The sequence below is a fragment of the Hymenobacter sp. genome (assembly GCF_035709525.1).
Taxonomy (GTDB): domain Bacteria; phylum Bacteroidota; class Bacteroidia; order Cytophagales; family Hymenobacteraceae; genus Hymenobacter.
In genome coordinates this window covers 1-45,398 of the sequence record NZ_DASTEP010000219.1, presented here as the reverse complement: position 1 = coordinate 45,398, position 45,398 = coordinate 1, and the positions used below count along the sequence as shown (strand labels likewise).

General features: G+C 61.7%; 42 protein-coding genes. 18 read left to right on the top strand and 24 right to left on the bottom strand.

What is annotated here, in order from left to right:
* Positions 1-83: 83 nt before the first annotated feature.
* Positions 84-980: a GTPase Era gene (era, locus tag VFO93_RS19410; RefSeq protein WP_325136045.1), complete on the bottom strand. Its 897-nt coding sequence runs from the start codon at positions 978-980 to the stop codon at positions 84-86.
* A gap of 218 nt (positions 981-1,198) precedes the next feature.
* On the opposite strand from era, the gene hemH reads away from it, so the two are divergent.
* On the top strand, positions 1,199-2,236 hold the full coding sequence (gene hemH / locus VFO93_RS19405; protein ID WP_325136044.1) for a ferrochelatase: 1,038 nt from the start codon (positions 1,199-1,201) through the stop codon (positions 2,234-2,236).
* A gap of 89 nt (positions 2,237-2,325) precedes the next feature.
* Here hemH and VFO93_RS19400 read toward each other — a convergent pair whose 3' ends face one another.
* Positions 2,326-2,709, bottom strand: a complete 384-nt coding sequence (locus VFO93_RS19400) for a PRC-barrel domain-containing protein (RefSeq protein WP_325136042.1) — start codon at positions 2,707-2,709, stop codon at positions 2,326-2,328.
* Between the two features lie 11 nt (positions 2,710-2,720).
* The gene (locus VFO93_RS19395; RefSeq protein ID WP_325136041.1) at positions 2,721-3,347 is read right to left on the bottom strand and encodes a hypothetical protein; all 627 of its coding nucleotides are present in this window, start codon (positions 3,345-3,347) and stop codon (positions 2,721-2,723) included.
* Positions 3,348-3,471: 124 nt separating this feature from the next.
* On the opposite strand from VFO93_RS19395, the gene VFO93_RS19390 reads away from it, so the two are divergent.
* Positions 3,472-4,461: a DUF2157 domain-containing protein gene (locus VFO93_RS19390; protein WP_325136040.1), complete on the top strand. Its 990-nt coding sequence runs from the start codon at positions 3,472-3,474 to the stop codon at positions 4,459-4,461.
* Complete coding sequence (locus tag VFO93_RS19385) at positions 4,458-5,663, top strand: hypothetical protein (protein ID WP_325136039.1); 1,206 nt, start codon at positions 4,458-4,460, stop codon at positions 5,661-5,663. The genes VFO93_RS19390 and VFO93_RS19385 overlap by 4 nt, the downstream gene beginning before the upstream one ends.
* Positions 5,664-5,758: 95 nt before the next feature.
* On the opposite strand, the gene VFO93_RS19380 is transcribed toward VFO93_RS19385, so the two are convergent.
* Positions 5,759-6,748, bottom strand: a complete 990-nt coding sequence (locus tag VFO93_RS19380; RefSeq protein ID WP_325136038.1) for a hypothetical protein — start codon at positions 6,746-6,748, stop codon at positions 5,759-5,761.
* Between the two features lie 119 nt (positions 6,749-6,867).
* Here VFO93_RS19380 and uvrA point away from each other — a divergent pair, with 119 nt between their 5' ends.
* From uvrA to VFO93_RS19365, 3 genes are read left to right on the top strand one after another with little or no spacing between them, the layout of a single operon-like run.
* The gene (gene uvrA / locus VFO93_RS19375; RefSeq protein WP_325136037.1) at positions 6,868-9,714 is read left to right on the top strand and encodes an excinuclease ABC subunit UvrA; all 2,847 of its coding nucleotides are present in this window, start codon (positions 6,868-6,870) and stop codon (positions 9,712-9,714) included.
* Positions 9,715-9,758: 44 nt separating this feature from the next.
* Positions 9,759-9,977 (top strand): hypothetical protein, encoded by a 219-nt coding sequence (locus VFO93_RS19370; RefSeq protein ID WP_325136036.1) that lies wholly within the window; start codon positions 9,759-9,761, stop codon positions 9,975-9,977.
* On the top strand, positions 9,977-10,381 hold the full coding sequence (locus tag VFO93_RS19365) for a type II toxin-antitoxin system VapC family toxin (protein ID WP_325136035.1): 405 nt from the start codon (positions 9,977-9,979) through the stop codon (positions 10,379-10,381). Before VFO93_RS19370 ends, VFO93_RS19365 begins: the two co-directional genes overlap by 1 nt.
* 1 nt (position 10,382) lies before the next feature.
* On the opposite strand, the gene VFO93_RS19360 is transcribed toward VFO93_RS19365, so the two are convergent.
* Both VFO93_RS19360 and VFO93_RS19355 read right to left on the bottom strand, forming a co-directional pair.
* Positions 10,383-11,072, bottom strand: coding sequence for a response regulator transcription factor (locus VFO93_RS19360; RefSeq protein WP_325136034.1), 690 nt, complete (start codon positions 11,070-11,072; stop codon positions 10,383-10,385).
* Positions 11,035-12,552 (bottom strand): HAMP domain-containing sensor histidine kinase, encoded by a 1,518-nt coding sequence (locus VFO93_RS19355; RefSeq protein ID WP_325136033.1) that lies wholly within the window; start codon positions 12,550-12,552, stop codon positions 11,035-11,037. Before VFO93_RS19355 ends, VFO93_RS19360 begins: the two co-directional genes overlap by 38 nt.
* A gap of 123 nt (positions 12,553-12,675) precedes the next feature.
* Here VFO93_RS19355 and VFO93_RS19350 point away from each other — a divergent pair, with 123 nt between their 5' ends.
* Positions 12,676-13,356, top strand: coding sequence for a hypothetical protein (locus VFO93_RS19350; protein WP_325136032.1), 681 nt, complete (start codon positions 12,676-12,678; stop codon positions 13,354-13,356).
* Positions 13,357-13,407: 51 nt separating this feature from the next.
* The gene (locus VFO93_RS19345) at positions 13,408-13,803 is read left to right on the top strand and encodes a hypothetical protein (protein ID WP_325136031.1); all 396 of its coding nucleotides are present in this window, start codon (positions 13,408-13,410) and stop codon (positions 13,801-13,803) included.
* Between the two features lie 88 nt (positions 13,804-13,891).
* Here VFO93_RS19345 and VFO93_RS19340 read toward each other — a convergent pair whose 3' ends face one another.
* The 11 genes from VFO93_RS19340 to VFO93_RS19290 all read right to left on the bottom strand — a co-directional run bounded on the left by VFO93_RS19340 (position 13,892) and on the right by VFO93_RS19290 (position 26,571).
* Positions 13,892-15,019 carry a PepSY-associated TM helix domain-containing protein gene (locus tag VFO93_RS19340; protein WP_325136030.1) on the bottom strand — a complete coding sequence of 376 codons (1,128 nt, stop codon included), beginning with the start codon at positions 15,017-15,019 and terminating at the stop codon, positions 13,892-13,894.
* 145 nt (positions 15,020-15,164) lie between these two features.
* The gene (locus VFO93_RS19335) at positions 15,165-17,648 is read right to left on the bottom strand and encodes a TonB-dependent receptor (RefSeq protein WP_325136029.1); all 2,484 of its coding nucleotides are present in this window, start codon (positions 17,646-17,648) and stop codon (positions 15,165-15,167) included.
* Between the two features lie 189 nt (positions 17,649-17,837).
* Positions 17,838-18,620 carry a tryptophan synthase subunit alpha gene (trpA, locus tag VFO93_RS19330; protein ID WP_325136028.1) on the bottom strand — a complete coding sequence of 261 codons (783 nt, stop codon included), beginning with the start codon at positions 18,618-18,620 and terminating at the stop codon, positions 17,838-17,840.
* A 96-nt stretch (positions 18,621-18,716) separates the two neighbouring features.
* Complete coding sequence (gene trpB / locus VFO93_RS19325) at positions 18,717-19,910, bottom strand: tryptophan synthase subunit beta (protein WP_325136027.1); 1,194 nt, start codon at positions 19,908-19,910, stop codon at positions 18,717-18,719.
* A 26-nt stretch (positions 19,911-19,936) separates the two neighbouring features.
* On the bottom strand, positions 19,937-20,569 hold the full coding sequence (locus tag VFO93_RS19320) for a phosphoribosylanthranilate isomerase (RefSeq protein ID WP_325136026.1): 633 nt from the start codon (positions 20,567-20,569) through the stop codon (positions 19,937-19,939).
* Positions 20,570-20,575: 6 nt separating this feature from the next.
* Positions 20,576-21,382 carry an indole-3-glycerol phosphate synthase TrpC gene (gene trpC / locus VFO93_RS19315; protein WP_325136025.1) on the bottom strand — a complete coding sequence of 269 codons (807 nt, stop codon included), beginning with the start codon at positions 21,380-21,382 and terminating at the stop codon, positions 20,576-20,578.
* A 154-nt stretch (positions 21,383-21,536) separates the two neighbouring features.
* On the bottom strand, positions 21,537-22,532 hold the full coding sequence (trpD, locus tag VFO93_RS19310) for an anthranilate phosphoribosyltransferase (protein WP_325136024.1): 996 nt from the start codon (positions 22,530-22,532) through the stop codon (positions 21,537-21,539).
* Positions 22,533-22,614: 82 nt separating this feature from the next.
* Entirely contained in the window at positions 22,615-23,184 is a 570-nt protein-coding gene (locus VFO93_RS19305; RefSeq protein WP_325136023.1) for an aminodeoxychorismate/anthranilate synthase component II, read from the bottom strand.
* Between the two features lie 96 nt (positions 23,185-23,280).
* Positions 23,281-24,723, bottom strand: coding sequence for an anthranilate synthase component I family protein (locus VFO93_RS19300; RefSeq protein ID WP_325136022.1), 1,443 nt, complete (start codon positions 24,721-24,723; stop codon positions 23,281-23,283).
* A 359-nt stretch (positions 24,724-25,082) separates the two neighbouring features.
* Positions 25,083-25,466: a BlaI/MecI/CopY family transcriptional regulator gene (locus tag VFO93_RS19295; protein ID WP_325136021.1), complete on the bottom strand. Its 384-nt coding sequence runs from the start codon at positions 25,464-25,466 to the stop codon at positions 25,083-25,085.
* Between the two features lie 265 nt (positions 25,467-25,731).
* Entirely contained in the window at positions 25,732-26,571 is an 840-nt protein-coding gene (locus VFO93_RS19290) for a CvfB family protein (protein ID WP_325136020.1), read from the bottom strand.
* 219 nt (positions 26,572-26,790) lie between these two features.
* On the opposite strand from VFO93_RS19290, the gene VFO93_RS19285 reads away from it, so the two are divergent.
* Positions 26,791-27,315: an energy transducer TonB gene (locus tag VFO93_RS19285; RefSeq protein ID WP_325136019.1), complete on the top strand. Its 525-nt coding sequence runs from the start codon at positions 26,791-26,793 to the stop codon at positions 27,313-27,315.
* 92 nt (positions 27,316-27,407) lie between these two features.
* Here VFO93_RS19285 and VFO93_RS19280 read toward each other — a convergent pair whose 3' ends face one another.
* From VFO93_RS19280 to VFO93_RS19265, 4 genes are all read right to left on the bottom strand, one after another.
* On the bottom strand, positions 27,408-27,839 hold the full coding sequence (locus tag VFO93_RS19280) for an organic hydroperoxide resistance protein (RefSeq protein WP_325136018.1): 432 nt from the start codon (positions 27,837-27,839) through the stop codon (positions 27,408-27,410).
* A 25-nt stretch (positions 27,840-27,864) separates the two neighbouring features.
* Positions 27,865-28,320, bottom strand: coding sequence for a MarR family transcriptional regulator (locus VFO93_RS19275; protein ID WP_325136017.1), 456 nt, complete (start codon positions 28,318-28,320; stop codon positions 27,865-27,867).
* Positions 28,321-28,542: 222 nt separating this feature from the next.
* Positions 28,543-29,679, bottom strand: a complete 1,137-nt coding sequence (locus tag VFO93_RS19270) for an alkene reductase (protein ID WP_325136016.1) — start codon at positions 29,677-29,679, stop codon at positions 28,543-28,545.
* Between the two features lie 317 nt (positions 29,680-29,996).
* Positions 29,997-31,949: a hypothetical protein gene (locus VFO93_RS19265; protein WP_325136015.1), complete on the bottom strand. Its 1,953-nt coding sequence runs from the start codon at positions 31,947-31,949 to the stop codon at positions 29,997-29,999.
* A gap of 232 nt (positions 31,950-32,181) precedes the next feature.
* On the opposite strand from VFO93_RS19265, the gene VFO93_RS19260 reads away from it, so the two are divergent.
* The 7 genes from VFO93_RS19260 (at position 32,182) to VFO93_RS19230 (ending at position 37,328) form a co-directional block, all read left to right on the top strand.
* A complete protein-coding gene (locus VFO93_RS19260) occupies positions 32,182-33,450 on the top strand; it encodes a putative DNA modification/repair radical SAM protein (protein WP_325136046.1) in 1,269 nt (422 codons plus the stop codon).
* 67 nt (positions 33,451-33,517) lie between these two features.
* Positions 33,518-33,913 carry a hypothetical protein gene (locus tag VFO93_RS19255; protein WP_325136014.1) on the top strand — a complete coding sequence of 132 codons (396 nt, stop codon included), beginning with the start codon at positions 33,518-33,520 and terminating at the stop codon, positions 33,911-33,913.
* Between the two features lie 62 nt (positions 33,914-33,975).
* Positions 33,976-34,194, top strand: coding sequence for a hypothetical protein (locus tag VFO93_RS19250; protein WP_325136013.1), 219 nt, complete (start codon positions 33,976-33,978; stop codon positions 34,192-34,194).
* A 51-nt stretch (positions 34,195-34,245) separates the two neighbouring features.
* A complete protein-coding gene (locus VFO93_RS19245) occupies positions 34,246-35,121 on the top strand; it encodes an alpha/beta hydrolase (protein ID WP_325136012.1) in 876 nt (291 codons plus the stop codon).
* Between the two features lie 20 nt (positions 35,122-35,141).
* On the top strand, positions 35,142-36,050 hold the full coding sequence (locus VFO93_RS19240) for a TIGR03915 family putative DNA repair protein (protein WP_325136011.1): 909 nt from the start codon (positions 35,142-35,144) through the stop codon (positions 36,048-36,050).
* Between the two features lie 48 nt (positions 36,051-36,098).
* The gene (rfbD, locus tag VFO93_RS19235; RefSeq protein ID WP_325136010.1) at positions 36,099-36,953 is read left to right on the top strand and encodes a dTDP-4-dehydrorhamnose reductase; all 855 of its coding nucleotides are present in this window, start codon (positions 36,099-36,101) and stop codon (positions 36,951-36,953) included.
* A 96-nt stretch (positions 36,954-37,049) separates the two neighbouring features.
* Positions 37,050-37,328 (top strand): hypothetical protein, encoded by a 279-nt coding sequence (locus VFO93_RS19230; protein WP_325136009.1) that lies wholly within the window; start codon positions 37,050-37,052, stop codon positions 37,326-37,328.
* 16 nt (positions 37,329-37,344) lie between these two features.
* Here the strand turns inward: VFO93_RS19230 and VFO93_RS19225 are convergent, their stop codons facing one another.
* Positions 37,345-38,547 carry an MFS transporter gene (locus VFO93_RS19225; RefSeq protein ID WP_325136008.1) on the bottom strand — a complete coding sequence of 401 codons (1,203 nt, stop codon included), beginning with the start codon at positions 38,545-38,547 and terminating at the stop codon, positions 37,345-37,347.
* Positions 38,548-38,615: 68 nt separating this feature from the next.
* Positions 38,616-39,545, bottom strand: a complete 930-nt coding sequence (locus tag VFO93_RS19220; protein WP_325136007.1) for an AraC family transcriptional regulator — start codon at positions 39,543-39,545, stop codon at positions 38,616-38,618.
* A 231-nt stretch (positions 39,546-39,776) separates the two neighbouring features.
* On the opposite strand from VFO93_RS19220, the gene VFO93_RS19215 reads away from it, so the two are divergent.
* Both VFO93_RS19215 and VFO93_RS19210 read left to right on the top strand, forming a co-directional pair.
* Positions 39,777-41,306: an aldehyde dehydrogenase family protein gene (locus VFO93_RS19215; protein ID WP_325136006.1), complete on the top strand. Its 1,530-nt coding sequence runs from the start codon at positions 39,777-39,779 to the stop codon at positions 41,304-41,306.
* 111 nt (positions 41,307-41,417) lie between these two features.
* Entirely contained in the window at positions 41,418-41,810 is a 393-nt protein-coding gene (locus tag VFO93_RS19210; RefSeq protein WP_325136005.1) for a DUF779 domain-containing protein, read from the top strand.
* A 166-nt stretch (positions 41,811-41,976) separates the two neighbouring features.
* Here VFO93_RS19210 and VFO93_RS19205 read toward each other — a convergent pair whose 3' ends face one another.
* Positions 41,977-45,270, bottom strand: coding sequence for a multidrug efflux RND transporter permease subunit (locus tag VFO93_RS19205; RefSeq protein WP_325136004.1), 3,294 nt, complete (start codon positions 45,268-45,270; stop codon positions 41,977-41,979).
* Positions 45,271-45,398 lie beyond the last annotated feature (128 nt).

The following is a 45,398-nucleotide window of genomic DNA, read 5'->3' as shown; positions in this document are numbered from 1 at the left end:
AGCTCCCAGGCCGCGAGTCTGGAGACTCGCCCCACTGGTCGGCCTGCCGTTACGCGCTGCGCGCTAAACGGCGGCCAGCGCTACTACTGATACCCAAAGCGGGTAAGCGCCTTGGCATCGGTGCGCCAGTTCTCGTTCACTTTCACGAACAATTCGAGGAACACTTTTTTCTGGAAAAACTTCTCCATTTCCTCCCTCGCCCAGGTGCCGACTTTTTTAAGTGCCTCACCCTTAGCACCGATAATGATGCCTTTCTGGCTGTTGCGCTCCACGTAAATCACGCCGCGAATGCGGATAATTTCATCGTCTTCCTTGAACTCCTCAATGGCTACTTCACAGCTGTAGGGGACTTCTTTTTTATAGAGCTTGAAGATTTTTTCGCGCACCATTTCGGCGGCAAAAAAGCGCTCGGGCTTGTCGGTGAGCTCGTCTTTGGGGTAGTAGGGCGGGTGGATGGGCAGGCTGTCGAGGGCCAGCTGCAACACCTTTTCGGTGCCAAAGGCGTTGAGCGCCGAGATGGGCAGCACGTCGGTGGCGTTGGGTAGCTGCTCTTTCCAGTAGGCCAGCTTGGCCTCCACGTCTTCCTGGCTGGCCTGGTCTATTTTATTGACCAGCACGTAGATGGGCGTGTCCTCGGTTTTGCGCAGGCGCTCAACCACGGGCTCTTCGTCGTGCTTTTCGTAGATGTCGGTGACGAATAATATCACATCGGCATCTTCTAAGGACGAGTACACGAAGGCCATCATGGCATTGTGCAGCTCGTATTTGGGCTGGATGATGCCGGGCGTATCGGAGTAAACCAGCTGAAAATCATCGCCGTTGAGAATGCCCAGGATGCGGTGGCGCGTGGTCTGGGCTTTGCTCGTGACGATGCTCAGGCGCTCGCCCACGAGCGCGTTCATCAGCGTCGATTTGCCCACGTTAGGCTTGCCGATGATGCTGACGAAGCCGGCACGGTGAGGCTTGGGTTCGGGGTTCACGCGAGGTAGGGTTTTGAAAATGAGCCCGCAAAGGTACGGCTTTTTGGAGCTGTTAGCTGCTGGCCGTTAGCTATTAGCTTTTTTTGCAGTTGAATTGAAGCTGAAAACCCGGCTTTTTGGTTAAACGTGCAATTACCATAAAATAGGCCCCAGACTGCTGGTTGCTGGCTTCCCGAAGAGCTAACAGCTAGCAGCCAAAGGCTAATAGCTAAAATATAATGCCTACCCCCGCCCGCCGCATTGGCGTCTTGCTAGTAAACCTGGGCACGCCCGACTCGCCCCAGACCGGCGACGTGCGCCGCTACCTCAATGAGTTCTTGACCGATGGCCGCGTGATTGACATGCCGGCCGCCGTGCGCTACCCGCTTTTCCAAGGCTTAGTAGTGCCGCTGCGGGCGCCCAAATCGGCTAAAATCTACCAGCAGCTTTGGGATGCCGAGCGCGGCTCGCCGCTGCTCTACCACGGCCTCGACTTGCAAGCCCGGCTGAAGGAAGTGCTCGGCGACGAGTACGTGGTGGCCTTCGGAATGCGCTACCAGAAGCCGAGCATTGAGAGCGCACTGGAGGAGCTGCGCGACGCGGCCGTGGACCGCATTATCGTGCTGCCGCTGTTTCCGCAGTACGCGGCGGCTAGCACGGGCTCGGTGCAGGAGAAGGTGATGGATATTGTAAAAGACTGGTGGATAGTACCGAGTGTCAACTTCATCAGCACTTTCGCCGACGACCCCGGCTTCATCGCCAGCTTCGTGGCGCGGGGCAAGGCCGAGATGGCCCGGCACGACTACGACCACGTGGTATTCAGCTACCACGGCATCCCGGAGCGGCATGTGCTCAAGGGCAGCTTCAAGGGCTACTGCCAGCTGGGCAAGTGCTGCAATACCTACAACAAAAACAACCGCTACTGCTACCGGGCGCAGTGCTTTGCCACCTCGCGCCTGCTGGCGGCGGGCCTCGGCCTAAGCGAAAGCCAGTACACCGTGACCTTCCAGAGCCGCCTGCAAAGCCGCCTGCGCGACCCCTGGCTGCAACCCTACACCGACGAGGTTATTAAGGAATTTCCGGCCAAAGGCATCCACAACGTGCTAGCTTTCTCGCCCGCCTTTGTAGCCGATTGTCTCGAAACCACCATCGAAGTAGGGCTAGAGTTCAAGGAAATGTTTGAGGAAGCCGGCGGCAAGCACTGGCAGTTGGTGCCCTCGCTCAACTCGGAGCCTTACTGGGTGTCGGCCGTGGCCGACATGGTGCGGGCCAATTGAGTGTAACACCAAGCTCCAGCTTGGTGAACCGTCGTTAAGCCCCGCTTGGTTGGCTCAACAACGGTTCACCAAGCTGGAGCTTGGTGTTACTAACCCAGTGCCCGCTGCATTGCCTCTTCAAACTCAGTAGGCAAAATAAAATCAACGAACGGCGGGTAGCTGCTGATGGTGTCGCGGCGCAACGCGGTTACGAATACGCTGCCGCCCTCGGTGTCGAGGTTCACGGCGGCCAGCGGCAGCAAAATCTGGGTTTCGGCGTGTGGCGGGGGCGGGGGCACGCCGGGCAGGCCGCGGTCGAGCTGCACGGTGAGGTAAAGCACGCGGCGGGTTTCCAGATTGACCAGCAGCTCGGCGACGGTGCCGAAAGCCTGGCCGTCGCCGCCGCGCACGGGCCAGCCGCGGGGGTCGGGGTCGCCGGTGGCCATTTCAAAATCGGGCAGGTCGCGCAGGCGGCGCAGGATGGGAGAGCTCATAAGGGGCTAGGTTAGAGAACGTCGCGGGCGGGGTAGCTCAGGGTATTGAGCAAGCTGGCCACCTGCGCCAGGTAGGCGCGGTTGCGGGTTTGCTCGGCGGGCGTGGCATCGCGGCCCGATAGCTCGCTGGCTTGCAGCGTGAGGGCGTTGGCTTCGGTTTCGAGGTTGGGGTAGCCTTTTTGCTGCACGGCCAGCAGCAGGCTGGCGGCGGCCACGAGGCCGGGGCGCAGGCTGGCGGCGGGGTCGTTGTCTTCGAGCCGCGAGGTGGCGCTGGTGAAGTTGTCGCGCTGCTCCCGGATGGCGGCATCGTCGCGCAGGTCGGCGCGGTCGACGAGCTGCGTGAGCTGCGGGGCCAGCTCCAGCAGCCGGATGCGGGCGGGCGAGGCATTGCCCAGCGGCGGGCTGGTTTCGATGGAGTCGCCGGGCGGGGGCGTGGCGCGGGCCGCAGCGGCGAGCGAGTCGGGGGCCAGGGTATCGGCGGGCGCGGGGGCCGCCGTGGTCGCGGCGGGGGCGGGCTCGTCGGCCGGGTCGGGGCGCAGGTAGAAGTAGGCGGCGGCCGCGAGCAGCAGCGCGGCCAGCGCCACGAGCAGCCACGGGCTGGGGGCTTTTTTCTTGGGTTGAATATGCAGTTCGGCCATATACTAAGCTGGGTAATCGGGTAGCAGTACGCAAGCGCTGGCAGGCGGTTAGGGCTGGGGCGGCCTGGCAGCAACTAGCAGCGCGTAAGTTTAAGCCGCCTTTCTGTTTCTACCTATTCCTTTAATGCCTACCCCCACCACCCGCCTGCTGGCCGAGCTGGAAGCTGCTGGCTATCTGCCGCCCGCCCAGGCTGCGGCCATTGCCGAGGACGAGCGCGCCCGGCCGTTTTCGCTGCACTACGAGCTGCGGGCGCTGCTCTACCTGGGCATTACGCTGCTGGCCGGGGGCGTGGGAGTGCTCATTTACCAGCACATCGATAGCCTGGGGCACGGGGTGATAATTGGAGCTATCGCGCTGGCCATGAGCGCGTCGTTTGCCTACGGCGTGCGGCGCCGGTTGGCTTTCACCTGGGGCGAAGCCCCACGCACCAGCATTGCGGCCGACTACCTGCTGGTGCTGGGCTGCCTGCTGTTTCTAGTGCTCGAAGGCTATTTGCAGGCTCAATACGAGCTGTTTGGCACGCGCTACGGGCTGGCCACGGTGCTGCCCGCCGGGCTGTTCTTTTACCTGGCCTACCGCTTCGACCACCGCGGGGTGCTTTCGCTGGCCATTACGGCGCTGGCCGCCTGGGTGGGCGTAAGCGTGGCTCCGCTGGCAGTGTTTCAGCAGGCGCTGCTTTGGCACAGTGCCCTTAGCTTCCCGGGGATGTTGCTTGGCCTGGTGCTGGTGGCGGCCGGGCTAGGGTCAGAATTTCTCGACCGCAAGCGGCACTTTGCCTTTACCTACCTTTCGCTGGGGAGTAATGTGACGCTGCTGGCGGCCCTGTCTTTGCTGTTCGCTACCGAAGGCCGGTACTCCCTGCCCTGGCTGCTGCTGGTGCTGGTGCTCAGCGCGGGGCTGGTGTGGTATGCCCGGCGCGCGCAGTCCTACCTGTTTTTGCTGATGAGCGTGGCGTACAGCTACGTAGCCATTACCTACAGCATCGTAAGGCTGCTGGCCAGCGGCCATTCCAGCGATTGGGTAACGCCCATGCTCGTGTTTTACCTGCCCCTGACGCTGGTAGGCATCGTGCTGCTATTTCTCAACAGCAAAAAAATCCTGCGCCTCGCATGAGCTTCCGCGCCTACCCAGCCGCCTGGCCCCACCATACCGCGCTGCGGGCCGCCGCGGCCCGCTGGCAGCGCCGCGGCCTGCTGCTACCCGCCCAACGGGCGGCCATCGAGGCGGCTTACCCAATTGATTACTACCAGCCGGCCCTGCTGTTGCGGGTGGGGCTGTTTGTGGCCACCCTGCTGAGCGTGGGCAGCGCGCTGCTGGCGCTCGGCGTCCTGGGCGTGCACAGCGGGCTGGTGCTGGGAGTGCTGGCCCTGGCAGGTAGCGTGGCGGGGGTAGAGGCGGTGATTAAAAACGCGCGCCACTACCACTCCGGTGTCGATATGGCCTTGCTCTACAGTGCGTTGCTGGCGTGGAATTTCCTGATTCTGTACTCTTTCAATAAGTGGCTGCCCTATGGCTACAGCCACCGCGACTACGGCCCGCATTTCTGGCTGACTGCGCCGGGCACGTGGCTGCACCTGCTGTTGCTGCTGGGGCCGCTGCTGCTGGCCCTGCGCCGCTACGCCGACCCCGTGGTGGCGGTGGCTACGTTTGGCACGGCGCTGGCCTTACTGGCGAATATGCTGCTGCACGGCGCTTGGGGGCGGCTGTTGCTGCCGTTTGAGACAATGGCGGCTTCGGCCGCTCTGCTCTATTGGCTGGAGCAGCAGCCCGCCCGCCTGTCTTACCTGTATTACCGCCCCTGCCTGTTGGTGTTGCGGACGCTGGCGCTGGCCGCGTTTTACCTGGCGGGCAATTATTTGATTGTGCGCGAAGGCAATGCGCTACTAGTTGGGGGCTACGGGCCGTCGCCGCAGGTGCCGCTGGTCCCGGTTTTCTACGTATTCACGGCGGTGGTGCCGCTGCTGTACCTCTACCTGGGTTTGCGCCGCCACGACCGTCTAATGCTGCTGGTGGGCGTGCTGGCAGTGGCGTTTTCCATCTTCACGGTGCGCTACTACCGCGCCCTCATGCCGCCCGAAGTAGCGGCCTCCCTCGCCGGCCTGGTGCTCATTGGCCTGGCGCTGGCCGCTTTGCGCTACCTGCGCACCCCGCGCCACGGCCTCACCGCCGCCCCCGACGACGAGGCCGCGCCCCACTTCAACCTCGAAGCGCTGGTAGTAGCCCAAACGGCCTCTGTACCCACCGCGCCCGCTACTACTGGGTTTCAGTTCGGCGGCGGGCAGTCGGGTGGGGGCGGGTCGGAGAGTAGTTTTTAGGTTATACCTTTATATCGGTCTGAACCCGGAACTTGCCGGATGTAGGACTCCCTGGGGCTGCCGCAAGGTGGCCCCCTTTTTTGTGCTAGCTTGGCTCAAAAGGCAACAGCTACTTTTGTTTTGCGAGCTTCTGGAGGTAACTGAGCTTCTGCGTATAAAGCATTTGCAATGCAGTCCGTTGCGCTATAGTGTGTGTAGATGAAAATCGGTTTGCCCTGGTAAGAAGCTAGTGTGCTAGAACCAATTGCGGGCTTTTCGAATGTGAATAGAAAACGCTTTTTACCTGCTTTGTCGGGTAGTGGCAGTTGTAAGTTCTTCTTGTTCAACAATAGAAATCGACCAACTTCAAGCAGGATGTCCTTCCAAGTTTGGATTGCCTTAATGGTGCCATCAGGTAAGAGCAAGCTGGCAGGCTTTTGACCAGGTAATAATGCCAGCGTGTTCAGCGCAGATAACTCTGTGAAAGACTGTTTACTTGCCTGTGAAGGCGGTTGAGAAACCGATTTAGAAGACTTTGATTTACTTTCTTTTGCAGAAGGCACCGAAGCGTTGAAAGGTAGTGCGTTGGGCTGGGTTACCAGGCTTTTCGGCAAGCCATAACCACCATGAGCTGCATCTAGCAGCTGCAACAACTGTAGCGCCGTTGGCAGCAGCGTTTCTTCGGCGAGATGCAGAGCAGTAGTGGGCTCGTAATGCGAATATTCAGGTGAGTAACAATGCCAGTGTATGCCATCCGTAATGATAAAAACCTTCGGCTTAAGTGAAAAAGCATAGCCAATGAGAGCCCATACATGCCCTAGTTTGTCAAGGGGCTCGCCTAGCTTTTTGGCCTCCACTACAGCTAGGATAGTGCCATCCTGGCTTTTCAATACATAGTCCAGCGACTGCTTGTTCTGAACCGTATGCTCAGGCTCTACCATATACAAGTCAGCTGTATCCCAGCCTAAAGCGCGCAGGATAGGGTCGACGAGTGCGGTGCGAGTGGCGGCTTCGTTTTTTCTAATTAGCACCTGATGCTGTTGGGCCTGTTGATATACATCGGCCAGCGCGGCTACTAACAAGGCAAGAGGGCTAAGGGTGGGCATTCAAAAAGAGGTAGGATGCGTAAAGGTGCAATGTTAAAACGGACTAAGCTCAAATCATAACCCCGACCTTTGCGCCGCCCGCCGAAACCTTCCGCCCCCCGGCCGGCGTTACCGCATTCATGTCCGACAATTCCGCTCTGCAAGTGGCCGCCCCGGCCCACGACGAAATCGACCACCTCGACCCGCGCCAGTTTATCGTTATCAAAAACGCGCGCGTTCACAACCTTAAAAACCTGAGCGTGGCGTTGCCGCGTAATAAGTTTATCGTGGTCACAGGCCTCTCGGGCTCAGGCAAGTCGAGCCTGGCCTTCGATACCTTATACGCTGAGGGCCAGCGCATGTACGTGGAAAGCCTAAGCAGCTACGCCCGGCAGTTTCTGGGCCGCATGGACAAGCCCGATGTGGACTACATCCGGGGCATTTCGCCGGCCATTGCCATCGAGCAGAAGGTCAGCATCAAGAACAACCGCTCGACGGTGGGCACGAGCACCGAGATTTACGACTACCTCAAGCTGCTGTTTGCGCGGGTGGGCCGCACGTACTCGCCCGTGAGCGGCGAGCAGGTGCGCAAGGATACGGTGGCCGACGTGGTCGATTATCTGTTTACGCTGCCGGGTGGCACGCGCGTCACCATCCTGGCCCCACTGCTGCGCACCGAGCCCGACCGGCCCATGAGCAAGGAGCTGGATTTGCTTTTGCAGAAAGGCTACAGCCGCATCGTGCTGGAAGACGGGCAAAACGCTTTCATCGAAGACCTTATCGGCGAGGGCAAGCCCGAGGTAGAAGGGGAGGTGTTTATTCTCATCGACCGCGCCGTGGTGCAGCCCGACGACGACGACTTGCAGTTCCGGCTGTCCGACTCGGTGCAAACGGCTTTCTTCGAGGGCCACGGTACCTGCATCGTGAAGCTGGACGACGAGACGCGCACCTTCTCCGATAAGTTTGAGCTGGACGGAATGGTGTTTGAGGAGCCGAACGTTAACTTCTTCTCCTTCAACAACTCCTACGGGGCCTGCCACACCTGCGAAGGCTTCGGCTCGGTGCTGGGCATCGATGAAGACCTGGTAATACCGGACAAAAGCATGACCGTGTATGAAGGCGCCATCGCGCCCTGGCGCACCGAAAAGCAGGGCGAATGGCTCAAGCCGCTGCTCAAGAATGGCATTCGGTTCGACTTCCCCATTCACCGCCCTTACAATGACCTGAGCGCCGCCGAGCAGCGCTTGCTCTGGACGGGTAACAAGTACTTTGAAGGGCTGGATGCGTACTTCAAGTGGGTGAGCGAGCAGACCCACAAAATCCAGTACCGCGTGCTGCAAAGCCGCTACCGGGGCCGCACTACCTGCCCCGACTGCCGGGGTACCCGCCTGCGCAAAGACGCGCAGTACGTGAAAATCGATGGTAAGAGTATCACCGACCTTGTATTGCTGCCCATCGCCGACGCGCTTACATTCTTTGAAAACCTGACGCTGACCGAGCACGAAGCCAAAGTGGCCGACCGCCTGCTGGCCGAAATCACGAACCGCCTGGGCTACCTCAACCGCGTGGGTCTGGGCTACCTCACCCTCAACCGCTTGAGCAATACGCTGAGCGGCGGCGAAAGCCAACGCATCTCGCTGGCTACGTCGCTGGGCTCGGCCCTGGTGGGCTCGATGTACGTGCTCGACGAGCCCAGCATTGGCCTGCACCCCAAGGATGCCGAGCAGCTCATCGGTGTGCTGCGCTCGCTGCAAGCGCTGGGCAACACCGTAGTGGTAGTGGAGCACGAAGAGAAAATGATGGAGGCCGCCGACCAGATTATCGACATCGGCCCCGAGGCCGGCAGCGGCGGCGGCAACCTCATGTTTCAGGGCACCTTCCCGGAGCTGATGCAGGATACGGCCACTTACACCGGCCAGTATCTGAGCGGCAAGCTCGACGTGCCGGTGCCCACCGTGCGCCGCCCCTGGCGCAACGCGCTGGAGCTGACCGGCGCCCGCGAAAATAACCTCAAGAACGTGAGCGTCAAGATTCCGCTGGGCGTGATGACGGTGGTAACGGGCGTGTCTGGCTCGGGCAAATCGACGCTCATCCGGCGCATCCTGGCCCCGGCGCTCATGAAGCAGCTCGGCGGCGGCGCGGGCGAAACCACCGGCAAATTTGACCGCCTGCTGGGCGTGAACGGACAGGTAACGCACGTGGAGTTCGTAGACCAGAACCCCATCGGCAAGTCGTCGCGCTCCAACCCCGTGACCTACGTGAAGGCATATGACACCATCCGCACGCTGTTTTCGGAGCAGCCGCTGGCCAAGGCGCGCGGTCTCAAGCCCTCACACTTCTCGTTCAACGTGGAGGGCGGGCGCTGCGAGGTGTGCCAGGGCGAAGGCCAGGTGAAAATCGAGATGCAGTTCATGGCCGACATCTACCTGACCTGCGAAAGCTGCGGCGGCCACAAGTTCAAGCAGGATATCCTGGAAATCAAATTCCAGGATAAGAACATCTACGAGGTGCTGGAACTGACGGTGGAAGACGCCGTAGAGTTCTTCGCTGGCCAGCCCAAGGTGGCTGAGCGCCTGCGCCCGTTACTCGATGTAGGTTTGGGCTACATCCGCCTGGGGCAGTCGGCCAATACGCTCAGCGGCGGCGAGGCCCAGCGCGTGAAGCTGGCGAGCTTCCTCACCAAAGGCGCTACGCTGCAACAGGATAAAATCTTGTTTATCTTCGACGAGCCCAGCACCGGCCTGCACTTTCACGACATCGCCAAGCTGCTGGGCGCGCTCAACGCGCTGGTGGAACAAGGCAATTCGGTGCTTATCATCGAGCACAACATGGACATCATCAAGTGCGCCGACTGGCTTATCGACATGGGCCCCGAGGGCGGCATCAACGGCGGGCACCTGCTCTTCGAGGGCACGCCCGAGCAACTGGTGAAACTCAAGGATACCAACTACACGGCCCGGTTTCTGGCGGAGAAAGTGGCGGGGTAGCTATGAGAAAAAGCTGTAAATTGATGTTAAAAAATCAACTAGCCATGATAGCCGAAAAGGAACGCGATGAAGTGTTGGCCACGCTGGCACGTACAAAAAACGAGGAGTTGTTTCAGCAGGTATTAGCGCTGGTGCGAAGCACGGAGGAGCCAACTGAACCGCCGCGCCGGCAGATTGCACCGCCTGGCTTTGCCTACGATGAGGGGTTCTGGATGGCAGATGATTTTGATGAGCCGCTGGACGACATGAAGGAGTACATGTAATGGCGGAGCCTGCTTACTTGCTTGATACGCATGCGCTGCTTTGGTATGCGCAAGCGCCTCAATTGCTACCCGAAGAGGTAATTAAACTTATTCGGCAGCCGGATGCCGCCATTCATCTCAGCCGCGTTTCGCTACTAGAAATAGCCATCAAGTATAGTATAGGTAAGCTCGAGTTAAAGGGTACTTTTCAGAGGTGGTTACAGCGTGTAGCGCTAATGGGTTTTGACAACTTGGAAATTAGCAACCAGCATTTGAATACCCTGGCAAGGTTGCCCATGCAGCCCAATCACCGCGACCCCTTCGACCGCCTGCTCATCGCGCAGGCGCTCAGCGAAGACCTCACGCTCATCAGCCGCGACGGTAAGTTTAGGGCCTACGCGAGTTTAAAGCTTCGCTGGGCGTAGGCTACGATACTAATCGATAGCCTACACCCCTGATATTGAGGATGGTTAGCGTGGGGTCGTGGCGGAGGTGCTTGCGCAGGCGCGAGATGAAGACGTCCATCGAGCGGGCGTGGAAAAACGAGTCGTCGCCCCAGAGTTGGAGTAGGGTGGCCTGGCGGGCCAGGGGGTACGGGCGGTGGCTGGCCAGCAGGCGTAGTAGCTCGTTCTCGCGGTGCGAAAGCTTGGTTGTTAATTCATTATCCAGCCATAGCTCTTGCTTGTGCGGGATGAACTGGTAGCGACCTAGGGCGATAATAGCGGCTGGCTCGGGCCCGGCAGTGGGGGCGCGGCGCAGCAGCTCGCGCAAGCGCACGGCTAGCTCGTCGAGGCTGAAGGGCTTGCGGAGGTAGTCGTTGCCACCCACGCCGAAACCCTGCACCACGTCGGCGGGCTGCGACTTGGCAGTGAGAAACAGGATGGGTACTTGCTGATTGGTGCGCCGCACCTCGGCCACGAAGGCAAAGCCGTCGAGCTGCGGTAGCATGACATCCACGATGCACAGGTCGAAGGCGTCGCGCTGGAAGGCGGCCAGTCCTAGCACACCGTTGGCCGCGTGGTGCACGTGGTAGCCCTGGCGCTCCAAGCTTTCGCGCACAATGCGGGCGAGCGGTAGTTCATCTTCCAAGAGTAGCAGCCGGGGCGAGGGCGACATGGGGCGCGAGCGGAATGGTAATAGTAAAAGTGGTGTGCTGGCCCTGGCTGCGCACCGCAATGGTGCCGCCGTGGTGCCGCACCACGGCCTGGGCGTAGTGCAAGCCCAGGCCGTAGCCGGGTACGTCGTGGCGATTGCCGGTGGGTACCCGAAAAAACTTCTCAAACACCCGCCCCAGGTGCTGCGGCGGAATAGCCGGGCCTTCGTTGGTGAGCTGCACCACGGCCGCGCCATCGCGCTCGCCGCCCGACAGTTGAATTTTGCCGCCGGGGTAGCCGTGCTTCAAGGCATTGTCAACTAGCGTCAGCAGCACATTGGTGAGATGCATGGCATCGCCAACTACGGGCAGGGGCCCGGGCGGCGTATCGTACACGAGCGGGCTGCCGGCCTGCACCAGGCGCGGCTGCGCTTGGGCCAATGCCTGGGTTAGCAGCGGCCCCAGGTCGAGGGGGCGACGCACGAGCGGCGGGCCGCCCTGCCCAGCCACGGCACGCTGCAAAATCTGGTCGATGAGGGTGCCTAAACGGTTGGCTTGCTGCTGAATGATGCCCAGGTAGTCGGCGCGGTCCTCGGGGCTGAGGGCAAACCGCCCCAGCGCCTCGGCCGCCACGCCGATGGTAGCCACCGGCGTTTTGAGCTCGTGGGTCATGTTGCTCACGAAGTCGTCTTTGAGCGCCGCCAGCCGCTCCTGGCTTAGCAGCGACTGCACGGTGTAGGCAAAGCAAAACACCACGATGCCAATCAGCCCCACCGAGCCCAGCAGCACGCCCTGCATGCGCTGCAAGTACACGCGCTGTGGGTTCGGAAACCAGGCCCGTACCACCATGCCCTTGCGACCAAAAGCACTGGCATTAGCCAAGCGCGTGGCAAAAACCAACTCCTGGCTACCGGCCGATTGTTGCGCCGGCACCAGTCGAAACGCTGTTGAAATGCTGCGCTGCCGCAGCGCACGGGCATACAGCCGGCCCAGGCGGCGGGTATGCACCGTATCGGCCTGAAAGGCGGCGTACAGGCGCTCGCCGAGGTGCCGGGTGTAATAATAAGCTACGCCTTCGCGCACGTTGTCGGCCAAAGTGCCGGCAGTGAAGCGCCGGATGAAAAAGGCGCGGCCGGCCGCATCGAGGTGCTTGGTTGTCAGGTGAAAATCCTGGAAGCCGATGTCAAATGGGGCTCGTTTTTCGGTGGGTGCGGGGTGCTTGTCGGCGAGCGAAAAGATAGTGTAGCCCTCCGTTTTGTCGATGCGCGCCCGGATGACAAATTGGTTGGTGTCGGCCAGCCACGTGCGGCAGCGGTGCAACAAAGCTTCTTGGCGCAATTGAATTTCCCGCCGCGTGGCATCGGCCAGGGCCTCATTGGCATCGCGCCGAAAGCTGCGGAGCGCCTGCTGGTAAGCCTGGTAGTTCCAGTAGCCTTGCAGGCCTGCCAGCGCCAGCGTGCAGCCGGCCATAAGGGCTACCAAAAGCTTGATTCGTCGCGTCATCTAACCCGAAAGTAGCTGGCGAACGGCCGAAATAGCGGAGATTTAACACACCTTAACACTTCTTAACGGGCATTAACCAAGGCGGGGAAAAAAGGCGGCAAGGTTTGTCAAAAAACAACCGCCATGAAATCTCTCCTCCTGTACGCCCTCATTAGCTGCGCCACGGTGGCCCACGCTCAGCGCCCCCAGGCCGCGCCCCGCCCCGATAGCGTGCGCGTCGCCCTACATTTTGGCTCCGACAACGCGGAGCTGCACCAACTGATGGCGCGAGCGCTGCACGTCGAAAAGTGGCACATCGAAGCCATCAACCCGCAGCTGGCCGGCCGGCGCTTTCACCTCACGTACCAGGAGTATCGCCACGGCGTGGCCGCGCCCGAACAGAAGCTGGCCGGCGATGCGCAGCGGCTGCTGACGTTCGACCCGCAAGGGCGTTTCAGCTTTGATGTTTTTGCCCGCCAAGCCACGGAAAATCGTCTGGAAAACCAGTTTCTGTTTACCGGCGGTAGTACCCTCAAAACGTTTGAGGCGCAGCCCGGCAAAGGCAACTTATATAGCCTGCGGCCCGATATCTGGCCCTACCGGCCGCGCCAGTCGGCGGTGGCACTGGGCCCGGCTCAGCAGCCCACTACGGAAAGAAGCTTTGCAGTAGGCCAGAAAGTGCCCTTTTTGGTGTACACGCTGCCCTACGAGGAAGACGGCTGGCTGCTGTATTGCAAGCTGGCGCAAAGCAAAACGCCCGTGCAAGACTGGTACAAGACGTTTAAAATACCGCACTTCGTGGTTTATAACTTAGTGGTGGAGTAGCCGCTTATACAAGCGGGCGTGCGGCTGTGGGCCCGCTATGTGCCAGGTACTATGAAGCTAAAATATCTCGCCCTTGGTGCCGTGCTGGCGCTGCTCGGCTGGTTTGTGTACGACTCGTTGAGCCAGCCCACCGGGCAGGACTTGCCGGGCAATTTTCAGGAAGTGGCCAGCTACCGCAACGAAAACAACACCGGCCCCATCACCCGCGTGCTGGCCGTGACGGTGGCCGATACGCTGTGGCATGAAATGCAGCAGTACGGCGACCTGACGCCCTACACCAAGTACGGTACCACTACCGTCTATTTCTTCCGGCAGGGCCAGCCCGCGCCCAAAACCGTGCAGCCCGGCGAGGTGAATTTTAGCCCCGAATTCAACAAAAACTGCTTGGCTAAATACGAGAAAGGCGTGATGAGCAACGTCTCCTTTCAAAAGTTTCCGTGGCGGTAGGCGGGTAGTAGCGCGAACTTTGTAGTTCGCGTTTTTGTGTCGTTCGCCTGCGGAAAACGCGAATTATAGGGCTCGCGCTACTACCTGCTTAGGCGGAGGCCAGCGCCGGACGCTGGTGCGGCTTGCGGTGCTTGTGCCGCCCGCGCCACACCAGAAAGCCCGTAACCGGCAGGCTGGCCGCCGTGAGGCTGACCACGAAGGCGATAACCTTGCCGCCCAACCCCAGAATGAGCCCCGTGTGCAGGTCGTAGTTCATATCGCTGAGCTTCTTGCCGTTGCTTTTGCTATCGTGCAGCTGGGCCATCAGTAGCTGGCCGGTGAGGGGGTGAAAGCGGTATTCGTCGCGGTGGTAGTAGTGCAAGGACTTGGCGTAGGCGGTGCACCACACGGGCGCGGCAGCGTCGGCCGTAGGGCCGATGAGCAGCATCTCGGCCCGCGGCGACTGCTGCCGCAGGTGGGCGTAGGCAATATCCACGACCGGGCGGCCGGGGCGAGCCGTGAGTAGGGTATCGACCTTGGGCTCGGCGTTTTCGGCGGCGATGGAGCGGCCGCCGTTGGCCAGGGTACCCATGCCCTCCATAAGCCACTCGTAGCTGATGCACAGGCCGGTGAGAGCCAGCACCAGGGCCAGCGTGCTGGCGTAGAAGCCCAGCACGTTGTGCAGGTCGTAGGTGCGGCGCTTGGGCGAGGCGTCCCACTTCACCGAAAAGCGCTGCTTGCGGGCGGCCTTGTTGCGCGGCCACCACAGCACGATGCCCGAAATCAGCATCACCACAAACGTGATAACGGCAATATCTACTACCCATTTGCCGATGGCGGGCGGCAGCAGCAAATACATGTGCAGATACTGCACGATGGTGAAAAAGTCGCTCCGCAGGTTCTGCACCTTCAGCAGCTGGCCGGAGTAGGGGTTCAGGAAGGCATAGTACACTTCTTCGCCCTTGCTCAAATACACAGCTGTCGAGCGGTCGGGGCCGTTGTAGGTGGTCCAGGAGGCGGTGAAGCCGGGCTTGGCCTGCGCGGCGGTGGCTTGGAGCACCGAGGGCGGCAGCATGGGCCGGGCCTCCACCGCCACCTTGCGCCAGGGCTGGGTCAGGTCGCGGATTTCATCCTGAAACACGAACACGGCCCCCGACAGGCTCACGATGAGCACGATGAGCCCCGAGGCCAGCCCCAGCCACAGGTGCAGCTTACCAATTGCTTTGCGGAAGGTCATGGGAGGAGAAATAGGAAAAGACCACTAACACGAACCGTCATGCTGAGCTTGCCGAAGCATCTCTGCCGCTTCCTCCAACGGGGCGGTAGAGGTGCTTCGGCAAGCTCAGCATGACGGCCTTACTACTATCAACAATTACTTAAACTTAAAACTTATACGCCACCGCGCCCACGATGCTGCGCAGCTTCTGCGGGTTCATGGTGGTGTAGCCTATCCAGTAGCGCTGGTCGGTGAGGTTGTCGACTTTCACCGATAGGCGGTACTTGGGCTGGTCGTAGAACGCGCTGGCGTTGAGCACGGTATAGCTGGGCAGAGTGAAAACGCCCATCGACACGCTGTTCACAATCTTGTTGTCGCTGGCGTAGTTGCCGCCCACCCCCAGGCCCAGGCCGCGCAGCGGGCCGTCGGGCTGGCGGTAGCTAACCCAGGCATTGGCCAGGTAGGGCGACGAGGCGGTGGTGGGGCGGCGACCGTTCACGTCGTCGCTGGAGTTCAGCAGCTCGGAGTAGTTGTAGGCAAAGCCGCCCACGATGTTGAGGCCGCGCACGGGGTTGGCGGTCAAATTCAGCTCTACGCCCCGGCTCAGCTGGGTGCCGTTCTGGGTTTGGGCGTTCGGGATGGCGTCGTTAGCGCCGGGGGCGCTTTCACCCACCGGCGTGGCGCGCAACAGGTTTTTCACCTGAATGTCGTAGTAGCTTACCGTGGCGCTCACGCGGCCGCCGGCGGCGTCGAGCTTCACGCCGGCCTCCCACTGGTTGGCGCGCTCGGGGCGGGCCGTGCGGGGCGCGCCGTTGGTGTCGATGTAAGGGCTGAGGTTGTTGAAGCTGTTCTGGTAGTTGGCAAACAGCGCCACCCGGTCTTTCACGGGCTGGTACACGAGGCCGAATTTGGGCGAAAACGCCGTTTGGGTGTACGCCTCCACGGGCGTGTACAGAATGCCGCCCTTGTTGTCGAAGTGGTCGACGCGCAGCGCGGCCAGCACGCTCAGCTGCTCGGTCAGATTCAGCACGTCCGAAGCAAACGCGCTGTAGGTGTTCGACTTAGTGGTGACCAGGTAGTGCGCCGGGGGCGAGGCCGCGTAGCGCGCCGCCACCGCCTCGCCGCTAAAGCCCCGGTAGTTGTAGCCCGGAATGGCGTTGGCCAGCGGCACCACGTCGATGTTGCCGCCCAGGAAATTCACATCCGAGTCGAGGCGCAGAAAATCGAGGCCCAACACCACGCGGTTGCGCAGCTTACCGATTTGAAAATCACCATTGAACAGCTGCTGCACCTCAAAAATCTGGCGGCGGCTGTTTTGCGTCGATTGGTCGGCCCGTGCCAGGTAGTTGGCCCCGGCCGGCAGGCTGCTAAAGCGCGTGGCCGCCGCATCGGGGATGAGGTAGAAGTATGGCCCGAAGCCGTTGGAAAAGCTGTGGCTGCTCGTGAGGTAAGTAGTCGAGGTGAAGCTGGGCGAAATTTGGTAGCGCACCTGCCCGAAGAGGTTGGTGCTGCGCGAATCCTGCACCAGGCCTGGCCCCTGGTACGACTCCCGGTAGTTGAGCTTCAACTGGTCGGCGCGGTCAGCGCCCAGCTGGGCCGTGGGGTAGTAGAAGAAAATAATCTGCCGGCCGGTGCTCGTGCCCTTGTAGATTTCGGCGTCGAGGTTGATGGTTAGCCGGTCGGTGGGGCGGTATTGCAGGCTGGGGGCCACGGCCAGGTTTTTGCCAAAGCCCGTGTAGCCCGCGTTCTGAAAATTATCCTCGTAGGTGTAGGCCGTGTTCAGGCGCAGGGCCAGCTGCTTGGGCTGGTCGGCGGGCGCATTGGTGTCCACCAGGTTCACGTCGGCGCTCACGCGGTGGAAGCCGTAGCTGCCGGCCGCCACGTTGAGCTCGCCGCCGAAGGCATCCAAAGGTTTCTTGGTCACGCGGTTGAGCAGGCCGCCGTAGGAGGTGAGGGCGCTGCCGTAGAGCGTGCCCGACGGCCCTTTTATCACCTCCAGCTTTTCGAGGTTGATGGCGTCGATGTCGCCCGTCACGTTGCCAGCCACGCCGTTGCGCAGCTGGCTCGACACCACGAAGCCCCGCGAGGCATAGAACGCGCCGCCGTCGCCGCCGCGGCCGGTGGCTTCCCACATTTTTTGTAGGCCCGGCACGTTGCGCGTGGCATCGTCGGCCGTGAATACCAATTGCTCGGTCAGCAGCTCCTTGCCCACGGTGGCGTACACCTGCGGGTTTTCGAGGTTTTTGAGCGGCATCTTGGCCACGTCCACGCTGCTCGGGCGGTTGAATTTGTTGGCGCGGTTGCCGTTCACCACCACTTCTTTCAGCTCGGCGGCGCTCTCGGTCAGCATAAAGTTGACGGTAGCCGCCTGGCCGGCTACTACCGTAACAGTCTGTTGTTCAGTTTTGAGGCCTACGGCCGAAACCATCAGCGTGTATTGCCCCGGCGCTACCTGCCGGATGCGAAAGCGGCCCTGCTCGTCAGTAATGTCGCCCTTGGGCTGCCCTTCCAGGCCCACGCTCACGGCCTCCACGGCCCCGCCGTTGCGGTTGGTTACGCGGCCCGTAATGGTGCCGGTGGTTTGGGCCTGCGCGGTAGTCGAAATAGCGTAGGTAAGTAGCGGAAAGAGTAAAGAACGAGAGCTCAGCATTACAACTTTTAATTAGACTAAATCTAAAAACACCACAAAGAAACGACCGCCAACGGCCGGGCTCAAAATTTATTTAGAAAAAGTCTAAGCAAAGCGGGGCATTTCTAGCTATGGAAAAAATATCCTGATGCAAAAAAGCCCCAGCGTAGCGGCTGCTACACTGGGGCTTGTCAAGAAAGCTGGCTCGAACTACGGCCGCACGCCGCGCACAAACTTCCGGATAGCCGCCTCGCGCTCCCCGGCCGGCGTGCTTTGCAACAACCGGATGAATGCGCTGCCAATGATAGCCCCCGTCGTGTGCCGGCTCGCCGCCCGGAAGCTCGCCGCATCGCTGATGCCGAAGCCCACAAGCGTGGGGTTGCGCAGCCCCAGCGCCTTGGTGCGGCTGAGGTAGGCGTCCACATCGGCGTTCATGTCGGTCTGGGCGCCGGTGGTGCCGGCGGCGGCCACCAGGTAAATGAAGCCATCGGCCAGGGCATCGAGCTGGCGCACGCGGGCAGCGCTGGTCTGCGGCGTTACCAGGAACACCACTTTCAGGCCATACTGCGCAAAAAGCGGGCGGTATTGGCGCTCGTACACATCGAGCGGCAGGTCGGGCAAAATCACGCCATCGACGCCCACGGCCTGGCACTGCTGGCAGAATTTCTCGACGCCAAACTGCACTACTGGATTAAGGTAGCCCATAAGCAGAATCGGCACGGTAATGCCCTGCTGGCGAATATCTTGTAATTGCTCGAAGAGCGTAGCCACGGTCATGCCATTTTCCAGCGCCTGCTGGTTGCTGCGCTGAATAGTTTCGCCGTCGGCCACCGGGTCGGAGTAGGGCATCCCGATTTCGACCAGGTCAGCGCCCGCGTCTTGCAGCGCTTTCAGGATGGAAACGGTATCATTGAGCTGCGGAAAGCCGGCCGTGAAGTATACGTTGAGCACGTCGGCCGTTTTGCGTTGGAAGAGTTCGGTGAGGCGGTTCATAGTAGGATGGGTTAGTAAGACACGAGACGTTAGACATGAGACATTAGAACCACTCCAGCGGGCTTTCTCATGTCTAACGTCTCGTGTCTTAGTTACTTAAGCGTATTCTTCGAGGTGCTTGGTGTAGGTTGCCAAATCCTTATCCCCACGGCCCGACAAGCAGACCACTACCACGTCATCCGGCTTGGCCCCAATCAACGGGAGGCAAGCCAGCGCGTGGCCCGTTTCCAGCGCCGGAATGATGCCCTCCAGCCGCGAAAGCTGGAAGCTGGCATCAAGCGCCTGCTTGTCGGTAATCGACAGAAACTCGGCCCGCCCGGTGGCAAACAGCTGCGCGTGCTGCGGCCCGATGCCGGGGTAGTCGAGCCCCGCCGAAATCGAGTAGGGCTCGGTTACCTGCCCGTCTTCCGTCTGCATCAGAATAGTGCTGGCCCCGTGCAGAATGCCGGGCTTGCCCAGCGCCGTGGTAGCGGCCGAATGGCCGGTGTCAATGCCCTGCCCGGCCGCTTCGGCGGCAATCAGGCGCACGCTGGGCTCATCTAAATAATGGTAAAACGCGCCCGCCGCGTTGGAGCCGCCGCCCACGCAGGCCAGCATAAAATCGGGCGTGGCGCGGCCGGTCTGGTGCAGCAGCTGGCTGATAGTTTCGGCCGAAATAACCGACTGGAACCGCGCCACCATGTCGGGGTAGGGGTGCGGCCCGACTACCGAGCCGATAATGTAGTGCGTGTCGGTGGGGTTCGAAATCCAGTGGCGCATGGCCTCGTTGGTGGCGTCCTTCAGGGTCTTGCTGCCGCTGGTGGCGGGCACTACTTTGGCCCCGAGCATCCGCATGCGGTCCACGTTGGGCTTCTGGCGCTCGATGTCGATTTCGCCCATGTACACGATGCACTCCAGGCCCATGAGGGCGCACACGGTAGCCGTGGCCACGCCGTGCTGGCCCGCGCCGGTTTCGGCTACGATGCGCTTTTTGCCCAGGCGCTGGGCCACCAGTATCTGGCCGATGGTGTTGTTAATCTTGTGCGCGCCGGTGTGGCACAAATCCTCGCGCTTGAGGTAGATGGTCGTGTTGTAGTGGGCCGACAGCCGCCGGGCCAGAAACAGCGGCGTGGGCCGCCCCACGTAGTCGGTGAGCAGTTGCTGAAACTCGCGCTGAAAATCCGGCTCCTGGGTGATGCGCAGGTAGTTATCGCGCAGCTCCTCCACGTTGGGATACAGCATTTCGGGCACGTAGGCGCCGCCGAAGGGGCCGTAGTAGCCGTGGGCGTCAACCTGATAAGGCGAAGTCATATGAGTTAAGAGTCTTGAGTTCTGAGTTAGGAGTTGGCGCTGTGCAACTGCTGCAACAGCGCGCGGGTGGCGGCTACGTCCTTCAGGCCGGGCGCGGTTTCGAGGTGGCTGTTGAAGTCGAAGCCGGCAAGCTGCGGGTGGTGAAAGTCGAGCAGCGCGGCCAGGTTGGCCGGCCCCAGGCCGCCACTCAGCAGAAAGGGCGTGCGGCCAGTGTAGCCCGCCAAAAGTTGCCAGTCGAAGGCCGTGCCGTTGCCGCCCGGCAGCGCGCCTTTGGTGTCGAATAAGAAGTAGTCGCAGTTGGGCTCGTAGGCCGCCAGGCTCGCAAAATCAAAGCTTTCGCCCACCGCAAACGCCTTGATGACGTGCAGGCCCGCCGCCCGCGCCTGCCGGCAGTACTCGGGCGTTTCGTGGCCGTGCAGTTGCACGTAGTCGAGGGTGTAGGCGCAGTTGGTCGCCTTTACTTCCGACAGGTCGGCATCGACAAATACGCCCACTTTGGCAATGGCGGCGGGCAGGCTGCGGACCTGTATCGGGTCGAGGATGTCGCCCACGTAGCGCGCCGACTTGCGGTAGAAGATGAAACCCAGAAAATCGGGGTCGAAATCGGCCACCGCCAGCAGGTTGGCCGCCTCGCGCATGCCGCAGATTTTGATTTTCATAGTCGCCTAAGAAGCCGAAACCGGCCCGGATAGTTCGGCCACCAGCCCGGCCAGCGCCGCTGCCGGGTCGGCGGTTTTCATAAACGTCTCCCCAATCAGAAAGCCCTGGTAGCCCGCCGCCCGCAGGGCCCGGATGGTGCTGGCGTGCTGCAAGCCGCTCTCCGCCACCTTCACAAAGTGGTTGGGAATGAGCGCCGCCAGCCGCGCCGACGTGTCCACGTCGGTCGCAAACGTGGCCAGGTTGCGGTTGTTCACGCCCACTAGGTCCACGCTGTCGCAGAGGTGACTGCGCAACTCGGCTTCGTCGTGCACCTCCAGCAGCACTTCCAGCCCCAGGCCGTGGGCAAACGCGCTGAACTGCCGCACCTCGGCCGGCGTGAGGCAGCTGGCAATGAGCAGAATAAGGTCGGCCCCCATCGCCCGCGCCTCCGTAATCTGGTATTCGCTGACGATAAAATCCTTGCGCAAAATCGGCGTAGTCGGGCAGGCTGCCCGCGCCGCCCGCAAGTCGGCCGGCGTGCCGCCAAAAAATGGCTCATCGGTAAGTACCGACAGCACGGCCGCGCCCGCCGCCGCGTAGCCCGCCGTGGTAGCGCCAGCTTCGGCCGTGCCGTTAATCAGGCCCTTCGAGGGCGAGCGCCGCTTGAACTCGGCAATGATGCCCGACGAGCCGGCCGCCGTGAGCGCCTCCCGCGCCGACAGCACGGGGCGCGTGAAACCGGGCTGCTTTTCAAGGTCGGCGGCGGAGGTTTCGGCTTCGCGGCGGGCTACTTCCTGGCGCTTTTCGGCAATGATTTTATCGAGGATGGTCATGCTATCGAGGGAACCTCACCCCCGGCCCCCTCTCCAAAAAAGAGGGGGAGCCACGGCGGGGTAGATAATACTGGTTTTAAAATCAGCTAGTCAATAAAAAGGCGTCCGGCTCCCCCTCTTTTTTGGAGAGGGGGCCGGGGGTGAGGTTCCCCCGTTAATTCAGTGCCAGCAGCTTCTCAAACGCTGCCAGCGCCCGGCCGCTGTCCAGGCTTTCGGCCGCGAGCGCCAGCCCTTCGGCCGCGTTGGCCGCCCGGCCGGTGGTGCGCAACGCTAGTGCGGCGTTGGCGAGCACGGCATTGCGGTGGGCCAAAGGAGCTTCGTTGCGCAGCACTTTCATAAAAATGTGCGCCGCCTCGGCCACCGTGTCGCCGCCGAAAAGCGCCTCGGGCGTGGTTTGCGGCAGGCCCAGGTCGGCGGGCGTCAGCAGCTCTTCGCCGTGGCGGCTGATGAGCTTCACCGGCCCCGTCAGCGACACTTCGTCGTAGCCGTCGAGGCTGTGTACGATGAGAAACTCGCGGTTCGTCTCCTGCTGGTGCAGGTAAGCGTAGAGGCGGGCCAGCTCTAGGCTGAACACGCCCACCAGCTGCAAGCGCGGCCGGGCCGGGTTCACGAGCGGCCCGAGCATGTTAAAGAAGGTCTTCACGCCGAGTTCTTTGCGCAGCGGAGCTACGTTTTTCAGCGCCGGGTGAAACAGCGGGGCGTGCAAAAAGCAGATGTTGGCTTCCTCAAGCTGGCGCTTCAGCTGGTCGTTATCGGCCGTGAAGCGCACGCCCAGGTGCTCCAAAACGGTGCTGCTGCCACTGATGCTCGACACGCCGTGGTTGCCGTGCTTGGCGATGGGCTGGCCCGCGCCGGCCAGCACGAAGGCCGATAAGGTGGAGATATTAAACGTGTTGCGCCCGTCGCCGCCGGTGCCGCACACGTCCATGGCGTCCACGCCGCCCAGGTCTACGGGGCGGCACAGCTCCAGCAGGGCATTGCGGAAGCCGGCTAGCTCCTCCACCGTCACGCTGCGCATGAGGTATACGGTGAGGAAGGCCGCAATCTGGGCCGGGTTGTACTGGCCCTGGGCGATGCCGAGCACCACGCGGTGAGCCTCTTCCTGGGGCAGCGTGCGGTAGGCAAAGAGGTGGTTGAGGGTGTCTTTCATGCGTAGCGCGAAGCTCTGCTTCGCGTATCGTTAGGGCGGGAGAAATGAGCAGTGCGAGCACAACGCGAAGTAGAGCTTCGCGCTACTTCACCCAATTGGCCAGCATGGTTTTGCCGTGCTCCGTCAGCACCGATTCGGGGTGGAATTGCACGCCCAGCACGTCGTAGTCGCGGTGGGCGAGGGCCAGCACCTGGCCATTCTCATCCACGGCCGTCACGTGCAGCTCGGCCGGTATCGCCTCGGGCGCGATGGTCCAGGAGTGGTAGCGGCCCACGGGCACCGCGTCGGGCACGTCGTTGAAAAGGCGGTTGCCAGCTGCTTCGGGCGTCTGGTGTAGCGTGTGCGCTACGCCGTGGTGCACCTCGCCAAGGTTAGCGAGCTGGCCGCCGAAGGCTTCGCCGATGGCCTGGTGGCCCAGGCACACGCCCAGGATGTGCTTGGTCGGCGCGTAGCGCTTAATAAGCTCGGGCATGATGCCGGCCTCGCTCGGGATGCCGGGGCCGGGCGATAGTAGGATATGCGAGTATTTATCGACCTCGTCGAGGCTGATTTTATCGTTGCGAAACACGTCGACTTCCTGCCCTAGCTCGCGCAGCATGTACACGAGGTTGTAGGTGAAGGAGTCGTAGTTGTCGAGAACCAGGATAGCCATTTTGGTAAGTTTGAAAGTAACACCAAGCTCCAGCTTGGTGATTCGTTGAACAGAGACCCCAACGGTGCGACCGTACTGTCAAGCAAGAGCTTGGCGTTACACCCGCTCGGCCTGCTGCAAGGCCGCGCGCAGCGCACCCAGCTTATTATGTACTTCCTGCAATTCGCTGGCCGGCACCGACTTGGCAACCACGCCCGCGCCGGCCTGGTAGTACAGCGTGTTGTCTTTGCTGAGGAAGGTGCGAATCATGATGGCGTGGTTGAAGTCGCCGCCGAAGTCGAGCGCCCCAATGCAGCCGCCGTAGAAGCCGCGCTGCGTGCGCTCGTACTGGTCGATGAGCTGCACGGCCCGGTACTTGGGCGCGCCCGACAGGGTGCCAGCGGGGAAGGTTTCGCCCACCACGTCGAGCGGCTCGGTGGCAGCGCCCAGCTGGCCCACTACCTTAGACACCAGGTGAATAACGTGCGAGTAGTACTGGATTTCCTTGAAGCGCTCTACGGCCACCACGTCGCAGCGGCGGCTGAGGTCGTTGCGGGCCAGGTCTACGAGCATTACGTGCTCGGCGGTTTCCTTAGGGTCGTCGAGCAGCTGCTGGGCCAGGCGGGCATCGGCCGCGTCGTCGCCGGTGCGGCGGAAGGTGCCCGCGATGGGGTAGAGCACGGCCTGGCCCTTATTTATCACAATCTGCGACTCGGGCGAGGAGCCGAAAATCTTGTAGCTGCCGTAGTCGAAGAAGAACAGGTAGGGCGACGGATTGAGCGAGCGCAAGGCCCGGTACACGTTAAACTCATCGCCCTGAAACCCTTGCTGAAAGCGCCGCGACAACACAATCTGAAACACGTCGCCGCGCTGGCAGTGCTGCTGCCCCAGGCGGATGAGTTCCAGGTATTCGTCGTCGGTAGCGTTGGAGGTTTCCTCGCCGCTGAGCCGGAACGGATGCGTCGCAAAATTGCGGCTCTGAATAAGTGTTTCGATGCTGTCAAGCGTATCGGGCGCGGGCTCTTCGCTCTCAGCTAAGTACTGATGCTCAAATAGATATAGCTCATCTTTGAAGTGGTTGATGGCGATGACGTAGCGAAACGCCTGGTACACGATGGCCGGCACCGTGCTCGCGCCGGGCTTGTCGCGCAAGGTCACGTCCTCAAAGTTTTGCACTGCCTCGTAGGCCATGTGCCCAAACAGCCCATTCGTGATGAACGGCAGCCCCGAGGGCGCGGCCGGCCGGAAGCTCTCCCGAAACTCGCGCAGCAGCCCCAGGGCCTGGCGCGGGTCGGGTAGCGGGGTGGTGTGGGCCGCCTGGCCGGGGCGCTGGGTAGTGAGCTGGTTTTTATCGAGCTCGAAGCGCGCTACCGGGCTGAAGCAGAGGTAGGAAAAGCTGTTGTTGTTGCCATGGTAGTCGGAGCTTTCGAGCAGCAGCGTGCCCACAAACTGGTCGCGCAGACGCAGGTAGAGGCTCACCGGCGTGAGGGTATCGGCCAGCAGCCGGCGGTGGCGGCTATGCACAAGGGTAGCGGAGGAAACTTCGGTGGCGGCCGACATGGCAGAGAGAAAACGTAAAACCTGGACAACAAAAAAGCCCGCTGCGGTGAGCAGCGGGCTTCGTAAAAATCGAGTAGGAATCAACCAACCGGATACGCCAGAGTGCTCAGCCTTGGGAAAAGGGAGAGTGCCACCACCAGAGCATAACGGAAGCGCAGCGCGACATAGGTTGATTGGGTTTGGGCCGCAAAGGAACGACGAATTTTGAAATCGGCAAGTCTCCAGCCACGAGGTGCTTGCCCGAAAGGTTCAGCTTATTGCTGATTTTCTGGCCTTTGGGCTGTTATAGCAAGTCGTAAAAAAGTAAGCTAGCCGCCAGGCTGAGCAGCTTCTTCTGAAAGCCTGCTAACCACCAGCCGCTACCCACGGCCGGCCGGGTTTTCGGCCTCGTCGTCATCCAGCAGCTTGCGCAGCTGCTGAATTTCCTTTGGGTTCAGGCTTTCCTCGACCAGATAAGACACCAGCGCGGCGGGCGAGTTGTCGAAGTAGCGGGCCAGCATGCGCTTTAGGCTTTGCGCCCGATATTGCGCCTTGCTGACGAGCGGAAAGTACTCGTAGGTCTTGCCGTAGGCCGTGAAGCCCACGTAGCCCTTGCGCTCTAGTATCCGCACCACCGACGACACGGTGTTGTAGGGCGGCTTGGGGTCGCCGGGCAGGTGCGCGATGATGTCCTTCACAAACGCCCGCTTCAACTTCCAGAGCGCCTGCATAATGGGCTCCTCGGTTTTGGTTAGCTCTTCCATAAGGCAAATGCATAACTGGTATTTCAGTTTAAAAACTGTTTAGTACGTTTTATAACGTATTTATCAGTTGTAAGTTGAAAACAGCGTTTTACCCTTGGTTGTCCTGCTGGCGAAGGAGGCATTTTGTCAGGTTGGCCTAGTTCTGACGTGATAGGATGCTTCCTTCATCAGTAGGACAGTTGGAGTCGAACTGCTGGTACGCAGGCACAAAAAAGCCCGCCGAGCAGCAGCTCAGCGGGCCAGCAAGCGATGTAGCCGTACTTGTTTAGTCGCCCTGCACCAGGCGCGTTTGCTCTGGTTCCAATTCCACCAACCCTTGCTTGTAGAGCGAGCCCAGGGCCTTTTTAAACGTCTTTTTGCTCATGCCCAGGCGGCGGTACACGTCGTCGGCCAGGCTTTTATCGCCGAGGGGCAGCGTTTTGTTGGGGCGCTCGCGCAGGGCGGCGAGCACGAGGTTGGCGGCGGTTTCTACTTCGTCGTAGCCGGCCTGGCCGAGGCGCACGTCGAGCTTGCCATCGGGCCGAATCTGGCGCAGGTGGCCGGGCAGCATTTCGCCCACGCGCAAGGGCCGGAATACTTCATTGGCGTACAGCAGGCCCGCGTGCGTGCCGTTCACGATGACGTTATAGCCTAGTGGCGTTTCCTCCGCTACCATTAGCTGCACGCCCGCGCCTTCGGCCCCCGCGAAGGGCTCGGGGCTGAGAAATTGCTGCCACTTGGCCGAAGCCACGAGGCGGTCGGTGGCATTGTCGAGGTACACGTACACCAGCACGCGGTCGCCGCGGCGCACGGCCTGGCGCTGGTTGGCGTGGGGCAGCAGCAAATCTTTTTCGAGGCCCCAGTCGAGGAACGCGCCCGGCCCGCCCACGTCGCGCACGGTGAGGGCGGCGAAGCTATCGACCACCGCCAGCGGCTCGAGCGTGGTAGCAATGAGGCGGTCTTCGGAGTCGCGATACACAAACACGCGAATGACGTCGCCCACGTGCGCGCCCACCGGGCGGTACTTTTCGGGCAGCAGCAGGTCGCCGTCGTCGCTGGTAAGGTAGAAGCCGATGCTGACTTCGCGGGCTATTTCGAGGTCGTTAAAATCGCCGAGGTGAAGCATAAAAGGAAGCGCGGCACGCGCGGTAAAAGAACAAGACGAAGGTAGGGCCTTCTGCCGCAGCCGGGCACCGGCTGTCCTAAACCAAGAACTTTTAGCCTAATAGCAAGAATCGCTGTAAAAGCTGCGAACACGCTAGTGGAGTGCGGGTTAGGGCTAGTATATTTGGCCTGATTCCGCTGCAATACTGCTATCTATAGTCGCACTTTTACGCTAACGTTTATGGCATCTTATCTCTTTGGCTGCGCCGCGCTACTCGGGCTGAGCGCCCTGCGCCCGGTGGCCGCCCAGCAGGGGCCGGGCCCCAACCTGGCCGCCGTGGTGCACCCCACCCAAACGAGCGGCCCCCCCCTGGCGCGGGCCACGTCCGCTGCGCCCAAGGCCGCTGCGGCCCCAGCCGCGCCGGCCGCCCCAGCCCCGCTGTTCCGGCCCGATTCCATTTTCGTTAACCCCCAGGTGCTGCCTCAGTTCACGGGCGGCGAGCCCGCCTTCGCCGCTTACCTCAAGAAAAACCTGCATTACCCCGCCGAGGCCCTGCGCCAGCACGCCTCCGGCAAAGTCATGGTCAGCTTTGTGCTCGGGGCCAACGGCCTCGTGACCTACGCCACCGTGCTGCGCGGCCCCCACAAGCTGCTCAACGAGGAGGCCCTGCGCCTGATATGGCACATGCCCGCCTGGCAGCCCGCCCGCCAGCACGGCCAGCCGGTGCGGGTGTCGTGCACCATCCCGGTAGTGTTTGAGGAGTAGGCTGATAAGCCTAGAAATCCAGTAAGTCAGAAGGCCAGTTTTCGCATTGAAAACTGGCCTTCTGGATTGATATGCGGTAGCGGGCGGGTACCCTAACCGTGGGTCGTGGTGCTGAGCGTTACCTCGATGTTGCCGCGCGTGGCGCGCGAGTAGGGGCACACCTGGTGGGCCTGGGCCACCAGCTCCTCGGCCTGGGCCTGCTCGAAGCCGGGCAGGTTCACTTTCAAATCCACGGCCAAGCCGTAGTTGTCGCCGTCTTTGCCAAAGCTCACGTCGGCCTCCACGGTGCTGCCCGTGATGGGGGTTTTGGCCAGGCGGGCCACCAGGTTGAGGGCGCCGTCGAAGCAGGCGGCGTAGCCGGCGGCAAACAGCTGCTCGGGGTTGGTAGCGCCAGCCTTGCCGGGGCCGCCCATTTCCTTGGGCGTGCTCAGGGGCAGGTCGATTACGTTGTCCGACGAAACGGCGCGGCCGTCGCGGCCGCCGGTGGCAGTGGCTTTCGCCGTGTACAAGCGTTGAATGGGCATGGTAGTCAAAAAGAAAAAAGGTGAATTACTTGGTAATTAAGTGCTTGATGAGCGGCTGCAACTGCTGGTGCAGGTCGCTCACCTGCGCGGGCGTGATGCCGATGCACACGCTCAGCTTGAGCGGAATCTCGCGCGCCTGCAATTCCAGCGCCCGGCCGGCCGGCAGAATGGTGATAATGACCGAGCGCTCGTCGTGGGCGGCGCGGCGGCGGCTTAGCCAGCCGCGCTGCTCCATGCGCTTGAGCAGCGGCGTGAGGGTGCCTGAGTCGAGCAAAAGCTTGTTGCCCAGCGCCTTCACGGTCAGGGCCTCGTGCTCCCATAGCAGCAGTAGCACCAGGTACTGCGGGTAGGTCACATCGAGCCCTTCCAGCAGCTTCTGGTAGGCTTTGGTGATGAGGCGGGAAAGCGCGTAGACCGAAAAGCAGAGCTGATTGTCCAGTCTGGGTAAGGGCGGAAGCGGGGGAAAGGCGTTGGTAGGCATGGCCGTCTGGATGCAGGCGCAAAGATAGTTGCTGAAAATTTAATTGTGTGCAATCAAAAGGTTATTTTCAGCAGAACAGTTCAGGCAATAGCCTCCAGCTTAAAAAAAACGCGCTGGCTAGGCCAGCGCGTTTTTACACTAAAAGCCTTTTCGCATGGCAGCAGCGGCTATTTTCGGGGTTCAGAATACGCGCAAAAAACGCTCGCCCAACCCCGAAGCCACTTACTTGTGCGCCGGTTCCGGCTGCACCTCCTTTTCGGCGGCCTGCTCTTGCAGCGTGGGGTAGTCGATATAGCCCTTGTCATCGCCGCCGTAGAAGGTGGCCTGGTCGGGGGTATTGAGGGCCGCGCCCTGCTCGAAGCGCTCCACCAGGTCGGGGTTGGCGATGTAGGGCACGCCGAAGGCGATGAGGTCGGCCTCCTTGTTAGCGAGCGCCTTTTCGGCCGTTTCCTGGGTGTAGCCGCCGTTCAGGATGAAGGGGCCGGTGAAGATGTTGCGCAGCGCGGGGCCCACCGGCTCCTGGCCGGCCTTGGCGGCCATGGGGTGGCCGGGCAGCGCCTCGATGACGTGCAGGTAGGCCAGGCCGAACTTGTTGAGCTGCTCGGTGACGTAGCTGAAGGTAGCCAGCCGGTTTTCGTCGTGGATGCCACCCACGTTGCCGGTGGGCGAGAGGCGAATGCCCACGCGGTCGGCCCCGAGCACGTCCACGGCCGCCTGCACTACCTCCAGGGCAAAGCGGGCGCGGTTTTCGACGCTGCCGCCGTACTCGTCGGTGCGCTGGTTGGTGCTGCTCTGAATAAACTGGTCAATGAGGTAGCCGTTGGCCCCGTGGATTTCGACGCCGTCGAAGCCAGCGGCCTTGGCGTTTTCGGCGGCCTTGCGGAAGTCTTCGACCACGGCTTTTACCTCGGCGGTTTCGAGGGCGCGGGGCGTCGGAATTTCTTCCTGGCCCTTGCCGGTGAAAGCTTTAACTTCCTGCGGCTGCACCGCCGACGGGGCCACCGGCAGCTCGCCGTTATGAAAAAACGGGTGCGAGATAGCGCCCACGTGCCAGAGCTGAATAAAGATGCGCCCGCCAGCGGCGTGTACCGCGTCGGTCACTTTTTTCCAGCCCGCTACCTGCTCGGCGCTGTGGATGCCGGGCGTGTCGATGTAGCCCACGCCCTGCGGCGAAATCTGCGAGCCTTCGGTGATGAGCAGGCCCGCCGAAGCGCGCTGCACGTAGTATTTCACCATCGAGTCGGTGGGCACGTTGCCGGGGTTTTTGGCGCGGCTGCGCGTCATGGGGGCCAGGGCCAGGCGGTTGGGAGCGGTGATGGCACCTACTTGAAAAGGCGTGAAAAGCAAAGAATCTGACATTTTTTAAGAAAAGAAAACCAGGAAACAGCGCGTGCGGGGCAAGCATCAGTTTGCCCCGCACGCCAGCGCAATACGGATTCGGCGCTGCGCCCGCCGAATACAGTCGGGCTTTTTACCCCAACATGGGAGGTAGCCGCAGCGCGGCGGCATGTTGGTAGTTGTAGTGAGTGGCAAAATAGCCCGAGCCGCAAAGCGGCGGCACCAAGCAGTAGGGTGCCGCCGCTTTGCGGCTCGGGTCTGCAAAAACTACCTACACTACCAACGTGTCGCCGCTTCGCGGCTATTGCGGGCTTCTGTTTTCGGCAACAGAAAATAGCCTACTGCAAGTCATACCGCACCACACCGGGCTGGCCAAAGCTGAAGTCGTTGAACTGGTACGAGTCGCGGTTGGTCTCAAACAGCCGCAGGCCATTGGGCGTGAGCTGGCCGCGCGGGTAGAAGCCCAGCAGCAGCTGAAACGTGCGCAGCACCGTGAGTTCGTTGCGGAAGCGAAACCCGATGCCGAAGCCCGAGTAGGGAGCCTCCGAGCCGAAGGGCGAGCCCCCGCCAATGCGCTGATTGATGTAGGCAATATCGGCAAAGCCCAGAATGGCCATGCGAAAGCCCAGCAGCGACAGTGGCGTATAGATAGTGCCCTCGTAGCTGGCCACAAAGCGGCTGGTGGGCAGCACCTGCCCCTGCGGCCGGAAGCCGCGCACCGCCCCGCCCACGCCCCCGAGGCCACTGAGCAGCACCTCGGCCGGGTAGCGGTTGAAGCCCGCCGCCAGGCGCAAATTCAGCAGGTTGCGCACCTGGTAGCTGCCCACCCGGTAGCGCCGCGTAAAGTACATGGCCTGCCCCGTGAGCAAGCCCTGCTCCCAGCCGCCCCGGCCGGCGCGCTTGAAGGTGCTGAAGCCGAGGCTGCCGTAGAGGTAGCCCTGCTGCACCGAGTAGCCGGCCATCGCGAGGCGGGCATCGAAGTAGTGGCGCGGCAAAAAGGTGCTGCTCTCGAAGCCCGTGGTGAAGCTGAGCAGCGTGCCGGCCGGCACGTCTTCGGTGCGCCCAAAGCCGAAGAGGTACTTGTCCTTATAGTAGCGGCGCACCGAGTAGCCCACCGTGCCCAGCACGATGGTGCGGGTGCGGTCGTCGGGGGTGTTGGTGGGGTTGGTGGTGTGGTTTTCGTGGCGCACGCTGCCCGCGATGATGAGGCGGCCGGGGTTTTCGTAGCCCAGGTCGTAGGAGCGCAGGCGCAGGGCCCGGCCCACCCACAGGCTGTGGCTGGTGTAGGAGCGAAACTGGAAATTGGGCTGCTCGCCCTCGGGCGGGGGCGCGTCGCGCGGCAGCACGAGGCGCAGGTTGATGGCATCCGACGAAAACGCGCCGGCCCAGCGGGCGCTGGGCGAGTAGAAATCGCGCTGCACCGACACGCCGCCCGAGTGCGCCTCAAACTCATTGAAGTAGTAGCCCCGGGCGTACACGAAGTTGCGAAACGGCACCTGGTACGTGCCCTCGTAGCCCCAGGTCTGCGGCAGGTCGCGGCCGTACTGGTAGCGGTTATCGAACTGATGCCCCAACCCCAGAAAATTGCGGTCGCCGGCCGTCACGATGGCCTCGGTGGCGCTGCGCACGTCAAAGCCCGCGTTGATGCTGAACACGTCGGTGGTTTGCACCAGAATATCGACGCTGTCGCGGGTGGCCGTCAGCTCGTTTACCAGCACGCGGGCGTCGAGCAGCTCGTCGGTTTGGCGCAGCAGGCGCTCGCTTTCGGCCAGAGCCTGCGGCAGCAGCGGCTGCCCCGGCCTGAACAGCAGCAACTGCCGGATGCGCGCCGGAGCCGTGCGAATGTGCACGGCGTTGCCGGCTTTTTCCACGAAGGTGCGCGGCCGCCGCAGCGAGTCGTTGAGGCTGTAGCCGAAGGCATCGAAGGGCGTGATGGTAACGCGGCGCACAATCTTGAAATTATGCTGGTCGAACTGCCGGTTTAGTAGCACCGCGTCGAGGCCGTGGTCTTCTTCGCGGGGCCGGGTGAGGCGAAAGAATGCCTGCACGCCCCGCCCCACGATGGTTTTGCGGCGCGTGAAGCGCTGCAAGCTCAGGCGCAGGCGGGCCTCGTCGAAGCGCCGGCCCAGCGAGTCGGCCGGCAGGTCGTCGGCGTTTTCGGCGGCGTGCAGCGAGTCGGGTGGCACGGCCAGGCGCGGCGTAAACTCCTGGGCGCGCGCCGCCCGCCCGGTGCCGAAAGCCAGCAAGCCGCTCAGAACGAAGAAGAAGTGAAAGCGGAAAAGCTTGGGCATAGGGCGCTTCGTGCAAGTTACTGCAACGAGGCGGCCGGCGCTAAAATTTCACGGGTGCGGACGCTGGAGCCGGCTATAGCTGGACGGGCAGCGCCCGTGTGTCTTTGGCCTGCCGCGGCGGCCGGAAATCGGGGCAAAAGCGGAACCATTTCCAAAAAAATTAGCTTATGGATTGCTTGCTAATTTAGAAAGCACCGCCTACTTTTACTTCCAGCTAACCGCCTTAGTCAGCATGAACGAGCGCATTCAGGAAAAGCTAAGCATACTAGCCGACGCCGCCAAGTACGATGTGTCGTGCAGCAGCAGCGGCGGCAAGCGCAAAAACGAGCAGAAGGGCCTCGGCAACGCCGAGGGCATGGGTATCTGCCACAGCTACACCGAGGATGGCCGCTGCGTGAGCTTGCTCAAAATATTGCTCACCAACCACTGCATTTTCGACTGCGCCTATTGCGTGTCGCGCCGCTCCAACGACGTGAAGCGCGCCGCCTTCACGGTGGAAGAAGTGGTGGATTTGACCATCAATTTCTACCGCCGCAACTACATCGAAGGCTTGTTTTTGAGCAGCGGTATTTTCAGCAGCCCCGACTACACGATGGAGCGCCTGGTGCGCATCGTCAAGAAGCTGCGCACCGAGCATAATTTCAACGGCTACATCCACGTCAAAACCATTCCGGGCGCGTCGCCCGAGCTCATTCAGGAAGCCGGCCTCTACGCCGACCGCCTGAGCGTGAATATCGAGCTGCCTTCGGAACTGGCCTTGCAAAACCTGGCGCCCGAGAAGAATTACGCCGAGATTCTGACCCCGATGGGCCAGATTCGCGACGGCACTATTCAGAATAAAGAGGAAAAGGCGCTCTTCAAAAAGGTGCCGCAGTTTGCCACCGCCGGCCAAAGCACGCAGCTGATAGTAGGCGCGAGCGACGAAAACGACCTGCAAATCATCAAGCTCTCCGACAGCCTTTACCAGGGCTACGGCCTCAAGCGGGTGTATTACTCGGGCTACGTGCCCATCACCGACGATGCCCGCCTGCCGCAAGTGACCCAGCCGCCGATGGTGCGCGAGCACCGCCTCTACCAAACCGACTGGCTGATGCGCTTTTACGGCTTCGAGGCCGACGAAATCCTGGACCCCGCGCACCCATATCTCGACCTCGAAGTAGACCCCAAGCTGGCTTGGGCCCTGCGCAACCGCCACCTGTTTCCGGTGGATGTGAACGTGGCTGACCGGGCCACGCTGCTACGCATTCCGGGCGTGGGCGCGCGCTCGGTCGAGCGCATCATCCAGACGCGCCGCTTCGGGCCGCTCACGGCCGAGACGCTCAAGCAGCTCGGCGTGGTGATGCGCCGCGCCAAGCACTTCCTGACCTGCCGGGGCTCGGCCCCGGCCCGCCTGGGCGAGCTCGACGAGCAGCAGATTCGGCGGCAGGTGCTGTTTGGGGGCAAGGCCGTGCGCTCGGCGCTGGTGACGCAGCAGCTCGATTTGTTTGCCCAGGTGGGCTAGGTGTTGAGGCCGATACTGCGCCGGGCCAGTAGCTTGCGGCGTCAACCACTACTCTTTAGTTTTTGCCATGACCCGCTTTTTCTGCTTCGCTCTCGCCAGCCTCGGCCTCACCAGCTGCCTCGGTAGCGCCAAAAACAGCTGCACCGCCACCGTGCTCGAGCCCGTGACCTCGGCCACCGGCCCGCGCACGGTAGCCGTCAACCAGAAGGCTGATTTTGTCATCAGCTACGTGCCACAGAACACCTGCGGCAAGCTGGCCAGCATCTACGAAGCGGCCGGCAACTTGCCCAATTCCTACCTCATCGGCCCGCAGGTAGTGTACAACGATTGCAACTGCCCGACCAACACGGGGGCCGCGCAAGCCACCTACTCCTTCACGCCCACCAAGGCCGGCACGTACTACCTGAATTTTATCGCCAGCAACAGCGCTGGCTACGTAACCGACACGCTGGTAGCGCAATAGATTCTTTTTTGTTCAGCCTGCTCCGCCGCGTTGGCGGGAATAATCCCGGTTTGTTTTCGCTTATGAAAATCACGCACCGCGCCCCCGCCGACGCGGCCCCACTGCTCAGCTTCGCCGCCGAGCCGGCCGCCGCTTCCCAGGCTTCGCCTTCGTTTGACAAAGCCCCGCGCCTGTCGTGCTGCTGCCGCCTCAGCGAGCTGCTGCCCCGCGTGCGTGAGGTGCACGATGCCGTGCGCGCCGCCCGCCTGGCGGCCGAGGGCGCGCCCGGCGTGGCCGCCTAAAAGCTAAGCTGCGCCGCAACCCTGGCGGGCCCCTGCCGGGTACAAGCCGGTATGACTTACCCCCTCGAGCACCACGACGTGCTCACCAACGGCGTGCGCCTGCACGTGGTGCAGTGCGGCCCCGCCGATGGCCCGCTGGTAGTGCTGCTGCACGGCTTTCCCGAGTACTGGTTTAGCTGGCGGGCGCAGCTGCCCGCGCTAGCCGCCGCCGGCTACCGCGTGTGGGTGCCCGACCAGCGCGGTTACAACCTCAGCGACAAGCCCGTGGGCGTGGAAAGCTACGCGCTGCCCACGCTGGCCGCCGATATCATCGGACTTATCGACGCGGCGGGGCAGGCGCAAGCCGCCGTGGTGGGCCACGACTGGGGCGGCATCGTGGCGTGGTACCTGGCGGCGCATCACCCCGGCCGGGTGGCCAATACTACCATCATTAATGTGCCGCATCCGGCAGTGGTTGGGCCAAACATTTGGCAAGCGCCCGACCAGCTTTTGCGCAGCTGGTACATCGCCTTTTTTCAGCTGCCGGGCCTGCCCGAGCGCCTCATCAGCCGGCGCAACTGGCAGTTTGGGGCCGCGATGCTGGTGCGTAGCAGTCGCCCCGGCACCTTTGGCCCGGCCGAGGTAGCGCGCTACAAAGCCGCCTGGAGCCGGCCGGGGGCCATCACTGGTATGCTGAACTGGTATCGGGCTTTGCTGCGCGCGCCCGTCAGCTACTGGCCGCGCATCGGGCAGCCGCTGCAAATCATTTGGGGCGAGCACGATGCTTTTCTGAACAAGAAGTTTGCGCAGCTCAGCCTGGCCGAATGCGCGCAGGGTACGCTGCACTACTTTCCGGAAGCTACGCACTGGGTGCAGCTCGAAGAAGCTGGTAAAGTCAACGCCTTGCTAGTGAAATTCTTGCGGCAGGAGGCGGCCGCTATTTCTTAACCTAGGTCACTAATTTTGCGATGAGCCAGCTAACGCCGCTTTCATCTTCTTCGAGTACGGCCGTTGGCCCGGCGGCCCCGCGCAAGCCCGCGCCCGAGCTGCGCAACGCGCCCGCCGACTACACCTATGACGGCAGCTTCGAGGGCTTGCTCACGGTGCTGTTTCGCATCTACGACCGCCGCTCGGCCCCCAGCAGCATTCAGCCCGAAGAGGCGGTGCAAGGCGGCCTGTTTGCCCAGGCCGTGGCCGTGGCTACCGACGAAGCCTTGGCTGCCCGCACCTGGGACGGCCTGCTGCGCTTTATGCCCGAGCCGGCGCGGGCGCGGCTCTACCACGTGTTTTTGAGCGAAGACGCGGAGCGCGAGCTGCTCATTTTTCGCTACGCCGACAGGGCGATGCGCGCCAGGCGCGACATCTCCGAAAACTACGCCGATGCCACCGTGCGCCGCTGCCAGCGCTTGGCCCAGCAGATGTTCCGCGAAAAGCACCGCATGGAGGCGTTCGTGCGCTTCGAAAAGGCGCAGGACGGCTTGTTTCACGCCACCATCGAGCCCGATTTCGATGTGCTGCCGCTCATTGCCAGCCACTTCACCAAGCGCTACGCCGACCAGCGCTGGCTGATTTTCGACAAAAAGCGCCACTACGGCCTGTACTACGACCTCACCCGCACCGAGGTCGTCAGCTTTGCGGCGGGCGAGGCGGCCACCCTGCGCCGGGGCCAGCTCTCGGCCACGGTGCTCGACGAGCGCGAGCCGCTCTTCAAAATCCTGTGGCAGGCGTATTTCGACCACGTCAACATCCCGGAGCGCAAAAACCTCAAGCTGCACCACCGCCACATGCCGCGCCGCTACTGGAAGTACCTCAGCGAGAAGCAGCCGCGCGAGCGTCGCTTCGAGCCGATTAAAAACAAACGCGGGCCGAACCAGTAGCGCAGTAAGTTTGCGGTAGCATTTATAAACGCGAACATCACCGTACAAATGGATTCTATTCTGGTTTTTGGGGCCTCGGGCCAATTGGGGCAATGCCTCGCCCACGTTGCCAAAGAGCGTACCACGCCGGGCCTCATTTTTCCGCCCGAAGACCAGGCCAATATTCTGAACCTGGCGGGTTTGCGTAGTCTCTTCGAGCAGCACCAACCTGCCTATGCCATCAACTGCGCCGCCTACACGGCCGTGGATAAGGCGGAGGAAGAAGTAGAGCTAGCCCGCAAAGTGAACCGCGACGGGGCCGAAAACCTGGCCCGCCTGTGCGGCGAGTTTGGCACGGTGCTCATCCAGGTTTCCACCGACTTCGTGTTTGCCGGCACCGGCAACCAGCCGCTGCGCGAAACCGACCCGGCCGAGCCCATCAGCGTCTACGGCCTCACCAAGCTGGAGGGCGAGCAGGCTATTCCGCCGCTCACCGATAAGCATTTTATCTTGCGCACCAGCTGGCTGTACTCCGAATACGCCAACAACTTCGTGAAAACTATGCTCCGGCTGGGCCGCGAGCGCGACGAGCTGCGCGTCATCTGGGACCAGGCGGGCACGCCCTGCTACGCCATCGACCTGGCCGGCTGCATCCTCACGATTATCGAAAAGCAGAGCGCCGCCTACGGCATCTATCACTATAGCAACGAGGGGGTTACGTCGTGGTACGACTTCGCCACTGCCATCTTCGAGCTGAGTGGGTTGCCCACGCGCACGGTGCCCATTCGCACGGCTGAGTACCCAACCAAGGCCACGCGGCCCGCGTATTCGGTGATGGACAAAACAAAGATTAAGCAAACCCTGAGCATCGCCATTCCGCACTGGCGCACCAGCCTGCAAACTTGCCTGGGGCGGCTAAGCTAATTCGTTTTGCAAAGCCCTTGCGCTTGGTGCCTACCTGGTGCAAGGGCTTCCTGATGCTTGTAAGCTAGGGCTTTAGGTTCGCTTTCTTACTACCGCATGGCCGTATTTCTTTTGCGGATTGCGTTTCGCAATCAACCCGACGGAAGCGATTTTTTGCTTACGGGCCGGGTTTATCCTGCTACTACTACCGTCAAGGCCGGCGACTGGCTAGTGCTTGGGCAACTGAAAGTTTTGATAAAACAGGTAGAAATCGCTACTTACGAAGGGATTATGCTGACAATCAGCCAAGACGCCGTCGAAACGCTCCGCCGGTCCGGCATAGTTTTGACCAAGTTGTACGGCACCGAAATTCAGCTTGAAAGCACGGCGCAGTAGCCGTGCGCCCCGAAGCCTACCGCCCGTAGTACCGATGCAGCGCCAGCGCCAGCAGCACAAACACGCTACCCACGGCGCACACGCCCGGCCAGCCGTAGTGCATCCAAGCCACGCCGCCTATTACCGAGCCCAGCGAACCGCCCGTGAAGTAGCCCGTCATGTACACCGTATTGAGGCGGCTGCGGGCCTCGGGACGCAGCGAAAACACCAGCGTCTGGTTGGAGATGTGGGCCGACTGCACGCCCACATCGAGCAGAATGATGCCCAGCACCAGCCCGGCCAGGTAGCCACCGCCCACGCCCAGCAGCAGGTAGGCCCCCAGCGCCAGCGCCAGGCTGATGGTGAGCGCGTAGCGCGAGCCCCGCGTGTCGGCCAGCTTGCCGGCCAGCGGGGCGGCCAGCGCACCCAAGGCCCCCACTAGCCCAAAGAAGCCAGCCACGTCGCTGCCGTAGTGATACACCGGGCTGGCCAGGTAAAACGTTAGCGTAGTCCAGAACACGCTGAATGAGGCGAAGATAGCCCCGCCGACCAGCGCCGAGCGCCGCAAATCGGGCAGCTCGCGGGTGAGGGTGAGCAGCGATTGCATAAGGGCGGCGTAGCCATCGGCGAAGGCGGGCCGGCTGCGCGGCAGGCGCCAAGCCAGTAGTGCGCCCAGCGCCAGCATCAGCCCGCCCGCGCCGGCAAACACGGTGCGCCAGCCCAGGTGCGCCCCCGCGTAGCCGCTGATGGTGCGCGAGAGCAGAATGCCGATGAGCAGCCCGCTCATCACGCGGCCCACGATGCGGCCGCGGTCGGCCTCGGGGGCCAGGGTAGCCGCCATGGGCAGCAGCAGCTGCGGCACCGACGAGCAGAGGCCAATGAGCACGCTCGCCACCGCCAGCAGCCCAAACGTGGGGGCCAGCGCCGCGCCGCCCAGGCACAGGGCCGCCGCGCCCAGCATCCACAAGATTAAGTTTTTACGCTCCAGCATATCGCCCAGCGGCACTACCAGCACCATGCCCAGCGTGTAACCCACCTGGGTGGCCGTGGCCACGAGGCTGGCCCGGCTATCGGAAATGTGAAACGTGCGGCCGATGGCCACCAGCAGCGGCTGGTTGTAGTAAATGTTGGCCACTACCAGCCCGCAGGTGAGGGCCATGAGCCAGACTAATGCGGCATCGAGCTGGCGGGGTGGGGTAGTGGTTTGATTAGCAGTAGCGAGCGGAATAGTATCGGGCATAGGGCATACAACCCAGAGCCGACGGGGAATGTTGCCAGCAAAATAGCCTGGACCTGATGGCCCCTGCGCTATACCAACTGCTGTTTCTTGTACGCGCCCGGCGTCAGGCCTTCGTATTTCTTAAACAGCGCCTGGAAATACGACAGGTTGTTGAACCCCGCCCGCAAACACACCTCGGCCACGGTAGCCAGCGGGTGGCTCAGCAGGCGTTTTGCTTCGGCCAGCCGCTCGCGCACGATGTACTCGACCGGCGTGAGGCCAAACTCGCGCTTGAACAAGCGGAAAAACGTGGCCTTGCTCATGCACGCCACCGCGCTCAGCTTCTCGACGGGCAGCGGCTCGGCGAGGTGCTGCCGGATGTACTGCACCACCGCCGCAAACGGGTTTGTGGTGAGGTGCTTGGCATAGTCCTGAAAAATAAGCTGCCGCGCCTGCGTCTGCATCAGGCGCACCAGCAGCTCTTGCAGCGTGAAGCCGGCGAGCACGTCTTTGGCCGCGTCAGTAGTACGTGACACGGCCACCAGGCGCTCCAGGGTGCCCGTCAGCTCGGGGGTGTTGGTGAGGTGGGCGTAGTCGGGGCCGGCCAGCGCCCAGGGCTGCGCGGGCTCCGCCTTGGGGTAGCGTTCGTTCAGCAGGTCAACGGTTTGGCGAATGGTATCGGGGGCGATGGCCACCGCCAGGCACTGCGTGGGCTGGCACAGACAGGCGTCGGGAAAGTCGATTTCCATCAACTCGTCTTCGCCCACTACCACCGACTCGCCGGGCAGGTAGTCGAAGGCCGGGCGGCCGGGCAGGTGCATCACTTTCTTGCCCCGCAGCATAGTCGTGAGCGACAGCCCTTCCAGCCGCAGCGGCACGCGGTGGGCAGCGCGGTGCGTCTCGAAGATATTCAGCTCAAAGGCATCGAGGGCGAAAACCGTGCGGTTCTCAACCAGCGAGTGCAGCCGCTCCAACGCCAGGGGCGGCACGGCGGCGGGTAGGTGGGCGCGGGTAGGCATAAGGAGTTATGAATTATGAGTTTTGAGTTCTGAGTTGATGTTCTGAGCGGTTTTGGAAGAGGAATACAACTCAGAACTCAAAACTCATAAGTCATAACTCCACATAAGTAAGTACTCACTTCAATTTGCGGCAATTTCAACATTTTTTGCGACAATACCACAGTCGGCCTACCTAGGGTGCGGCCCACCTTTGCCGTGTTCCTTAACCTTTCCAATAAACCCACCCCCATCATGGCCGAAGTTCTTGAAGCCCCCACCACCTTGGTGGCCCGCCCGCAGTTCAAAAACCACTACGACAACTTCATCGGCGGCAAATGGGTAGCCCCCGTGAAGGGACAGTATTTCGACAACCCGTCGCCCATCGACGGCAAGGTGTTTACCAAAGTGGCCCGCAGCACCAAGGAAGACATCAACCTGGCGCTCGACGCGGCCCACGAAGCCTTCAAAACCTGGGGCAAAACCTCGGCCACCGAGCGCAGCAACGTCCTCAACAAAATTGCCAACCGCATCGAGGAAAACCTGCCCTTCCTGGCGGCCGTGGAATGCGTGGAAAATGGCAAAGCCATCCGCGAAACCACTTACGCCGACCTGCCGCTGGTAGTCGACCACTTTCGCTACTTTGCCAGCGTTATTCGGGCCGAAGAGGGGAGCGCTACTGAGTTAAATAATAGTACTTTGTCGCTCAATATACAGGAGCCGCTGGGCGTGGTAGGCCAGATTATCCCCTGGAACTTCCCGCTGCTGATGGCTACCTGGAAGCTCGCGCCCGCTATGGCCGCCGGCTGCTGCGTGGTGATGAAGCCCGCCGAGCAAACGCCCGCCAGCATCATGGTATTGATGGAATTGATTGGCGACCTCATCCCGGCCGGCGTCGTGAACGTGGTGAATGGCTTCGGCCTCGAAGCCGGCAAGCCGCTGGCCTCGTCGCCGCGCATTCACAAGGCCAGCTTCACGGGCGAGACGACCACTGGCCGCCTCATCATGCAGTACGCCGCCGAAAACCTGATTCCGGTGACGATGGAGCTGGGGGGCAAGTCGCCCAATATCTTCTTCAAGAGCGTGCTGGATGCCGACGATGATTTTCTCGACAAAGCCATCGAAGGCGCGGTGATGTTCGCGCTCAACCAGGGCGAAATCTGCACCTGCCCCTCGCGGATGCTCGTGCAGGAAGATATCTACGACGAGTTTATTGCCCGCGTCATTGCCCGTGTGAAAGCCATCAAGCTCGGCAACCCGCTTGATATGACTACGATGATGGGCGCGCAGGCTTCGAACGACCAGTTCGAGAAAATCCTGAGCTACCTCGAAATCGGCAAAGCTGAAGGTGCCGAGGTGCTGACGGGCGGCGAGGCCTACAGCCAGGAAGATGGCGCGCTGGGTGAGGGCTACTACATCCAGCCCACCATGTTCCGGGGCCACAACAAGATGCGGATTTTCCAGGAGGAAATCTTCGGCCCGGTGGTGTCGGTCACGACCTTCAAAACCGTAGAAGAAGCCATCGAAATTGCCAACGACACGCTCTACGGCCTCGGTGCCGGTGTGTGGACCCGCGACGCCCACGAGCTGTACATGGTGCCCCGCGCCATCGAGGCCGGCCGCGTGTGGGTGAACTGCTACCACGACTACCCGGCCGGCGCGCCCTTTGGCGGCTACAAAGCCTCGGGCTTCGGGCGCGAAAACCACAAGATGATGCTGGCGCACTACCGGCAGAATAAGAACATGCTGATTTCTTACAGCGAAAAGCCGCTGGGCTTCTTCTAGGAAAAATGGCTGAACGGTTGGATGGTTGAATTGGGTGCGGCTTCACTAATAGTCTACAACAGTTTAGCCGCCCGGCAATTCAACCATTCACCCATCCAACCGTTCAGCAATATGCCCACCGCCCGCGTCCTCGTCACCCAAGCTGCCGAAGCCACCATCGACCTGCTCCGCGACGAGCACGGCCCGCTTATGTTTCACCAGAGCGGCGGATGCTGCGATGGCTCATCGCCGATGTGCTTCGCCAAGGGCGAGTTTCGGGTGGGTAGTAATGACGTGTGGCTGGGCCGCATCCACGGCTGCGACTTCTTCATGAGCGCCAGCCAGTTCGAGTACTGGAAACACACCCAGCTCACGGTAGATGTGGTGAAAGGCCGGGGCGCCAGCTTCTCGCTGGAAATCCCCCTAGGGGTGCGTTTTCTCATCCGCTCGCGGCTGTTTACGGAGGCGGAGGAAGCGGATATGGCCCCGGTTTTTGCGGGGGATGAGTATCCGGCGCTCGGGTAACCCCACCCCCCAGCCCCCTCCCCTCCGGGAGAGGGGGAGCCGGACGACTTTTATTTCAAGCAAAAGAGCCTTTAGCATAATGCTAAAGGCTCTTTTTATTAATTGTCTTTGAATACGTTAGGCTCCCCTCTCCCGGAGGGGAGGGGCCGGGGGTGGGGTGACCACGTTAGGTGCCCAACTCCGGCGGCGTTTCGTCCTTGCGCTTCTGCTCTTCCGTTGCTTTATCGTTCACATTCGCCTCCGACGGCCCCGCTGGATGCGTGCTCTCGCCCTGCGAGCCGTGGCCCTGGTGGCCGTGCTCCTCGGGCTTGTAGTTGGCTTCCATCTCGGCGAGCTTCTTCTTGCCGTAGGCCAGCTTGGTGATATTCAAGAACAACACCGGCACGGCGAAGATGGCCAAAAAGGTAGCCGCCAGCATGCCGCCCGTCACGGTCCAGCCGATGGTTTGGCGCGATACCGCGCCCGCGCCCGAGGCGAAGGCCAGTGGTAGCACCCCTAGGATGAATGCCAGCGAGGTCATGATGATGGGGCGCAGGCGCAACGTCACAGCCTCCATCGTGGCATCGAACACGGGCATGCCCCAATCCACGCGCTCTTTGGCAAATTCCACAATCAGAATGGCGTTCTTAGCCGCCAAGCCGATGAGCGTAATCATGCCAATCTGGGCGTACACGTTGTTGGTGAGCTTGGGCACCAGCGTGAGCGCCACAATTGCCCCGAAGATGCCCAGCGGCACCGATAGCAGCACCGAAAATGGCACCGACCAGCTTTCGTACAGCGCCGCCAGCAGCAGGAACACGAACAAAATCGAGAGCCCGAAGATGATAATCGTGCTGTTGCCCGAGCTGATTTCCTCGCGGCTCAAGCCCGAAAAGTCGTAGCCGTAGTCGGCGGGCAAGGTCTGCGCGGCCACTTCTTTCAGCGCCGCGATGGCCTGGCCCGAGCTATAGCCCGGCTTGGCGTCGCCGTTGATTTCGGCCGAGCGGAATAGGTTGTAGTGCGAGATAAGCGGCGCGTTCTCTACCAGTTTGGAGGTGATGAGCGACCCTAGGGGCACTTGCCGACCTTGCTGGTTGAGCACATAAAACGAGTTCAGCGACGACACATCCTTGCGGTAGAAGGTATCGGCCTGGGCCACTACCCTAAAGTTGCGCCCGTACTTGGTGAAGTCGTTGACGTAGGTGCTGCCCATGTAGGTCGAGAGCGTGCTGAACACGCTGGTGAGCGGTACGCCCAGCTTTTTGGCCTGGTCGCGGTTCACGGTGAGCTGGTAGCCCGGGGTTTTGGCCGTGAAGAAGGTGTAGGCCCGCGCTATTTCGGGGCGCTGGTTTACGGCGCCCACAAACTTGTTCACGGTCGCCTCAAAGGCCTTGATGTCGGTTGAGGCTTCGCGCTGCTCCAGCATAAAGCTGAAACCGCCCGTGTTGCCGAGGCCCGGAATGGCGGGCGGCGGCACCACCACGATGTTGGCCCCTTTTATCACCGAAAACTCCTTTTGCAGCTGCCCAATCACGCCGTAGAGCTGCTGAGCTTCCTGCTTGCGGTCGTCCCAGGGCTTCATCTGAATGAAGAACGTGCCGCTGCTCGACTTAAAGGAGAAGTTCAGCGCGTTCAGGCCGCTGATACCCGAGGCGCTGCGAATGGCCGGCACTTTCTCCTTGATAATCTTGGCCATTTGGTCCATGATGGCCTTGGTGCGGGTGCTGGCCGCGCCCTGCGGCAGCTCGACCGAAATAAATAAGCGGCCCTCGTCCTCAGTCGGGATGAAGCCCGACGGCTTGGTGCGGAACAGCCCGTAGGTACCGCCGTACACGGCCAATAGCAAAATACCCACCAGCGGCGCAAACCGCAGCGCTCGTTTCACGCCGTTGGCATACGACTTCGTGACGCGCTCAAACCACTGGTTGAATTTGTAGAACAGCTTGTTGATGCCTTTCGAATCGGCCGTTTGCTCGGTGGGCCGCATCAAAAGCGAGGTGAGCGCCGGCGTGAGCGAAAGCGCGATGAAGGCCGACAGCACCACCGAAATGGCGATAGTGATGGCGAACTGTTGGTAGAGCTTGCCCACGATGCCCGGAATGAAGCCCACCGGCACGAACACCGCCGCCAGAATGAGCGCGATGGCGATAACCGGGGCCGTAATGTCCTTCATGGCCTTTTCGGTGGCCTCGCGCGCCGATATTTTCTCGGTGTCGATGTAGTGCTGCACGGCCTCCACTACCACGATGGCGTCATCGACCACAATACCGATGGCAAGCACGAAGCCAAAGAGCGTCAGGGTATTAATCGTAAATCCTAGGGGCAAAAAGGCGATAAACGTACCCACGATGGCCACCGGCACCGCCAGCACCGGAATGAGCGTAGCGCGCCAGCTTTGCAAGAACACGAATACCACGATGGTTACCAGCAGCAGCGCTTCGCCCAGCGTGTGCAGCACCTCCTCGATGGAAACCTTCACCACCGTAACCGACTCAAACGGCACGCTATACGCTACGTCAGGCGGAAACTTGGCCTTGAGTTGGTTGAGGGCGGCGTACACACCTTCAGCCGTTTCGAGGGCGTTGCCGCCCGGTACCTGGTTGATAAGCAGCAGGGTAGCGGGCTCGCCGTTTACGGTAGACGTGCGGGCGTAGTCGAAGCTGCCGAGCTGTACGCGGGCCACGTCTTTGAGGTACACTACTGAGCCATCCTCGGGCTTGGTGCGCACGATGATGTTCTCAAACTCCTCCACCTTGCTTAGGCGGCCATTGACAAAGAGCGTGTACTCGAAGGCTTGCGAGTTGTATTGCGGGGCCGAGCCCACCGAGCCGGCCGCTACCTGCACGTTTTGCTCGCGCAGGGCATTGGTTACGTCGGTAGCGCTGAGACCGAGCTGGGCCAGCCGGTCGGGCTTGAGCCAGATGCGCATCGAGAAGTCCTGGCCGATGCTCTGCACGTCGCCCACGCCCTTCACGCGCAAGAGCGCGTCGCGGACGTAGATATTGGTGTAGTTGTCGAGAAACTTGATGTCGTGCGAGCGCTTGGGCGAGGTCAGCGCGGCCACCATCAGGATGGTTGGGTTGCGCTTCTTTACGGTGAGGCCCAGGCGCTTCACCTCGTCGGGTAGCTGGGGCTGGGCCACGCTCACGCGGTTTTGCACGTCGAGCGTGGCGATGTCCACGTTGGTGCCAATCTCAAACGTCACGTTCGACGAGATGCGCCCGTCGCTCGTCGCGTTCGACGACAAATAGGCCATGCCCGGCGTGCCGTTTACCTGCGTCTCGATGGGCGTGAGCACGGTTTGCTCTACCGTAAGAGCGTCGGCCCCCGTATAGCTGCCCGATATCTGCACCACCGGCGGCGAAATATCGGGGTACTGGCTGATGGGCAAGCTCAGCAGCGCCAGCACGCCCAGCAGCACCAGCACGATGGATACGACGATGGCCGTGACCGGCCTTCGGATAAAAACGTCAGATATCATTCAGGAAAGGATAGAATTTAAGTAAACCGTCATGCTGAGCGGAGCGCAGCGAAGTCGAAGCATCTCTACCGCTTCGTTGTTAGGCGTCAGGAGTTAGTTCTCCGGTAGAGATGCTTCGACTCCGCTGC

Bases quoted from the DNA above. Each gene is read 5' to 3' on its own strand.
- hemH (WP_325136044.1), top strand. From the start codon at position 1,199: ATGCCTACCCCCGCCCGCCGCATTGGCGTCTTGCTAGTAAACCTGGGC.
- VFO93_RS19400 (WP_325136042.1), bottom strand. From the start codon at position 2,709: ATGAGCTCTCCCATCCTGCGCCGCCTGCGCGACCTGCCCGATTTTGAA.
- VFO93_RS19395 (WP_325136041.1), bottom strand. From the start codon at position 3,347: ATGGCCGAACTGCATATTCAACCCAAGAAAAAAGCCCCCAGCCCGTGG.
- VFO93_RS19390 (WP_325136040.1), top strand. From the start codon at position 3,472: ATGCCTACCCCCACCACCCGCCTGCTGGCCGAGCTGGAAGCTGCTGGC.
- VFO93_RS19385 (WP_325136039.1), top strand. From the start codon at position 4,458: ATGAGCTTCCGCGCCTACCCAGCCGCCTGGCCCCACCATACCGCGCTG.
- VFO93_RS19380 (WP_325136038.1), bottom strand. From the start codon at position 6,748: ATGCCCACCCTTAGCCCTCTTGCCTTGTTAGTAGCCGCGCTGGCCGAT.
- uvrA (WP_325136037.1), top strand. From the start codon at position 6,868: ATGTCCGACAATTCCGCTCTGCAAGTGGCCGCCCCGGCCCACGACGAA.
- VFO93_RS19370 (WP_325136036.1), top strand. From the start codon at position 9,759: ATGATAGCCGAAAAGGAACGCGATGAAGTGTTGGCCACGCTGGCACGT.
- VFO93_RS19365 (WP_325136035.1), top strand. From the start codon at position 9,977: ATGGCGGAGCCTGCTTACTTGCTTGATACGCATGCGCTGCTTTGGTAT.
- VFO93_RS19360 (WP_325136034.1), bottom strand. From the start codon at position 11,072: ATGTCGCCCTCGCCCCGGCTGCTACTCTTGGAAGATGAACTACCGCTC.
- VFO93_RS19355 (WP_325136033.1), bottom strand. From the start codon at position 12,552: ATGACGCGACGAATCAAGCTTTTGGTAGCCCTTATGGCCGGCTGCACG.
- VFO93_RS19350 (WP_325136032.1), top strand. From the start codon at position 12,676: ATGAAATCTCTCCTCCTGTACGCCCTCATTAGCTGCGCCACGGTGGCC.
- VFO93_RS19345 (WP_325136031.1), top strand. From the start codon at position 13,408: ATGAAGCTAAAATATCTCGCCCTTGGTGCCGTGCTGGCGCTGCTCGGC.
- VFO93_RS19340 (WP_325136030.1), bottom strand. From the start codon at position 15,019: ATGACCTTCCGCAAAGCAATTGGTAAGCTGCACCTGTGGCTGGGGCTG.
- VFO93_RS19335 (WP_325136029.1), bottom strand. From the start codon at position 17,648: ATGCTGAGCTCTCGTTCTTTACTCTTTCCGCTACTTACCTACGCTATT.
- trpA (WP_325136028.1), bottom strand. From the start codon at position 18,620: ATGAACCGCCTCACCGAACTCTTCCAACGCAAAACGGCCGACGTGCTC.
- trpB (WP_325136027.1), bottom strand. From the start codon at position 19,910: ATGACTTCGCCTTATCAGGTTGACGCCCACGGCTACTACGGCCCCTTC.
- VFO93_RS19320 (WP_325136026.1), bottom strand. From the start codon at position 20,569: ATGAAAATCAAAATCTGCGGCATGCGCGAGGCGGCCAACCTGCTGGCG.
- trpC (WP_325136025.1), bottom strand. From the start codon at position 21,382: ATGACCATCCTCGATAAAATCATTGCCGAAAAGCGCCAGGAAGTAGCC.
- trpD (WP_325136024.1), bottom strand. From the start codon at position 22,532: ATGAAAGACACCCTCAACCACCTCTTTGCCTACCGCACGCTGCCCCAG.
- VFO93_RS19305 (WP_325136023.1), bottom strand. From the start codon at position 23,184: ATGGCTATCCTGGTTCTCGACAACTACGACTCCTTCACCTACAACCTC.
- VFO93_RS19300 (WP_325136022.1), bottom strand. From the start codon at position 24,723: ATGTCGGCCGCCACCGAAGTTTCCTCCGCTACCCTTGTGCATAGCCGC.
- VFO93_RS19295 (WP_325136021.1), bottom strand. From the start codon at position 25,466: ATGGAAGAGCTAACCAAAACCGAGGAGCCCATTATGCAGGCGCTCTGG.
- VFO93_RS19290 (WP_325136020.1), bottom strand. From the start codon at position 26,571: ATGCTTCACCTCGGCGATTTTAACGACCTCGAAATAGCCCGCGAAGTC.
- VFO93_RS19285 (WP_325136019.1), top strand. From the start codon at position 26,791: ATGGCATCTTATCTCTTTGGCTGCGCCGCGCTACTCGGGCTGAGCGCC.
- VFO93_RS19280 (WP_325136018.1), bottom strand. From the start codon at position 27,839: ATGCCCATTCAACGCTTGTACACGGCGAAAGCCACTGCCACCGGCGGC.
- VFO93_RS19275 (WP_325136017.1), bottom strand. From the start codon at position 28,320: ATGCCTACCAACGCCTTTCCCCCGCTTCCGCCCTTACCCAGACTGGAC.
- VFO93_RS19270 (WP_325136016.1), bottom strand. From the start codon at position 29,679: ATGTCAGATTCTTTGCTTTTCACGCCTTTTCAAGTAGGTGCCATCACC.
- VFO93_RS19265 (WP_325136015.1), bottom strand. From the start codon at position 31,949: ATGCCCAAGCTTTTCCGCTTTCACTTCTTCTTCGTTCTGAGCGGCTTG.
- VFO93_RS19260 (WP_325136046.1), top strand. From the start codon at position 32,182: ATGAACGAGCGCATTCAGGAAAAGCTAAGCATACTAGCCGACGCCGCC.
- VFO93_RS19255 (WP_325136014.1), top strand. From the start codon at position 33,518: ATGACCCGCTTTTTCTGCTTCGCTCTCGCCAGCCTCGGCCTCACCAGC.
- VFO93_RS19250 (WP_325136013.1), top strand. From the start codon at position 33,976: ATGAAAATCACGCACCGCGCCCCCGCCGACGCGGCCCCACTGCTCAGC.
- VFO93_RS19245 (WP_325136012.1), top strand. From the start codon at position 34,246: ATGACTTACCCCCTCGAGCACCACGACGTGCTCACCAACGGCGTGCGC.
- VFO93_RS19240 (WP_325136011.1), top strand. From the start codon at position 35,142: ATGAGCCAGCTAACGCCGCTTTCATCTTCTTCGAGTACGGCCGTTGGC.
- rfbD (WP_325136010.1), top strand. From the start codon at position 36,099: ATGGATTCTATTCTGGTTTTTGGGGCCTCGGGCCAATTGGGGCAATGC.
- VFO93_RS19230 (WP_325136009.1), top strand. From the start codon at position 37,050: ATGGCCGTATTTCTTTTGCGGATTGCGTTTCGCAATCAACCCGACGGA.
- VFO93_RS19225 (WP_325136008.1), bottom strand. From the start codon at position 38,547: ATGCCCGATACTATTCCGCTCGCTACTGCTAATCAAACCACTACCCCA.
- VFO93_RS19220 (WP_325136007.1), bottom strand. From the start codon at position 39,545: ATGCCTACCCGCGCCCACCTACCCGCCGCCGTGCCGCCCCTGGCGTTG.
- VFO93_RS19215 (WP_325136006.1), top strand. From the start codon at position 39,777: ATGGCCGAAGTTCTTGAAGCCCCCACCACCTTGGTGGCCCGCCCGCAG.
- VFO93_RS19210 (WP_325136005.1), top strand. From the start codon at position 41,418: ATGCCCACCGCCCGCGTCCTCGTCACCCAAGCTGCCGAAGCCACCATC.
- VFO93_RS19205 (WP_325136004.1), bottom strand. From the start codon at position 45,270: ATGATATCTGACGTTTTTATCCGAAGGCCGGTCACGGCCATCGTCGTA.